This window comes from Pseudomonas coronafaciens pv. oryzae str. 1_6 (genome assembly GCF_000156995.2).
GTDB lineage: Bacteria > Pseudomonadota > Gammaproteobacteria > Pseudomonadales > Pseudomonadaceae > Aquipseudomonas > Aquipseudomonas tremae.
Genome location: NZ_CP046035.1, coordinates 5525180 through 5582850, shown reverse-complemented (window position 1 = coordinate 5582850; position 57671 = coordinate 5525180). Strand labels below are relative to the sequence as shown.

The 57671-nt window shown below is 53.8% G+C and carries 49 protein-coding genes; 36 read left to right on the top strand and 13 right to left on the bottom strand.

The window, feature by feature from the left end:
- Window positions 1–9 precede the first annotated feature (9 nt).
- The gene (gene surE / locus POR16_RS25435) at window positions 10–789 is read right to left on the bottom strand and encodes a 5'/3'-nucleotidase SurE (protein ID WP_042932857.1); all 780 of its coding nucleotides are present in this window, start codon (window positions 787–789) and stop codon (window positions 10–12) included.
- 374 nt (window positions 790–1163) lie between these two features.
- On the opposite strand from surE, the gene POR16_RS25430 reads away from it, so the two are divergent.
- Window positions 1164–1868 carry a hypothetical protein gene (locus POR16_RS25430; RefSeq protein ID WP_005894797.1) on the top strand — a complete coding sequence of 235 codons (705 nt, stop codon included), beginning with the start codon at window positions 1164–1166 and terminating at the stop codon, window positions 1866–1868.
- A gap of 578 nt (window positions 1869–2446) precedes the next feature.
- On the opposite strand, the gene gyrB is transcribed toward POR16_RS25430, so the two are convergent.
- Genes gyrB through dnaA form a run of 4 tightly spaced genes read right to left on the bottom strand, consistent with a single transcriptional unit; the run spans window position 2447 to window position 8672 of the window.
- Window positions 2447–4864: a DNA topoisomerase (ATP-hydrolyzing) subunit B gene (gene gyrB / locus POR16_RS25425; RefSeq protein WP_005894799.1), complete on the bottom strand. Its 2418-nt coding sequence runs from the start codon at window positions 4862–4864 to the stop codon at window positions 2447–2449.
- Window positions 4865–4868: 4 nt separating this feature from the next.
- Entirely contained in the window at window positions 4869–5972 is a 1104-nt protein-coding gene (gene recF, locus POR16_RS25420; RefSeq protein ID WP_005894801.1) for a DNA replication/repair protein RecF, read from the bottom strand.
- 22 nt (window positions 5973–5994) lie between these two features.
- A complete protein-coding gene (gene dnaN / locus POR16_RS25415; protein ID WP_005894803.1) occupies window positions 5995–7098 on the bottom strand; it encodes a DNA polymerase III subunit beta in 1104 nt (367 codons plus the stop codon).
- Between the two features lie 38 nt (window positions 7099–7136).
- Window positions 7137–8672, bottom strand: coding sequence for a chromosomal replication initiator protein DnaA (gene dnaA, locus POR16_RS25410; protein WP_005894806.1), 1536 nt, complete (start codon window positions 8670–8672; stop codon window positions 7137–7139).
- A 584-nt stretch (window positions 8673–9256) separates the two neighbouring features.
- Here dnaA and rpmH point away from each other — a divergent pair.
- The 22 genes from rpmH (at window position 9257) to POR16_RS25300 (ending at window position 30948) form a co-directional block, all read left to right on the top strand.
- Complete coding sequence (rpmH, locus tag POR16_RS25405; RefSeq protein WP_002551315.1) at window positions 9257–9391, top strand: 50S ribosomal protein L34; 135 nt, start codon at window positions 9257–9259, stop codon at window positions 9389–9391.
- Between the two features lie 16 nt (window positions 9392–9407).
- Window positions 9408–9809, top strand: a complete 402-nt coding sequence (rnpA, locus tag POR16_RS25400; RefSeq protein WP_005894811.1) for a ribonuclease P protein component — start codon at window positions 9408–9410, stop codon at window positions 9807–9809.
- Entirely contained in the window at window positions 9802–10047 is a 246-nt protein-coding gene (gene yidD / locus POR16_RS25395; RefSeq protein ID WP_002551313.1) for a membrane protein insertion efficiency factor YidD, read from the top strand. Before rnpA ends, yidD begins: the two co-directional genes overlap by 8 nt.
- A gap of 2 nt (window positions 10048–10049) precedes the next feature.
- The gene (gene yidC / locus POR16_RS25390) at window positions 10050–11738 is read left to right on the top strand and encodes a membrane protein insertase YidC (RefSeq protein WP_005894814.1); all 1689 of its coding nucleotides are present in this window, start codon (window positions 10050–10052) and stop codon (window positions 11736–11738) included.
- A gap of 76 nt (window positions 11739–11814) precedes the next feature.
- Window positions 11815–13185 carry a tRNA uridine-5-carboxymethylaminomethyl(34) synthesis GTPase MnmE gene (gene mnmE, locus POR16_RS25385; RefSeq protein WP_005894817.1) on the top strand — a complete coding sequence of 457 codons (1371 nt, stop codon included), beginning with the start codon at window positions 11815–11817 and terminating at the stop codon, window positions 13183–13185.
- 581 nt (window positions 13186–13766) lie between these two features.
- Window positions 13767–15659, top strand: a complete 1893-nt coding sequence (gene mnmG, locus POR16_RS25380; RefSeq protein ID WP_005894820.1) for a tRNA uridine-5-carboxymethylaminomethyl(34) synthesis enzyme MnmG — start codon at window positions 13767–13769, stop codon at window positions 15657–15659.
- A complete protein-coding gene (gene rsmG / locus POR16_RS25375; protein ID WP_005894823.1) occupies window positions 15656–16300 on the top strand; it encodes a 16S rRNA (guanine(527)-N(7))-methyltransferase RsmG in 645 nt (214 codons plus the stop codon). Before mnmG ends, rsmG begins: the two co-directional genes overlap by 4 nt.
- Window positions 16301–16318: 18 nt before the next feature.
- Complete coding sequence (locus POR16_RS25370) at window positions 16319–17110, top strand: ParA family protein (protein ID WP_005894826.1); 792 nt, start codon at window positions 16319–16321, stop codon at window positions 17108–17110.
- 9 nt (window positions 17111–17119) lie between these two features.
- The gene (locus POR16_RS25365; RefSeq protein ID WP_005894829.1) at window positions 17120–17992 is read left to right on the top strand and encodes a ParB/RepB/Spo0J family partition protein; all 873 of its coding nucleotides are present in this window, start codon (window positions 17120–17122) and stop codon (window positions 17990–17992) included.
- A gap of 146 nt (window positions 17993–18138) precedes the next feature.
- Complete coding sequence (locus POR16_RS25360) at window positions 18139–18546, top strand: F0F1 ATP synthase subunit I (RefSeq protein ID WP_003377886.1); 408 nt, start codon at window positions 18139–18141, stop codon at window positions 18544–18546.
- Window positions 18547–18562: 16 nt separating this feature from the next.
- Window positions 18563–19432 carry a F0F1 ATP synthase subunit A gene (atpB, locus tag POR16_RS25355; RefSeq protein WP_005894832.1) on the top strand — a complete coding sequence of 290 codons (870 nt, stop codon included), beginning with the start codon at window positions 18563–18565 and terminating at the stop codon, window positions 19430–19432.
- Window positions 19433–19570: 138 nt separating this feature from the next.
- The gene (atpE, locus tag POR16_RS25350) at window positions 19571–19828 is read left to right on the top strand and encodes a F0F1 ATP synthase subunit C (protein WP_002555987.1); all 258 of its coding nucleotides are present in this window, start codon (window positions 19571–19573) and stop codon (window positions 19826–19828) included.
- Between the two features lie 57 nt (window positions 19829–19885).
- Window positions 19886–20356 carry a F0F1 ATP synthase subunit B gene (locus tag POR16_RS25345; RefSeq protein ID WP_005894836.1) on the top strand — a complete coding sequence of 157 codons (471 nt, stop codon included), beginning with the start codon at window positions 19886–19888 and terminating at the stop codon, window positions 20354–20356.
- A 12-nt stretch (window positions 20357–20368) separates the two neighbouring features.
- Complete coding sequence (locus POR16_RS25340; protein WP_003315956.1) at window positions 20369–20905, top strand: F0F1 ATP synthase subunit delta; 537 nt, start codon at window positions 20369–20371, stop codon at window positions 20903–20905.
- 21 nt (window positions 20906–20926) lie between these two features.
- Window positions 20927–22471 (top strand): F0F1 ATP synthase subunit alpha, encoded by a 1545-nt coding sequence (gene atpA / locus POR16_RS25335; protein ID WP_003377895.1) that lies wholly within the window; start codon window positions 20927–20929, stop codon window positions 22469–22471.
- A 50-nt stretch (window positions 22472–22521) separates the two neighbouring features.
- Window positions 22522–23382, top strand: coding sequence for a F0F1 ATP synthase subunit gamma (gene atpG / locus POR16_RS25330; RefSeq protein ID WP_005894840.1), 861 nt, complete (start codon window positions 22522–22524; stop codon window positions 23380–23382).
- Window positions 23383–23409: 27 nt separating this feature from the next.
- The gene (atpD, locus tag POR16_RS25325; RefSeq protein WP_002555982.1) at window positions 23410–24789 is read left to right on the top strand and encodes a F0F1 ATP synthase subunit beta; all 1380 of its coding nucleotides are present in this window, start codon (window positions 23410–23412) and stop codon (window positions 24787–24789) included.
- 44 nt (window positions 24790–24833) lie between these two features.
- Window positions 24834–25259: a F0F1 ATP synthase subunit epsilon gene (locus POR16_RS25320; protein WP_003413751.1), complete on the top strand. Its 426-nt coding sequence runs from the start codon at window positions 24834–24836 to the stop codon at window positions 25257–25259.
- 125 nt (window positions 25260–25384) lie between these two features.
- Window positions 25385–26752: a bifunctional UDP-N-acetylglucosamine diphosphorylase/glucosamine-1-phosphate N-acetyltransferase GlmU gene (gene glmU, locus POR16_RS25315; protein WP_005894845.1), complete on the top strand. Its 1368-nt coding sequence runs from the start codon at window positions 25385–25387 to the stop codon at window positions 26750–26752.
- A gap of 320 nt (window positions 26753–27072) precedes the next feature.
- Complete coding sequence (locus tag POR16_RS25310) at window positions 27073–27840, top strand: DeoR/GlpR family DNA-binding transcription regulator (protein WP_005894853.1); 768 nt, start codon at window positions 27073–27075, stop codon at window positions 27838–27840.
- A gap of 9 nt (window positions 27841–27849) precedes the next feature.
- The gene (gene glmS / locus POR16_RS25305; RefSeq protein WP_005894856.1) at window positions 27850–29685 is read left to right on the top strand and encodes a glutamine--fructose-6-phosphate transaminase (isomerizing); all 1836 of its coding nucleotides are present in this window, start codon (window positions 27850–27852) and stop codon (window positions 29683–29685) included.
- A 156-nt stretch (window positions 29686–29841) separates the two neighbouring features.
- Window positions 29842–30948, top strand: a complete 1107-nt coding sequence (locus POR16_RS25300) for a TniQ family protein (protein ID WP_005894858.1) — start codon at window positions 29842–29844, stop codon at window positions 30946–30948.
- A 9-nt stretch (window positions 30949–30957) separates the two neighbouring features.
- On the opposite strand, the gene POR16_RS25295 is transcribed toward POR16_RS25300, so the two are convergent.
- Window positions 30958–32595, bottom strand: a complete 1638-nt coding sequence (locus POR16_RS25295) for a TnsD family transposase (protein WP_234887626.1) — start codon at window positions 32593–32595, stop codon at window positions 30958–30960.
- A 716-nt stretch (window positions 32596–33311) separates the two neighbouring features.
- On the opposite strand from POR16_RS25295, the gene POR16_RS25290 reads away from it, so the two are divergent.
- From POR16_RS25290 to POR16_RS25280, 3 genes are read left to right on the top strand one after another with little or no spacing between them, the layout of a single operon-like run.
- Window positions 33312–34274 (top strand): PDDEXK family nuclease, encoded by a 963-nt coding sequence (locus tag POR16_RS25290; protein WP_234887625.1) that lies wholly within the window; start codon window positions 33312–33314, stop codon window positions 34272–34274.
- Entirely contained in the window at window positions 34271–36304 is a 2034-nt protein-coding gene (locus POR16_RS25285; RefSeq protein WP_005894864.1) for a hypothetical protein, read from the top strand. The genes POR16_RS25290 and POR16_RS25285 overlap by 4 nt, the downstream gene beginning before the upstream one ends.
- The gene (locus POR16_RS25280) at window positions 36297–37643 is read left to right on the top strand and encodes a hypothetical protein (protein ID WP_005894869.1); all 1347 of its coding nucleotides are present in this window, start codon (window positions 36297–36299) and stop codon (window positions 37641–37643) included. The genes POR16_RS25285 and POR16_RS25280 overlap by 8 nt, the downstream gene beginning before the upstream one ends.
- A 44-nt stretch (window positions 37644–37687) precedes the next feature.
- On the opposite strand, the gene POR16_RS25275 is transcribed toward POR16_RS25280, so the two are convergent.
- Window positions 37688–38449 (bottom strand): SIR2 family NAD-dependent protein deacylase, encoded by a 762-nt coding sequence (locus POR16_RS25275; RefSeq protein ID WP_005894871.1) that lies wholly within the window; start codon window positions 38447–38449, stop codon window positions 37688–37690.
- Entirely contained in the window at window positions 38446–38715 is a 270-nt protein-coding gene (locus POR16_RS26740; RefSeq protein ID WP_099434470.1) for a BPSL0761 family protein, read from the bottom strand. The genes POR16_RS25275 and POR16_RS26740 overlap by 4 nt, the downstream gene beginning before the upstream one ends.
- Window positions 38716–39071: 356 nt before the next feature.
- Here POR16_RS26740 and POR16_RS25270 point away from each other — a divergent pair, with 356 nt between their 5' ends.
- From POR16_RS25270 to POR16_RS25260, 3 genes are all read left to right on the top strand, one after another.
- Window positions 39072–40697 carry an NERD domain-containing protein gene (locus tag POR16_RS25270; protein ID WP_122381190.1) on the top strand — a complete coding sequence of 542 codons (1626 nt, stop codon included), beginning with the start codon at window positions 39072–39074 and terminating at the stop codon, window positions 40695–40697.
- Between the two features lie 247 nt (window positions 40698–40944).
- Window positions 40945–42207 (top strand): YiiX/YebB-like N1pC/P60 family cysteine hydrolase, encoded by a 1263-nt coding sequence (locus POR16_RS25265; protein WP_234887624.1) that lies wholly within the window; start codon window positions 40945–40947, stop codon window positions 42205–42207.
- 25 nt (window positions 42208–42232) lie between these two features.
- On the top strand, window positions 42233–42805 hold the full coding sequence (locus tag POR16_RS25260; RefSeq protein WP_147460280.1) for a hypothetical protein: 573 nt from the start codon (window positions 42233–42235) through the stop codon (window positions 42803–42805).
- Window positions 42806–42917: 112 nt separating this feature from the next.
- On the opposite strand, the gene POR16_RS25255 is transcribed toward POR16_RS25260, so the two are convergent.
- The gene (locus POR16_RS25255; RefSeq protein WP_005894886.1) at window positions 42918–43601 is read right to left on the bottom strand and encodes a GNAT family N-acetyltransferase; all 684 of its coding nucleotides are present in this window, start codon (window positions 43599–43601) and stop codon (window positions 42918–42920) included.
- A gap of 9 nt (window positions 43602–43610) precedes the next feature.
- A complete protein-coding gene (locus tag POR16_RS25250; protein ID WP_005894889.1) occupies window positions 43611–43946 on the bottom strand; it encodes a hypothetical protein in 336 nt (111 codons plus the stop codon).
- 266 nt (window positions 43947–44212) lie between these two features.
- On the opposite strand from POR16_RS25250, the gene POR16_RS25245 reads away from it, so the two are divergent.
- Genes POR16_RS25245 through POR16_RS25235 form a run of 3 tightly spaced genes read left to right on the top strand, consistent with a single transcriptional unit; the run spans window position 44213 to window position 46610 of the window.
- On the top strand, window positions 44213–45262 hold the full coding sequence (locus tag POR16_RS25245) for an adenosine deaminase family protein (RefSeq protein ID WP_005894891.1): 1050 nt from the start codon (window positions 44213–44215) through the stop codon (window positions 45260–45262).
- 11 nt (window positions 45263–45273) lie between these two features.
- A complete protein-coding gene (locus POR16_RS25240) occupies window positions 45274–45819 on the top strand; it encodes a non-canonical purine NTP pyrophosphatase (RefSeq protein ID WP_180276685.1) in 546 nt (181 codons plus the stop codon).
- Window positions 45816–46610 carry an SIR2 family protein gene (locus tag POR16_RS25235; protein ID WP_005894896.1) on the top strand — a complete coding sequence of 265 codons (795 nt, stop codon included), beginning with the start codon at window positions 45816–45818 and terminating at the stop codon, window positions 46608–46610. The genes POR16_RS25240 and POR16_RS25235 overlap by 4 nt, the downstream gene beginning before the upstream one ends.
- 69 nt (window positions 46611–46679) lie before the next feature.
- On the opposite strand, the gene POR16_RS25230 is transcribed toward POR16_RS25235, so the two are convergent.
- The 3 genes from POR16_RS25230 to POR16_RS25220 all read right to left on the bottom strand — a co-directional run bounded on the left by POR16_RS25230 (window position 46680) and on the right by POR16_RS25220 (window position 48862).
- On the bottom strand, window positions 46680–46958 hold the full coding sequence (locus POR16_RS25230) for a hypothetical protein (RefSeq protein ID WP_005894898.1): 279 nt from the start codon (window positions 46956–46958) through the stop codon (window positions 46680–46682).
- Window positions 46959–47036: 78 nt separating this feature from the next.
- Window positions 47037–47444, bottom strand: a complete 408-nt coding sequence (locus tag POR16_RS25225) for a hypothetical protein (RefSeq protein WP_005894900.1) — start codon at window positions 47442–47444, stop codon at window positions 47037–47039.
- A 515-nt stretch (window positions 47445–47959) separates the two neighbouring features.
- On the bottom strand, window positions 47960–48862 hold the full coding sequence (locus tag POR16_RS25220; RefSeq protein WP_005894902.1) for a FitA-like ribbon-helix-helix domain-containing protein: 903 nt from the start codon (window positions 48860–48862) through the stop codon (window positions 47960–47962).
- Between the two features lie 419 nt (window positions 48863–49281).
- Here POR16_RS25220 and POR16_RS25215 point away from each other — a divergent pair, with 419 nt between their 5' ends.
- The 4 genes from POR16_RS25215 to POR16_RS25200 all read left to right on the top strand — a co-directional run bounded on the left by POR16_RS25215 (window position 49282) and on the right by POR16_RS25200 (window position 57539).
- Window positions 49282–49872, top strand: coding sequence for a DUF6088 family protein (locus POR16_RS25215; protein ID WP_005894904.1), 591 nt, complete (start codon window positions 49282–49284; stop codon window positions 49870–49872).
- A 249-nt stretch (window positions 49873–50121) separates the two neighbouring features.
- Complete coding sequence (locus POR16_RS25210) at window positions 50122–51105, top strand: AAA family ATPase (protein WP_005894906.1); 984 nt, start codon at window positions 50122–50124, stop codon at window positions 51103–51105.
- A gap of 25 nt (window positions 51106–51130) precedes the next feature.
- Window positions 51131–53557, top strand: coding sequence for a S8 family peptidase (locus tag POR16_RS25205; protein WP_005894908.1), 2427 nt, complete (start codon window positions 51131–51133; stop codon window positions 53555–53557).
- A 364-nt stretch (window positions 53558–53921) separates the two neighbouring features.
- Window positions 53922–57539 carry an SIR2 family protein gene (locus tag POR16_RS25200; RefSeq protein ID WP_005894910.1) on the top strand — a complete coding sequence of 1206 codons (3618 nt, stop codon included), beginning with the start codon at window positions 53922–53924 and terminating at the stop codon, window positions 57537–57539.
- Window positions 57540–57671 lie beyond the last annotated feature (132 nt).

Genomic DNA, 57671 nt, shown 5'->3' with positions numbered 1-57671 from the left:
AGCTGGTGATCAGGCAATACGTCTTTTCATTTCTGCAAGCGCGTCGTCATGTGTGCGTTCAAACTTCAAGGGGGTTGCAGTGATATGCCCAGCCGCCAGCCCGGCTGTTTCAGTACCTGGCTGGTCACACGTTCGGTGTCGTTCCAGACTCAGCCAATAGTATTCAATGCCCCTGGGGTCACGCGCTGAACTGACGGCCACGCCGTCCATGCGACCCGCACCCTGGCATGTCAGCTTCAAAGGGCGCACGGCGTTCAATGGATGATCCGGGAAATTGACGTTCAGGCAGACATCGCCTGGCCAACTCATGTCCATCAGCTGGGTAATGACGCCTGGACCATATCGGGCTGCGACTTCCCAGGCGATGGGCATATTCTTGGTGGTTGCCTGACTTAGCGCGATAGAGGGAATATCGAACAAAAGACCTGTCATGGCCGCTCCGACGGTCCCCGAAAAAACTGTTTCGACGCCAAGATTAGCGCCCTTGTTGACCCCTGATAAAATCACGTCAGGCCTGTCGTGGCTAAGCAAATGACCTAATGCCATAGCCACGCAGTCGCCGGGAGTGCCCGTCACCGCGAAACGCCGCTTGCCGTGGAAGCTGAGCCGCAGAGGCGTGTGCAGGCTCAACGAATGCGAAGTACCGCTCTGATCAAGCAACGGAGCTACTACCCACACCTCTTCAGCGAGCTGACAGGCAATGCGTTCCAGAATTTCGAGGCCCGGCGCGTTGATACCATCGTCATTTGTAAGAAGAATCCGTTTGAATCTAGGGGTGCAGGCAGGCATGAGTCTTCTCCCATCGATCGCTATTTGAAAAAGCACAACGCTCCTTTATTTGCCTATATTTACATAGCTAAAAACACATAGGTATCCTTACACGGAAATTTCATGTTCCGTCCAACGAGCAGGCTCGGACAAACGCGGGAGGGGTGAGGCAAAAAAGAGTATCGACCTCTATGGAAATCGAAGCAGCCGACGTCAGAAACGCTGCTGAAAACTGCAAATCTCTTTGAGCGCGTTTTTTAAAAGGCTCGAGACTTCTCGGATTCGAGAGCGACGCATGCCATGATCGCCACGTCAGGATCTATCCGGAATCAGGCTGTGAAGCTCAAACTGCTAACCATGCACGTATTTCGTTTCGGCCCAGGAAGATCCGCACTATGGCTAAAGACATTACGCAAAAAGTCAAAACACTGATTATCAGTGCAAAGGCAAAAGGTCATTTTGTAGTAGAGGCCACTGCGGCTCGCTTACTCGATGACCCCACTTCACTTGATTATCAGATCAATCTCATCGGTGCTTTACACGAAGTCCAAGCCTTGAGGAATGTCCTGAAACCATACTGGCAGATGCTGCGAGTGGATGAGGAGGGGTGGGCACTTCAATGCCTGTCACGTCTACTTGCTTATGACCACGATGGCTGGGCCTTAGCTGCGCTGCTGGGGCTATCACATGATGTGGCGGTCAGCAGCGCTAAAAAACTGGGTCTTCAAGTCATCACCATGAGAAGGTCAGATCAGTGGGACCAGTCGCCTTTGCATATCGCCAGCATGACCCTGCCGGTAAAACCAGGTTGCGAGAAAATGCTGACACCATTGCTGGAGCTGGGCTGGAACTCCAAAACCGATGAGCTTGTGGATTGTGTTCGGGCTCGCGCGGTATTGCTCGCAGAGCAGTCCACACATGAAGGTTCTCTAATAGGGAAAGGGAAAATTTCTTATTTCTGCCGCGCGTCGCTCACTTACGGCGTGTGGCGTTCACTGTCTAGTTCGTTTGAAATCAATAGAGAAGAAATTCTGCCTAATCATCAACATGTGGTTAGTTGTGACGATGTCGGAGTGATCCAGATGCCAATGCAGGACTGATCCATTCGATACTCAGGAACCCTCAGGGAAAACGGCAGGCTGATCGATTTGGTGCACAGCACCGGATCTTAGGGCCGGACGGAAGCGATCTCACGAAGCCGCTAGGTATGTACTATTCAGTGCACCCGCTACCTGGATACTTCACTCAATACTGAGGAAAGGCCTGGAATTTTGAGATCTTGATGTGTTCCACGTGGAACACGTGCCATAGATGAAAAAGTCCGCAGTGCGCTATCTCAAACATGTTACAACCCTGAGTACCCCACTATCTAAGAACAAGCACACTGGCGACGCGTTTGCATTTCATAAACTGGGCTTTGGACTTAAGCATCTCTCGGTTGTTCCGGTGTGCGAATCCAACTAAGGCGCTTTCAACCGACGAATAAAAAACATCGAAATAGAGCCCTTCATCACTGCTAGTTTTTCGCCTCAGCGCGCAGGTTGAGAAGAAGTGTATTGGCAGGGAAGCTACCGAACAAATGCAAAAAAGCCAATGCCCGAAGGCATTGGCTTTTTGTGTGTGCGGTGTGGCTCGGCAACGATCGAAAAATCTCATTTCTGAGAGTCAACAATCGCTATCAGAAGTCCAGGTTAGACACCGCCAACGCGTTACTCTCGATGAAGTCACGGCGTGGTTCGACCGCATCACCCATCAGGGTGTTGAAGATCTGGTCAGCGCCGATGGCGTCTTCGATAGTGACTTTAAGCATGCGCCGCACGCTTGGGTCCATGGTAGTTTCCCACAGTTGATCCGGGTTCATTTCACCCAGCCCTTTATAGCGCTGGATGGTATGGCGCTTGGTACTTTCAGCCATCAGCCAGGCGAGGGCTTCCTTGAACTCGTTGACAGGCTTCTTGCGCTCGCCACGTTGCACGTAGGCGCCTTCTTCCAGAAGCGTGCTGATCTGCAGCCCCAGAGCTGTAACGGTTTTGTAGTCGTTGCTGCCGAAGAAGTCGCGGTTGAAGGTGACGTAGTTCGACAGGCCGTGGGAGATCAGTTCGACCTCGGGCAGCCAGACATTACGTTCACGGTCTTCGCGCAGGCTGGCCTTGTAGACCAGACCCGACTTCTCACCGGTACGCAGACGCGCGTCAAACAGTGCCAGCCAGGCTTGCATGCCTTCATGGTCGGACAGCTGCTCGAGAGTGATCGGCGGCAGATAGACAAAGTGCTCGGTCAGTTCCTGAGGGTACAGACGTGACAAACGCTTGAGGGTCTTCATGACCATGCGGAAGTCATTGACCAGCTTCTCCAGCGCCGGTCCGGAAATGCCCGGTGCCGATTCGCTGAGGTGCAGGCTGGCGTCTTCGAGAGCCGACTGGGTCATGTACTCTTCCATGGCCTCGTCGTCCTTGATGTACTGCTCTTGCTTGCCCTTCTTGACCTTATAAAGCGGTGGTTGAGCGATGTAGATGTAGCCACGCTCGATCAGCTCAGGCAACTGACGGAAGAAGAAGGTCAGCAGCAGGGTACGGATGTGAGAGCCGTCGACGTCAGCATCGGTCATGATGATGATGTTGTGATAACGCAACTTGTCGATGTTGTACTCTTCACGGCCAATACCACAGCCCAGCGCGGTGATCAAAGTGCCTACTTCCTGAGAAGAGATCATCTTGTCGAAACGCGCTTTTTCAACGTTCAGGATCTTGCCCTTGAGCGGCAGGATGGCTTGGGTTCTACGGTTACGCCCCTGCTTGGCTGATCCACCAGCAGAGTCCCCTTCCACTAAATACAGTTCGGAGAGGGCAGGGTCTTTCTCTTGGCAGTCGGCCAGTTTGCCCGGCAGACCGGCAATGTCCAGCGCACCCTTGCGACGGGTCATCTCACGAGCCTTGCGTGCAGCTTCACGAGCGCGAGCCGCGTCGATCATTTTGCCGACAACCGCTTTGGCTTCGTTCGGGTTTTCCAGGAGGAAATCGGAGAAGTATTTGCCCATTTCCTGTTCAACAGCGGTTTTTACTTCAGACGAAACCAGCTTGTCTTTAGTCTGCGAGCTGAACTTGGGATCAGGCACTTTAACCGAGATAATTGCCGTTAGACCTTCACGCGCATCGTCACCGGTGGTCGCGACCTTGTGCTTCTTGGCCAGACCTTCCTGTTCGATGTAGTTGTTCAGGTTACGTGTCAGTGCAGAACGGAAACCCACCAGGTGAGTACCACCATCGCGCTGCGGAATGTTGTTGGTGAAGCACAACAGGTTCTCGTTGAAGCTGTCGTTCCACTGCAAGGCAATCTCAACACCGATACCGTCATCGCGCTGGATATTGAAGTGGAACACTTCGTTGACCGGCGTCTTGTTGGTGTTCAGGTATTCCACGAAAGCACGCAGCCCACCTTCATATTTGAACAGCTCTTCCTTGCCGCTGCGCTCATCCTTGAGAACGATCCCGACACCGGAGTTCAGAAACGAGAGTTCACGAATACGCTTGGCCAGGATGTCCCAGCTAAAGTGGATGTTCTTGAACGTGTCAGCAGACGGTTTGAAGTGGATCTGAGTACCGGTGCTGTCGCTCTCGCCGACGATTTTCATCGGTTCCTGAGGAACACCGTGAATATATGTCTGTTCCCATATCTTGCCGCTGCGACGAACTGTCAGCAGCAAAAGCTCCGACAATGCGTTAACAACCGACACACCTACACCGTGCAAACCGCCGGATACTTTGTAGGAGTTGTCATCGAACTTACCACCTGCGTGGAGCACGGTCATGATGACCTCGGCTGCCGACACGCCTTCTTCTTTATGCACGTCTACCGGAATACCGCGGCCGTTGTCGCGCACGGTAATAGATTCGTCTGGATGGATGATGATACTGATGTCGTCGCAATGGCCTGCCAAAGCTTCGTCAATCGAGTTATCAACCACCTCAAACACCATGTGGTGCAGACCGCTGCCATCGTCTGTATCACCGATGTACATTCCGGGACGCTTGCGTACGGCATCAAGTCCTTTCAGCACTTTAATGCTGGACGAGTCGTACGTTTGGTTTTCGCTCATGCAATCACTCCCGATGGTCTTGGGTCTGGGTGATACGGCCATGTTCCACGTGGAACAAAGCAACTGGCGTATCCGTCTGCCAGCCTTCCCTCAAAAATTCTTGATCTACACAGGTTATAAATACCTGGCAGCGTAATTCTTCCAGCAAGCGGCAAAGTGCCTGACGATGATGCTCATCCAGCTCGGAAGGCAAATCATCCACCAGATAGATGCACTGACCGCGGCGGACCTGGCTGACTAAATGGCCCTGTGCAATACGCAATGCACAGACCACTAGTTTTTGCTGACCACGAGACAGGATATCTGCCGCATTGTGCGCGCCTAATCTAAGGCGTAAATCCGCACGCTGTGGTCCAGCCTGGGTATGGCCCATTTGTTGATCCCGATGCAGGGAGGAGGCGAGCACAGTGCTCAGCTCTTTTTCCTTGTCCCAGCCTCGGTAGTAACTCAGGGTCAGACCTTCAAGCTCGACAAGCTCACTTAACGTCTGCTCGAATACCGGCTTCAAGGCCTTGATATACGCTCGACGAAACTCATCGATCTCATCGCTTGCCTGACACAGCTCTCGGTCCCACGCCGCCTGCGAAGCGACGTCAAGTGTACCATGCCGCAGCCACGAGTTTCGCTGCTTGAGGGCCTTCTGAAGGCGCTGCCAGGTCGCCATGAAACGAGGTTCCACGTGGAACACTCCCCAGTCCAGAAACTGCCTGCGGATCTTGGGAGCACCTTCGAGTAAACGAAAGCTGTCTGGATTGATCAGCTGTAACGGCAAGATCTCGGCAAGCTGCGCCGCGCTTCGTGCATTTTGACCATCGATACGGATCTGAAAATCGCCTTGTCTGTCACGAGCCACGCCAAGATTGCTGTGGCCGCCCTGTGCAAGGTCGACTTGTCCAAAAACCGTGCAAGAGGGCTGATCGTACTGGATAACAGGTAACAGCCGACTGCTGCGAAACGATCGGGCAATCCCCAGCAAGTGGATAGCTTCCAGCACGCTGGTTTTGCCGCTGCCGTTGGCACCGTAGAGGATATTGATACGCGGGGAGGGGGAGAGGGTCACCGGGTGCAGATTGCGCACACCGGTGACCGATACGCGACTAAGAGACATCTAGGTTGCGCTGGACATGATGTTACAGACGCATCGGCATGACGACGTAGGCGGAATCGTCGTTATCCGACTCCTGCACGAGAGCACTGCTGTTCGAATCGGACAGAATCAGGCGTACCTGCTCGGTGGTCATGACACCCAGTACGTCGAGCAGGTAGCTAACGTTGAAGCCGATTTCCAGCGAGTCGCCGCTGTACTCGACGCTGATTTCTTCTTCTGCTTCTTCCTGCTCAGGGTTATTGGCCTGAATCTTCAATTGGCCGCTGGCCAGCTGCAGACGGATGCCGCGGTACTTCTCGTTGGAAAGAATCGCGGTACGGCTGAACGCTTCACGCAAAGCCTGCCGATCACCCATTACCAGCTTGTCTCCGCCTTTTGGCAGAACACGCTCATAGTCCGGGAATTTGCCGTCTACCAGTTTAGAGGTAAAGGTGAATTCGCCAGTGGTCGCACGGATGTGGTGCTGACCCAGAACAATACTGACTGTACCGTCCTGCTCGGTCAGCAAGCGCGCCATCTCGAGGATACCCTTGCGCGGCACGATGACCTGATGACGGTCGGCGTGTTCGATATCAGCAGACATCGAGCACATTGCCAGGCGGTGACCATCGGTAGCGACAGCTCGCAGAATGCCTGCGCTGACTTCCAGCAGCATGCCGTTCAGGTAATAGCGAACGTCCTGCTGAGCCATCGCGAAGCTGGTGCGCTCGATCAAACGACGCAGTTTGCTTTGCACCAGATTGAAGGTCAGGGAACCAGGGCCTTCTTCGACGGTAGGAAAGTCGTTGGCAGGCAAGGTGGACAACGTGAAACGGCTACGGCCTGCCTTGACGATGAGCTTGGAATCATCAAGTTTGATATCGATCAGCGCATCGTTGGACAGGCTTTTACAAATGTCCATCAGCTTGCGGGCCGGAACTGTGATTTCCCCAGGCTCTGCTGGCTCTTCCAGTTGTACACGGCCAACCAGCTCTACTTCCAGGTCAGTACCGGTCAGGGAGAGTTGCTGACCTTGTACGACCAGAAGCACATTGGAAAGAACCGGCAAGGTCTGGCGGCGTTCTACCACGCCGGCGACCAATTGCAGGGGTTTCAACAGGGCTTCGCGTTGAATGGTGAAATGCATGGTCTAGTCCCTTGCCTTAATAAGCTGCACTGGCGTCATCACGTGGTCAGAGTGCGCAGCAGGTTCTTGTAGTCCTCACGGATATCCGCATCGGATTCCTTGAGTTCGTTGATCTTTCGGCACGCGTGCAAAACAGTTGTATGGTCCCGGCCACCGAACACGTCACCGATTTCCGGCAAGCTGTGGTTGGTGAGCTCCTTGGAAAGCGCCATGGCCACCTGGCGTGGCCGCGCTACCGAACGGGAGCGGCGCTTGGACAGCAGATCGGAAATCTTGATCTTGTAGTACTCGGCCACAGTGCGCTGAATGTTATCCACACTGACCAGCTTGTCCTGCAACGCCAGCAAGTCTTTCAGCGACTCGCGAATCAGCTCGATGGTGATGTCGCGGCCCATGAAGTGAGAGTGCGCAATGACTCGCTTGAGCGCGCCCTCGAGCTCACGAACGTTGGAGCGAATGCGCTGCGCGATGAAAAACGCCGCATCATGGGGCAGATCGACTTTAGCCTGATCTGCCTTCTTCATGAGAATGGCTACACGCGTTTCCAGCTCCGGCGGTTCGACAGCAACTGTAAGTCCCCAGCCGAAACGCGATTTTAGTCGCTCTTCCAGGCCTTCGATTTCTTTGGGATAACGATCGCTGGTCAGAATGACCTGCTGACCGCCTTCCAGCAATGCATTGAACGTGTGGAAGAACTCTTCCTGCGAACGCTCCTTGCGAGCAAAGAACTGAATGTCATCGATCAGCAGCGCATCGACCGAACGATAAAAGCGTTTGAACTCGTTGATTGCGTTGAGCTGCAGGGCCTTGACCATGTCCGCTACAAAGCGCTCCGAGTGCAGGTAGACAACCTTGGCGTTCGGGTTCTTCTTTAGCAGGTGGTTACCCACCGCGTGCATCAAGTGCGTTTTACCCAGACCTACACCGCCATACAGAAACAGCGGGTTATAGCCATGCTTGGGGTTATCGGCGACCTGCCAGGCCGCAGCGCGTGCCAGCTGGTTGGACTTGCCTTCGACAAAATTCTCGAAGGTAAACGTGCGGTTCAGGTAACTGGTGTGCTTGAGCGCGCCCTCGACCTGCACGGTGCGCTGCTCGGCACGTGCGGGAGCCTGTTGAGAGCTGGCACCGGCCATTGGGTCGAAACTGTCACGTGAAGGCTCGTCGTGACTGGCAACGTTATTGACAGGAGCAGGCGTCGACATAGCGGGAGCCGGCGCAGACGTAACCGGAGCTGAAGCCGAAACACTGCTGACCGAGTTGGCCGACAGCGCCTGGGATGCAGCAGCAGCTAATGGCGCATTGGGCGCCGCGCGCGGCGCCGAACTGCGCTTGCTTCCTATTAATAAGGAAAGAGAAGGAGCCATACCTTGACCATGCTCACCCAGAAGTTCGAGCAAGCGACCGAGGTATTTTTCATTGACCCAATCTAGAACAAAACGATTCGGTGCATAGACACGCAACTCGTCGCCTTCGGCTTCGACCTGTAGTGGACGGATCCAGGTGTTGAATTGCTGGGCAGGCAGCTCATCGCGCAAAAGCTCCACGCACTGCTGCCAAAGTTCCACTGACACGGATATCCCCTGAGTTGAAAGCCGGTGAGGCAAAAACAGCCGCCATTGTAACGACCCGAAGGCGACTTATCCACATGTAGGTTGCTGACAGAGGGCTATAAATCAATGATTTATGCAGAGGGCAGGCGACAGACGGTCAGGACCTGAGCTCTGTGGATAACCCTCATTCAGCCCATTGCATAAGTGAGGGCTAAAGTCTGTGCATAACTCACCTGTGGATAAGATGGCGTTTCATGCACAGCTTTTCCGAGGTCGCGGCACAGGTAGAGCACCGTTTCTCGACAACCTTTTGAAACGCTGTACAGACCGTATATCATGGCCTGCAGAATGTTATCCACAGATATCCGCGACGTAAGAGTTATAAGCTTTATAAAGAAGCTTTAAATACTCTCTTTCTTTTTATTTCTATAACTGACTTGCCTTGGCATGCTCAGGAGACGGCTGCAGAGGGTTTTGTCGGTAAAAAGGCATATATGAAGAAAAGCTGGTTGGAAATTGACCTGCGGGCCTGCTTTCTCTAGAATCCCCGGTCTCTTAAAACGGGGGCCATTCCGGCCCGTAGTGGACGAACCAGGTAACACGCCATGAAACGTACTTTCCAACCCAGCACTATCAAGCGCGCCCGCACCCACGGTTTCCGTGCACGCATGGCCACCAAAAACGGCCGCGCAGTCCTTTCGCGTCGTCGTGCCAAAGGCCGTAAGCGTCTGGCAGTTTGATAAATCGGCACAGGAGGTGAGTCGAGACTTCAGTCGGGAAAAGCGTTTGCTGACCCCCCGCCATTTCAAGGCAGTCTTTGACTCCCCTACCGGCAAGGTTCCGGGGAAAAATCTCCTGCTCCTTGCGCGCAACAACGACCTTGATCATCCCCGTCTGGGGCTGGTTATAGGTAAAAAGAGCGTGAAGCTCTCCGTCGAGCGCAATCGTTTGAAACGCCTGATGCGCGAATCGTTTCGCCAACACCAAGACAGTTTGGTCGGTTGGGATATCGTTATAGTCGCGCGCAAAGGTTTGGGTGACGTAGAAAACCCGGAACTGATTCAGCATTTCGGCAAGCTCTGGAAACGTCTGGCGCGTAGCCGACCTGCTCCAGAAACCAAACCCGAACCTGCAGGGGTAGACAGTCCAGATGCGTAAACTGGCACTCGTTCCGATCCAGTTCTATCGCTATGCCATTAGCCCGCTGATGGCCAGCCACTGTCGTTTCTACCCCAGTTGCTCCTGCTACGCGTATGAAGCCATTGAAAATCATGGCCTTTTACGCGGCGGCTGGCTGTCAATTCGTCGCCTGGGTCGCTGTCATCCTTGGAATCCCGGTGGTTATGACCCGGTTCCAGCTGTCCCCACCTCCCGTTCTTCTTCGATGGCCGAGTAATCATGGATATTAAACGTACGATCCTGATCGTCGCCCTGGCAATCGTGACCTATGTCGGGGTCCTGAAATGGAACCAGGACTACGGTCAGGCTGCCATGCCTACCCAGAATGTTGCAGCCAGCACCCCCGCACCGGGCATACCGGATACGGCTGCTGGAACCAATGGTTCTGCAAGTGCCGATGTTCCAAGCGCAACTGCCAATACCACGGCTGCAGCGCCTCTTGAAACTCCGGCCGTAGCCAGCAAAGACCTTATCCACGTCAAGACCGACGTGCTGGATCTGGCGATCGATCCGGTAGGTGGTGACGTCGTTCAGCTTCGTCTGCCTCTGTATCCACGTCGTCAGGATCGTCCTGACGTGCCTTTCCAGCTGTTCGATAATGGCGGCGAACGTACTTTTCTGGCACAAAGCGGCCTGACAGGTACGAACGGCCCTGATGCCAGAGCAGCCGGTCGTCCGGTTTACTCCTCCGCGCAAAAGACTTATCAACTGGCTGATGGCCAGGATTCGATGGTCGTGGAGCTGAAATTCTCGGAAAACGGCGTCAATTACATCAAGCGCTTTACGTTCAAGCGTGGTTTGTACGATCTGGTCATGACTTATGTTGTGGATAACCAGAGTGCGCAACCGTGGGCAGGTAACCTGTTCGCACAATTGAAGCGTGATGCCAGCTCCGATCCTTCGTCCACCACTGCTACAGGTACCGCAACCTACCTGGGTGCAGCACTCTGGACTGCAGCTGAACCGTACAAAAAAGTGTCGATGAAAGATATCGACAAGGGTCAGATCAAAGAAACCGTGCAGGGCGGATGGGTTGCCTGGCTGCAACACTACTTTGTGACCGCGTGGATTCCTGATCACAATGCCACCAACAGTGTTCAGACCCGTAAAGACAGCCAAGGCAATTACATCATTGGCTTTACCAGCCCGACTCTGACGGTTGCGCCTGGCGCGCAAGGTGAAACCAGCGCCACGCTGTACGCAGGTCCAAAAAGCCAGGCGGTACTCAAAGAGTTATCCCCAGGCTTGGAGCTGACAGTCGATTACGGATTCCTGTGGTTCATTGCCCAGCCGATCTTTTGGTTGCTGCAACATATCCACGCAATTCTCGGCAACTGGGGCTGGTCGATCATCGTCCTGACCATGCTGATCAAAGGCCTGTTCTTCCCACTGTCTGCTGCAAGCTACAAGTCGATGGCGCGTATGCGTGCCGTTGCTCCGAAGCTGGCAGTGCTCAAGGAACAACATGGCGATGATCGTCAGAAGATGTCCCAGGCGATGATGGAGTTGTACAAGAAGGAAAAGATCAACCCGCTGGGTGGTTGCTTGCCGATTCTTGTGCAGATGCCGGTTTTCCTTTCGCTTTACTGGGTACTTCTGGAAAGCGTCGAGATGCGCCAGGCACCGTGGATCCTGTGGATAACCGACCTGTCCATCAAGGACCCGTTCTTTATCCTGCCGATCATCATGGGCGCAACCATGTTTATCCAGCAGCGTCTTAACCCGACTCCGCCGGACCCGATGCAGGCCAAGGTCATGAAACTGATGCCAATCATTTTCACGTTCTTCTTCCTGTGGTTCCCTGCTGGCCTGGTCCTCTACTGGGTTGTGAACAACACCCTTTCGATCGCACAGCAGGCATACATCACTCGCAAGATAGAAGCGGCTACCAAGAAAGCTGCTGCCTGATCTAACCTGTGAACACGTTGTACAAGACGCCCCCTAGTGGGGCGTTTTGCTATCTGTCATTTGTCCCGGAGCCGGAATGAACGTTCCTCGTGAAACCATTGCTGCCATTGCCACCGCCCAAGGACGAGGAGGTGTGGGTATCGTGCGTGTGTCAGGACCTCTGGCCAGCAAGACCGCATACGCCATCGCCGGTCGTACACTCAAACCGAGGTATGCCCATTACGGGCCTTTTTCCGACGGTACCGGCCAAGTGCTGGACGAAGGGATCGCACTGTATTTCCCGGGGCCCAATTCGTTTACCGGCGAGGACGTACTGGAGCTTCAGGGCCACGGCGGCCCGATCGTTCTGGACATGCTTTTGCAACGTTGCCTGCAATTGGGCAGTCGACTGGCGCGTCCGGGTGAATTCAGCGAGCGGGCATTTTTGAATGACAAGCTCGATCTGGCTCAGGCCGAAGCCATAGCGGACCTGATCGAGGCAAGTTCTGCACAGGCAGCGCGCAACGCATTGCGCTCGTTGCAGGGGGCTTTCTCCCAACGTGTGGATAACTTGACCGAAAAATTGATCAGTTTGCGTATCTACGTCGAGGCGGCGATCGACTTTCCCGAGGAGGAAATAGACTTTCTCGCCGATGGCCATGTTCTTGGCATGCTGGATGACGTGCGCCTTGAGTTATCCACAGTATTGCGTGAAGCAGGGCAGGGAGCATTGTTGCGCGACGGTATGACCGTGGTGATAGCAGGGCGTCCAAATGCCGGCAAATCAAGCCTGCTCAATGCGCTAGCAGGTAGGGAAGCGGCGATTGTGACTGAGATTGCCGGCACGACTCGCGATGTACTGCGCGAACATATCCACATCGACGGCATGCCGTTGCACGTCGTCGATACCGCCGGGCTGCGTGATACGCAGGACCAGGTCGAGATGATTGGCGTACAGCGTGCCCTCAAAGCAATAGGCGAGGCCGACAGAATTCTGCTGGTAGTAGACGCCACCGCGCCTGAGGCCATGGATCCGTTTGCCCTGTGGCCGGAATTCCTTGAGCAGCGTCCGGACCCATCGAAGGTTACGCTGATTCGCAACAAGGCGGACTTGAGCGGTGACAGCGTAGGTCTGCAAACAAGTGAAGATGGCCATGTCACGATCAGCTTGAGTGCAAGGTCTGGTGGTGAAGGGCTTGAACTGTTACGTGAGCACCTCAAGTCCTGTATGGGCTATGAGCAGACTTCCGAAAGCAGCTTCAGCGCTCGCCGACGCCACCTTGAAGCGCTGCGCCATGCAAGTGACTCACTCGAGCACGGCAGGGCTCAGCTGACGCTGGCAGGTGCCGGTGAGCTGCTGGCAGAAGATCTGCGCCAGGCTCAGCAGGCACTCGGCGAAATCACCGGTGCATTCAGTTCCGATGACCTGCTAGGCAGGATCTTCTCCAGCTTCTGCATCGGCAAATAACCACCGTTTCCTCCCGCCAGACCTGTTAAGGCATGACTTATTCAGGTCATGCCAAGGCCTTTTTGTGAGCACCCGGGGTTCAACCGGGTCGTTCACGAGTACCTTTTTAATCTTATCCACCGATTCAGCCGGACAGAACTCGGCATCGGAAAGACTTTTTGCGTCTTTTTTTTAGCAATCACCAGGTTTTCTGTGGATTAAACCCTGTGAATAACCGCCCTTCAGCTCGGTGGGTAAGCGGGGTGTAAACCTGATGATAAATAGCCCTGTGGACAAGTGACTATCTTATCAACAGGCTCCGGATGGTTATCCCAACCCCTCAGTGGCACCTGAACACAGACTTTTGAATCTCTGTACACAAAGTAAATAAAGGCTTGTAGCGTTCTATCCACAGAAAAGGTGCTCAGTAAGAATAAACATAAAAACAAGGCTTTATAAACTTTCTTTCCTTTTTATTTTCTTTATTCGCGAGTTTTCCACAGCTGGTTAAATTTTGTCCAACGGGTTTCATTCAGGTGAGGTAAGTCCCTATACTTGTCAGCTATCCCAATTTCTCATCGACAACAGGCACGAGGTGCGTGGTGGATTTCCCTTCCCGTTTTGAAGTGATCGTCATCGGTGGCGGTCATGCCGGTACCGAGGCCGCACTGGCGTCGGCACGCATGGGTGTCAAAACCCTGCTGTTGACGCACAACGTGGAAACGCTCGGCCAGATGAGCTGCAACCCTGCCATTGGTGGCATCGGTAAAAGCCACTTGGTCAAGGAAATCGACGCGCTTGGCGGCGCCATGGCAATAGCTACCGACAAGGGTGGCATCCAGTTTCGCGTGCTCAACAGCCGTAAAGGCCCGGCAGTACGAGCCACTCGTGCTCAGGCAGACCGTGTGTTGTACAAGGCCGCTATTCGCGAAACCCTCGAGAACCAGCCCAACCTGTGGATATTTCAGCAGGCCTGTGATGACTTGATCGTCGAACAGGATCAGGTTCGTGGTGTGGTGACCCAGATGGGCATGCGCATCTTCGCCGACTCGGTGGTTTTGACGACCGGTACGTTCCTTGGTGGACTTATCCACATCGGTATGCAGAATTATTCAGGCGGTCGGGCAGGCGATCCGCCTTCGATCGCACTTGCTCATCGCTTGCGTGAATTACCTCTGCGTGTAGGCCGATTGAAAACCGGAACCCCGCCGCGCATTGACGGCCGTTCTGTGGATTTCTCGGTCATGACCGAGCAACCGGGTGATACGCCGATCCCGGTGATGTCGTTCCTGGGCTCCAAGGAGCAACACCCAAAGCAGGTCAGTTGCTGGATTACCCACACCAACGCACGCACTCACGAAATTATCGCGTCCAATCTGGATCGTTCACCGATGTATTCCGGTGTGATCGAAGGCATTGGCCCGCGCTATTGCCCGTCGATCGAAGACAAGATCCATCGCTTTGCCGACAAGGAAAGCCATCAGGTCTTCATCGAACCGGAAGGCCTGACCACCCACGAGCTGTACCCCAACGGTATATCCACGTCGTTGCCGTTCGACGTTCAGCTGCAGATCGTGCAATCGATTCGCGGGATGGAAAACGCACACATTGTTCGCCCCGGATACGCCATCGAATACGACTATTTCGACCCGCGTGATCTGAAATACAGCCTCGAAACCAAGGTTATTGGCGGTTTGTTCTTTGCAGGACAGATCAACGGCACCACCGGTTACGAAGAAGCCGGAGCACAAGGCCTGCTCGCCGGGGCCAACGCCGCATTGCGTGCGCAGGGCCGGGACAGCTGGTGCCCGCGTCGCGATGAAGCTTACATCGGCGTGCTGGTCGACGATCTGATTACCCTCGGAACGCAAGAGCCTTACCGGATGTTCACATCCCGTGCCGAATACCGGCTGATTCTGCGTGAGGACAACGCAGACCTTCGCCTGACCGAAAAAGGTCGTGAGCTGGGTCTCGTCGACGACGCTCGCTGGGCGGCGTTTTGCACCAAGCGCGAGAGTATCGAGCAGGAAGAGCAGCGCCTGAAAAGTACATGGGTTCGTCCCGGTACCGAACAGGGCGATGCGATTGCCGCGCACTTTGGTACGCCGCTGACTCACGAATACAACTTGCTCAATTTGCTCACTCGTCCGGAAATCGACTACGCCAGCCTGATCAACATCACAGGCCAGGGCTGTATCGATCCGCAAGTGGCCGAGCAGGTCGAAATCAAGACAAAATACGCCGGTTACATTGACCGCCAGCAGGATGAAATCGCCCGGCTTCGCGCCAGTGAGGACACCCGATTGCCAGAAGACATCGATTACGCCGGCATATCCGGCCTGTCAAAAGAAATTCAGAGCAAGCTGGGGATAACTCGTCCGGAAACACTGGGTCAGGCATCGCGCATCCCAGGTGTCACACCAGCCGCAATTTCCCTGTTGATGATCCATTTGAAAAAACGCGGCGCGGGCCGTCAGTTGGAGCAAAGCGCTTGAGTTCTATGGTCACCCCGCAGCATGCCGAAGAGTTATCCACCGGTGCCAAAAAGCTGGGGATCGAACTGACCCAGTCTCAACACGAGCAATTGCTGGCGTATCTGGCCCTGTTGATCAAATGGAACAAGGCCTACAACCTGACCGCAGTGCGCGATCCTGACGAAATGGTATCCAGACATCTGCTCGACAGCCTCAGCGTGGTGCCCTTCATCGAGGGGACGCGCTGGATGGATGTCGGCAGCGGCGGTGGGATGCCTGGCATTCCCATGGCCATCCTGTTTCCGGAGCGAAAAGTTTCGTTGCTGGACAGCAATGGCAAGAAAACCCGGTTTCAGACACAGGTCAAACTGGAGCTGAAACTGGATAATCTTGAAGTTATCCACAGCCGTGCAGAAAATTATCAGCCTGATGCGCCGTTCGACGGGATCATCTCCCGTGCATTCAGCAGCCTTGAAGACTTCGCTGGCTGGACGCGTCACATGGGCGACGTCAATACACGCTGGCTGGCGATGAAAGGTCTGCATCCTGTCGACGAACTGGTAGCATTGCCCTCGGATTTTCACCTCGATAGCGCACAAGCCTTGACCGTTCCGGGTTGCCAAGGCCAACGCCATCTGCTGATACTGCGCCGCACGGCATGACTGGGAACACAAGCAAGAATGGCTAAGGTATTCGCGATAGCGAACCAGAAAGGTGGGGTCGGCAAGACCACCACATGTATCAACCTCGCCGCGTCGCTGGTCGCGACCAAGCGCCGTGTGCTGTTGATCGATCTCGATCCCCAGGGCAATGCGACCATGGGCAGCGGTGTGGATAAACACAACCTTGAGAACTCGGTCTATGACCTGTTGATCGGCGAATGCGATCTGGGCGAGGCCATGCAGTTTTCAGAGCACGGTGGTTATCAACTGCTCCCGGCTAACCGCGATCTGACGGCGGGCGAAGTGGTCCTGCTCGAAATGCAGATGAAGGAAAGCCGCTTGCGCAATGCGCTGGCGCCTATTCGCGAGAATTACGATTACATCCTGATCGACTGTCCGCCGTCGCTGTCGATGCTGACGTTGAACGCGCTGGTTGCGGCAGATGGTGTAATTATCCCCATGCAGTGCGAGTACTTCGCGCTCGAAGGTCTCAGCGACCTTGTGGATAACATTAAGCGCATCGGCGAGTTGCTGAACCCGCAGTTGAAAATCGAAGGCCTGCTGCGCACGATGTATGATCCGCGCCTGAGCCTGATCAACGATGTATCGGCGCAGCTCAAGGAACACTTCGGCGAGCAGCTGTACGACACGGTGATCCCGAGAAACATCAGGCTGGCCGAGGCGCCGAGTTTCGGTATGCCGGTGCTGGCGTATGACAAATCGTCTCGAGGAGCGCTGGCCTACCTGGCCTTGGCAAGTGAACTGGTTCGTCGTCAACGTCGCGGCGCAAAAACCGCTCAGCCAACCTAAGGAATTCCCATGGCCGTCAAGAAACGAGGTCTCGGACGTGGGTTGGACGCACTTCTGAGCAGTCCAACCGTCAGTTCGCTGGAAGAACAGGCCGTCAAGGCCCCTCCAAGTGAGTTGCAGCATGTGCCGCTCGACCTGATCCAGCGTGGCAAATATCAGCCGCGCCGCGATATGGACCCGCAAGCGCTTGAAGAACTCGCGCAATCGATCAAATCGCAGGGCGTGATGCAGCCGATTGTGGTTCGTCCTATCGGCGATAACCGCTTCGAGATCATTGCCGGTGAACGTCGCTGGCGCGCGAGTCAGCAGGCGGGTGTCGGAACGATCCCGGCGATGGTTCGTGATGTACCGGACGAAACAGCGATTGCGATGGCGTTGATCGAGAATATTCAGCGCGAAGACCTGAATCCGATCGAAGAAGCCATGGCGCTGCAGCGCTTGCAGCAGGAGTTTCAGCTGACCCAGCAGCAGGTGGCAGATGCCGTGGGCAAGTCGCGTGTCAGCGTGGCCAACCTGTTACGCCTGATTGCCTTGCCTGAAGTCATCAAGACCATGCTGTCCCACGGCGACCTCGAGATGGGCCATGCCCGTGCGTTGCTCGGTCTGGGCGAAGACAGGCAGGTAGAAGGGGCGCGACACGTTGTCGCACGAGGGCTGACTGTACGCCAGACCGAAGCGTTGGTCAGGCAGTGGCTGAGTGGCAAGCCGGAGGCAGCAGAACCGGCCAAGACCGATCCGGATATCAGCCGACTCGAACAGCGTCTGGCCGAGCGTTTGGGCTCTGCGGTGCAAATTCGCCACGGACAGAAGGGCAAAGGGCAACTGGTGATCCGTTATAACTCGCTGGACGAGCTCCAAGGGGTGCTTGCCCACATCCGCTGAAACAATTGCTCTGTAGCGTATAGTCGGAAATCACTACCCGACTGTTGAATAGGGGCTGAACCGCCCCTATACTCTGCGCGCATTTTGTCGGCACAAATTATGCCAAGTTATTGATTATGGCGACCGACATCAAAGGAGCAGTTGCGATGGAATCCCGCATGCCAGACCGCTTGCCGTTCTATCGCCTGGCGGTTTTTCCGTTATTGCTGGCTCAATTGATCGTCCTGCTCATCGCCGCTTTGGTGCTGTGGCAGTGGCAGGGAGTCGTGGCGGGATATTCGGGACTCTGCGGAGGCCTGATCGCCTGGCTACCCAATTTATACTTTGCTCACAAGGCATTCCGGTTTTCCGGGGCCAGAGCAGCGCAAGCCATTGTCCGGTCGTTCTACGCCGGCGAGGCAGGCAAACTGATTTTCACGGCAGTGCTTTTTGCATTGACGTTCGCAGGTGTGAAGCCATTGGCGCCGCTGGCTGTATTCGGCGTGTTCATGTTGATCCAGGTGGTCAACTGGTTCGCTCCCCTGCTTACGAGAACAAGACTTTCGAGACCTTAGGGCGTTTGAGGCAACCATGGCAGAGCAAACAGCTTCGGGCTATATCCAGCACCACTTGCAGAACCTGACATTCGGGCACCTGCCCAATGGCGAATGGGGCTTTGCCCACACCGCAGCAGAAGCCAAAGAAATGGGTTTCTGGGCTTTCCACGTCGATACTCTCGGCTGGTCGGTTGCGTTGGGTCTGATCTTCGTTCTGATCTTCCGCATGGCGGCCAAGAAGGCAACTTCCGGTCAGCCAGGCGCTCTGCAGAACTTCGTAGAAGTCCTGGTCGAGTTCGTCGACGGCAGCGTGAAAGACAGTTTTCACGGTCGCAGCGCGGTTATCGCGCCGCTGGCGCTGACCATTTTCGTCTGGGTATTCCTGATGAACGCGGTCGACCTGGTGCCGGTTGACTGGATTCCACAACTGGCGATGCTGATCTCTGGCGACGAGCACATCCCGTTCCGCGCCGTACCGACCACTGACCCGAACGCTACCCTGGGCATGGCCCTTTCGGTATTTGCGTTGATCATTTTCTACAGCATCAAGGTCAAAGGTATCGGCGGCTTCATCGGCGAGCTGACCCTTCACCCGTTCGCGAGCAAGAACATCCTCGTGCAGGCGCTGTTGATCCCGGTCAACTTCCTGCTGGAATTCGTGACGCTGATCGCCAAGCCTATTTCTCTTGCCCTGCGTCTTTTCGGCAACATGTATGCTGGCGAGCTGGTCTTCATTCTGATCGCCGTGATGTTCGGCAGCGGTCTGTTGTGGCTCAGCGGTCTGGGTGTCGTGCTGCAGTGGGCGTGGGCTGTGTTCCACATCCTGATCATCACCCTGCAAGCGTTCATCTTCATGATGCTGACCATCGTCTACCTGTCGATGGCTCACGAAGATAACCATTGAGATTCGTCTCAGGACGTATCTGATGACCGTTCCGCCATTGGCGGGGCGGTGCCCGCAAGGGCTGATGTAAAAATGATTTTGTTTTACCGCTTCAATTAATAAAACCTAACCAATACGACGTAAAAGTCGGGAGGAAAGATGGAAACTGTAGTTGGTCTAACCGCTATCGCTGTTGCACTGTTGATCGGCCTGGGCGCACTGGGTACTGCAATCGGTTTCGGCCTGTTGGGCGGCAAATTCCTGGAAGGCGCTGCGCGTCAACCGGAAATGGTTCCAATGCTGCAAGTTAAAATGTTCATCGTTGCGGGCCTGCTCGACGCCGTGACCATGATCGGTGTCGGTATCGCTCTGTTCTTCACCTTTGCGAACCCCTTCGTTGGTCAACTCGCTGGCTGATCACTCGAATTTTCGAGTTGATTGGTGTGATGGACAACGAACGAGCGAGGTGTTGGCGTGAACATTAATGCAACCCTGATTGGCCAGTCCGTTGCGTTCTTCATTTTTGTGATTTTCTGCATGAAGTTCGTGTGGCCTCCGGTCATCGCGGCTTTGCACGAACGTCAGAAGAAGATCGCGGATGGACTGGACGCTGCTTCCCGAGCAGCTCGCGACCTGGAGCTGGCCCAAGAAAAAGCGGGTCAACAACTGCGCGAAGCTAAAGCTCAAGCAGCCGAGATCATTGAGCAAGCCAAGAAACGCGGTACTCAGATTGTCGACGAGGCCCGTGAAACGGCACGCGTTGAAGCTGACCGTGTGAAGGCTCAGGCTCTGGCCGAGATCGAGCAGGAACTGAACGGTGTCAAAGACGCCTTGCGCGCCCAATTGGGTAGCCTGGCAGTCAATGGCGCAGAGAAGATTCTGGGTGCCACAATCGATCAAAACGCGCACGCGGAGCTGGTTAACAAACTGGCTGCTGAAATTTAAGCGAGGGCGATCATGGCAGAACTGACCACGTTGGCCCGACCTTACGCGAAGGCGGCCTTCGAGCACGCACAGGCCCATCAGCAGCTGGCCAATTGGTCAGCCATGCTCGGCCTGGCTGCTGCGGTGTCGCAAGACGACACCATGCAGCGCATGCTCAAGGCCCCGCGACTGACGAGCGCACAAAAGGCCACCACTTTTATCGAAGTGTGTGGCGAAAAGTTCGATGCCAAGGCACAGAATTTCATTCACGTCGTTGCTGAAAACGACCGCCTCCCGCTTTTGCCGGAGATCGCCGAACTGTTCGACCTGTACAAGGCCGAGCAGGAAAAATCGGTCGATGTGGATGTCACCAGTGCTTTTGCATTGAACCAAGAACAGCAAGACAAACTCGCCAAGGTTCTCAGTGCACGGCTCGGCCGGGAAGTGCGCCTGCATGCTGCGGAGGATGCCTCTCTTATTGGGGGTGTCGTCATCCGCGCCGGCGACCTGGTTATCGATGGCTCAGTTCGTGGCAAGATCGCGAAACTAGCCGAAGCATTGAAATCTTGAGTTTGAAGGGGCAGCAGAGCAATGCAGCAACTCAATCCTTCCGAAATAAGTGAAATCATCAAGGGTCGCATCGACAAGCTCGATGTAACCTCCCAAGCCCGTAACGAAGGCACAGTCGTCAGCGTGTCTGACGGTATCGTGCGGATTCACGGTCTGGCCGACGTAATGTACGGCGAGATGATCGAGTTTCCGGGCGGCGTCTACGGTATGGCGCTGAACCTTGAGCAAGACTCCGTAGGTGCCGTTGTACTGGGCGCCTACACGACTCTGGCTGAAGGCATGAGCGCCAAGTGCACTGGCCGCATCCTTGAAGTTCCTGTTGGTAAGGAACTGCTGGGTCGCGTGGTCGATGCACTGGGTAACCCAGTTGACGGCAAAGGTCCGCTGAACAACACCGAGACCGATGCGGTCGAGAAAGTTGCTCCAGGTGTGATCTGGCGTAAGTCGGTAGACCAGCCTGTACAGACGGGCTACAAGGCTGTCGATGCCATGATTCCTGTCGGCCGTGGCCAGCGTGAGCTGATCATCGGTGACCGTCAGATCGGTAAAACCGCTCTGGCCATCGACGCAATCATCAACCAGAAGAACAGCGGCATCTTCTGCGTCTACGTAGCAATCGGTCAGAAGCAATCGACCATCGCCAACGTTGTTCGCAAGCTCGAAGAAAACGGCGCACTGGCTAACACCATCGTCGTGGCTGCAAGTGCTTCCGAATCCGCTGCGCTGCAATTCCTTGCACCGTACTCGGGTTGCACCATGGGTGAATTCTTCCGCGACCGCGGTGAAGACGCGCTGATCGTTTATGACGATCTGTCCAAGCAAGCAGTGGCTTACCGCCAGATTTCCCTGCTGCTGCGCCGTCCACCAGGCCGTGAAGCTTACCCAGGCGACGTGTTCTATCTCCACTCCCGTCTGCTGGAGCGCGCTTCGCGTGTTTCCGAAGAGTACGTAGAGAAGTTCACCAATGGCGCAGTGACCGGCAAAACCGGCTCCCTGACCGCACTGCCGATCATCGAAACCCAGGCTGGCGACGTTTCCGCGTTCGTTCCGACCAACGTGATTTCCATCACCGACGGTCAGATCTTCCTGGAATCGGCCATGTTCAACTCCGGCATCCGCCCGGCTGTGAACGCCGGTGTTTCGGTATCCCGTGTGGGTGGTGCCGCTCAGACCAAGATCATCAAGAAGCTTTCCGGTGGTATCCGTACCGCTCTGGCTCAGTACCGTGAACTGGCAGCATTCGCCCAGTTCGCTTCTGACCTGGACGAGGCGACCCGCAAGCAACTTGAGCATGGTCAGCGCGTTACCGAGCTGATGAAGCAGAAGCAATACGCACCAATGTCGATCGCTGACATGGCGCTGTCGCTGTATGCCGCTGAGCGTGGGTTCCTGACTGACGTCGAAATCGCCAAGATCGGCAGCTTTGAACAAGCGCTGATTGCTTACTTCAACCGCGATCACGCCGATTTGATGGCGAAGATCAACGTGAAGGGTGACTTCAATGACGAAATCGACGCTGGCATGAAAGCCGGTATCGAGAAGTTCAAGGCCACCCAAACCTGGTAAGCCGCAGCGGGGGCCGCAAGGCTCCCGCTTGCTAACCTGATAGGTGTTACATGGCAGGCGCAAAAGAGATTCGCAGCAAGATTGCGAGCATCAAAAGCACGCAAAAGATCACCAGCGCCATGGAAAAAGTGGCGGTCAGCAAAATGCGCAAGGCTCAAATGCGCATGGCTGCTAGCCGTCCTTACGCGGAGCGCATTCGTCAGGTGATTGGTCACCTGGCAAACGCCAACCCGGAGTACCGCCACCCGTTCATGATCGAGCGCCCTTTGAAGCGCGTCGGTTATGTCGTAGTGAGCAGTGACCGTGGTCTGTGTGGTGGCTTGAATACCAACCTGTTCAAGACTTTGGTCAAGGACATGGCGGTGAACCGTGAAAACGGTGTAGAGATCGATCTGTGCGTGGTCGGCAGCAAAGGTGCGGCATTTTTCCGCAACTTCGGCGGTAACGTCGTCGCTGCGATCAGCCACCTGGGCGAAGAGCCGTCGATCAATGACCTGATCGGCAGCGTCAAGGTGATGCTGGATGCCTATCTGGATGGCCGTATTGATCGCCTGTCCGTGGTATCCAACAAGTTCATCAACACCATGACCCAGAAACCAACAGTGGAACAATTGATTCCGCTGGTGGCAACCCCGGATCAAGGGCTCAAGCACCACTGGGACTATCTCTACGAACCCGACGCCAAAGAGCTGCTAGACGGCCTGATGGTTCGCTACGTGGAATCGCAGGTGTACCAGGCGGTGGTCGAGAACAACGCAGCTGAACAAGCAGCGCGGATGATCGCGATGAAGAACGCCACAGACAACGCCGGTGATTTGATCAGCGATTTGCAGCTGATCTACAACAAGGCGCGTCAGGCAGCGATCACCCAAGAGATCTCGGAAATCGTCGGCGGCGCTGCCGCGGTTTAACGGTTCAAATATTAGAGGAACCAGCTAATGAGTAGCGGACGTATCGTTCAAATCATCGGCGCCGTGATCGACGTGGAATTCCCACGCGATAGCGTACCGAGCATCTACAACGCGCTGGAAGTTCAAAGCGCGGCAGGAACCACCCTGGAAGTTCAGCAGCAGCTGGGCGACGGCGTGGTTCGTACCATTGCGATGGGCTCCACCGAGGGCTTGAAGCGTGGTCTGGAAGTAACAGACTCTGGCGCAGCCATCTCCGTACCGGTCGGTAAAGCGACTCTGGGCCGGATCATGGACGTGCTGGGCAACCCGATCGACGAAGCTGGCCCGATTGCCACCGAAGAGCGCTGGGGCATTCACCGTCCTGCACCGTCCTTCGCTGAACAAGCTGGCGGCAACGACCTTCTGGAAACCGGCATCAAGGTTATTGACCTGGTCTGCCCGTTCGCCAAAGGCGGTAAAGTCGGTCTGTTCGGTGGTGCCGGTGTCGGCAAGACCGTAAACATGATGGAACTGATCCGTAACATCGCCATCGAGCACAGCGGTTATTCCGTGTTCGCCGGTGTGGGTGAGCGTACTCGTGAGGGTAACGACTTCTACCACGAGATGAAGGACTCCAACGTTCTGGACAAAGTGGCACTGGTCTACGGTCAGATGAACGAGCCGCCGGGTAACCGTCTGCGCGTAGCACTGACCGGCCTGACCATGGCCGAGAAGTTCCGTGACGAAGGTAACGATGTTCTGCTGTTCGTCGACAACATCTATCGTTACACCCTGGCCGGTACTGAAGTATCCGCACTGCTGGGCCGTATGCCTTCCGCAGTAGGTTACCAGCCGACTCTGGCTGAAGAGATGGGCACGCTGCAAGAGCGCATCACTTCGACCAAGAACGGTTCGATCACTTCGATCCAGGCCGTATACGTACCAGCGGACGACTTGACTGACCCGTCGCCAGCGACCACGTTTGCCCACTTGGACGCCACTGTCGTTCTGTCCCGTGACATCGCTTCCCTGGGTATCTACCCGGCGGTAGACCCACTGGATTCGACTTCGCGCCAGCTGGACCCGAACGTCATCGGCCAGGAACACTACGACACCGCTCGCGGCGTTCAGTACGTGTTGCAGCGTTACAAAGAGCTGAAAGACATCATCGCGATCTTGGGTATGGACGAGCTGTCGGAGACCGACAAGCAGTTGGTCAACCGTGCTCGTAAGATCCAGCGCTTCCTGTCCCAGCCTTTCTTCGTGGCAGAAGTCTTCACCGGTGCTTCGGGTAAATACGTTTCCCTGAAAGACACCATTGCTGGCTTCAAAGGCATCCTCAACGGTGACTACGACCACCTGCCAGAACAAGCGTTCTACATGGTCGGCGGCATCGAAGAAGCGATCGAGAAAGCCAAGAAACTGTAATCCCGGCGCCTGGCAACGGGCGCTAATTAGGTTGAGGCAAGCAAATGGCTATGACAGTCCATTGCGACATCGTCAGCGCGGAAGGGGAAATCTTCTCCGGTCTGGTCGAGATGGTGATTGCGCACGGCAACCTGGGTGATATCGGTATCGCTCCAGGCCACGCGCCGCTGATCACCGATCTGAAGCCAGGCCCGATCCGCTTGATCAAGCAGGGTGGGGAAGCCGAGGTGTTTTACATCTCCGGTGGTTTCCTTGAGGTTCAGCCGAACATGGTCAAGGTGCTTGCCGACACTGTGCAACGTGCTGCCGACCTGGACGAAGCTTCTGCTCAGGCTGCTGTATTGGCTGCCGAGAAGGCCCTGAACGAAAAAGGCGCAGATTTCGATTACGGATCTGCAACTGCTCGTCTGGCCGAGGCTGCAGCTCAGCTGCGCACTGTTCAGCAAATTCGCAAGAAGTTCGGCGGCTAACCCCGCTGGCTCCTGTGCGCGATTGAGAAAAAGGGTAGCTTCGGCTACCCTTTTTCTTTTTTCAGATTTCCTCTTTCAAGACAGCCTGCCCTTGGCCCGGTTGCCGCTCAGTTGGTAGTCCTATCATGTCTCTCGATATCGTTATTCTTGCTGCTGGTCAGGGGACCCGGATGCGTTCCGCCCTGCCGAAGGTCCTGCATCCTGTCGCGGGCAATTCCATGCTCGGTCATGTTATCCACAGTGCTCGTCAGTTATCCCCAGTTGGAATACATGTAGTGATCGGTCACGGCGCTGATGTCGTACGTGATCGTCTGGCCGCCGATGACCTGAATTTCGTGATGCAGGACAAGCAATTGGGCACTGGCCACGCTGTGGCCCAGGCATTGCCTGCGCTGACGGCTGAAACCGTACTGATCCTTTATGGTGACGTGCCGTTGATCGAGGTAGAAACCCTGCAGCGTCTGCTCAAGCTTGTCACGCCGCGGCAGCTCGGCCTGCTGACCGTGACGCTGGACGATCCTGCTGGCTATGGCCGTATTGTTCGCGACGATCAGCAGCAGGTATGTGCCATCGTCGAGCACAAGGATGCTACTGACGCGCAGAAGGCTATCAACGAAGGTAATACCGGCATTCTTGCGGTCCCTGCCATCCATCTTGAAGACTGGCTTGGCCGTCTTTCCAACAACAACGCGCAGGGCGAGTATTACCTGACCGACGTCATTGCCATGGCAGTGAACGACGGCCTGGTGGTTGCCACCGAACAGCCGTACGACGCAATGGAAGTGCAGGGCGCCAACGACCGCAAACAGCTCTCGGAGCTGGAGCGTCATTATCAGTTGCGTGAGGCACGGCGTCTGATGGCGGCGGGTGTCACGCTGCGTGACCCTTCGCGGTTCGATGTGCGCGGCGAAGTCAGCGTCGGTCGGGACGTGTTGATCGACATCAACGTGATCCTTGAAGGCAAGGTGATCATTGAAGATAACGTGGTGATCGGGCCTAACTGCGTTATCAAGGACAGTACCCTGCGCAAGGGCGTTGTCGTCAAAGCCAATAGTCATATTGATGGCGCAGTACTGGGCGAGGGCAGTGATGCAGGCCCGTTTGCACGCTTGCGGCCTGGCAGTGTGTTGGGCGCCAAGGCCCATGTGGGTAACTTTGTCGAGCTCAAGAATGCGAACCTGGGCGAGGGCGCGAAGGTCGGGCACCTGACTTATCTGGGTGACGCTGAGGTCGGTGCGCGCACCAACGTAGGCGCAGGCACCATTACCTGCAACTACGATGGTGCGAACAAGCACAAGACGACATTGGGTGCTGACGTATTCATCGGCTCGAACAATTCGCTGGTTGCCCCTGTGGATATCTTTGACGGGGCCACCACTGCAGCGGGTTCGACCATTACTCAGAACGTGCCAGCCGAACAGCTTGGCGTGGCTCGCGCCCGCCAGCGCAATATCGAAGGCTGGAAACGTCCGGTGAAGATCAAGAAGGACTGAGTTATCCACAGCTGCTGATAACTCACGTGCCAATGCTCGGCATTGGCACGCGTCCATAATGCTCCGTCCTCGACACTCGAGACAGGACGCAGAACGTCCAGAACTGCATCCCTACGCAGAGCATGGGTACGAACAGCGTGCGCACAGACACCTCCCGTTCCTCACGCTCCCCGTCACATAGCTGCGCATCACCATGTTCAAAAGCCGGTATCACGAGTATCCGATAGAAATTACTCCGCTCCATTCCCATACCTTGACCAAACCCAAAAAATAGGTTTTGATTGCCTTCGTTATCTTTCGAATCGAAACTTAAGGCTGTCATGTCGAAGCGCAATACACCACAACGCCGTCACAACGTACTTTCCTTGCTCAATGAGCAGGGCGAGGTGAGTGTCGATGATCTGGCCAGACGTTTTGAAACTTCCGAAGTTACGATTCGAAAGGATCTCGCTGCACTCGAATCCAACGGTCTTTTGCTTCGCCGCTACGGCGGTGCAGTGCCTCTTCCTCAAGAATTGATCGGTGAAAGCAGCCAGCCGGTATCCCGGTATAAGCAGGCCATCGCTCGTGCTGCGGTCGCAAGAATTCGTGAACACGCCAGAATTATCGTCGACAGCGGCAGCACCACTGCCGCATTGATTCCTGAATTGGGTCGACAGCCTGGTCTGGTCGTCATGACTAATTCCCTGCATGTCGCGCGTGCCCTCACTGATCTGGAACACGAGCCTGTGCTGCTGATGACTGGCGGAACATGGGACCCGCATTCCGAATCCTTTCAAGGACAGGTCGCCGAACAGGTGCTGCGGTCCTACGACTTTGACCAACTGTTCATCGGTGCCGACGGCATCGATCTGGCGCGCGGCACCACGACCTTCAACGAGCTGTTGGGCTTGAGTCGGGTCATGGCCGAAGTCGCCCGGGAAGTTGTGGTCATGGTCGAAGCCGACAAGGTCGGTCGCAAGATCCCCAACCTGGAGCTGCCCTGGAGCAGCGTCCACACCCTTATCACAGATGATCGCCTGCCCCTCGAGGCGCGCGAACAGATACAAGCCCGCGGCATTACATTGATTTGTGCCGCTGTCAGCTAGGAGAAAACCATGTGTGGAATAGTCGGCGCCGTCGCTGAACGTAACATCACCGCTATCTTGCTCGAAGGCCTCAAACGTCTCGAGTACCGAGGTTATGACAGCGCAGGCGTGGCTGTTTTCACCAACGAAGGCACCCTGGAGCGCCGTCGTCGTTCCGGTAAGGTCAGTGAACTGGATCAGGCGCTGGCAGGCGAGCCGTTGACGGGGCGTCTGGGCATTGCTCACACCCGCTGGGCCACTCATGGTGCGCCGTGCGAGCGCAATGCTCATCCTCATTTCTCGGCTGACAAGCTGGCAGTTGTCCACAACGGCATTATCGAGAACCACGAAGCCCTGCGCGAACAGCTCAAGGCCTTGGGTTATGCATTCGTCTCCGATACCGACACTGAAGTCATCGTTCACCTGCTGCACCACAAGCTCAAGGACACGCCTGACCTGGCAATCGCACTGAAGGCTGCCGTTAAAGAGCTTCACGGTGCCTACGGTCTGGCCGTTATCAGTGCTGCTCAACCAGATCGTCTGCTGGCCGCCCGCAGTGGCAGCCCCTTGGTGATCGGTATGGGCCTGGGTGAAAACTTCCTTGCTTCCGACCAACTGGCGCTGCGTCAGGTAACCGACCGCTTCATGTACCTGGAAGAGGGCGATATCGCCGAGATCCGTCGTGACAGCGTGCAGATCTGGAACGTCGACGGCCTGCCGGTCGAACGTGAAGTGGTGCAATACCATGAAGGCGCCGAAGCTGCCGACAAGGGCGAATATCGCCACTTCATGCTCAAGGAAATCCACGAACAGCCCAAGGTTGTGCAACGCACCCTCGAAGGTCGTCTGGGTCAGCAACAGGTTCTGGTTCACGCCTTTGGTCCACAGGCAGCCGAGCTGTTTGCCAAGGTACGTAATGTTCAGATTGTCGCGTGCGGCACCAGCTACCACGCCGGCATGGTCGCGCGTTACTGGCTTGAAGGCCTGGCAGGCATCCCGTGCCAGGTAGAAGTGGCCAGCGAATTCCGTTACCGCAAGGTCGTGGTCCAGCCGGACACCCTGTTCGTTTCGATCTCGCAGTCGGGCGAAACAGCAGACACCCTGGCGGCGTTGCGCAATGCCAAAGAACTGGGCTTCCTGGCCAGCCTGGCGATCTGCAACGTCGGCATCAGCTCACTGGTTCGCGAATCCGACCTGACCCTGCTCACCCAGGCCGGACCGGAAATCGGTGTGGCATCGACCAAAGCGTTCACCACCCAACTGGTTGCCTTGCTGCTGCTGACCTTGTCACTGGGCCAGGTCAAAGGCTCGCTGGAGGAGGGCGTCGAAGCACAACTGGTCGAAGAACTGCGCCGCCTGCCGACCCGTTTGGGCGAAGCCCTGGCAATGGACGGCACCATCGAGAAAGTTGCCGAGCTGTTCGCCGAAAAACACCACACTCTGTTCTTGGGGCGTGGCGCGCAATTCCCGGTGGCGATGGAGGGCGCACTCAAGCTCAAGGAAATCTCCTACATCCACGCCGAAGCCTACCCGGCCGGCGAACTCAAGCACGGCCCGCTGGCGCTGGTCGATGCCGACATGCCGGTCGTCACCGTCGCGCCGAACAACGAACTGCTGGAAAAACTCAAATCCAACCTGCAGGAAGTCCGCGCACGCGGCGGCGAGCTGATCGTATTCGCCGATGAACAGGCCGGTTTGAAGAACGGCGAAGGCACCCACGTCATCGCGATGCCGCACATCATCGATGCACTGGCACCGATTCTCTACACAATCCCGTTGCAGTTGCTTTCGTATTACGTGGCAGTGCTGAAGGGGACAGACGTTGATCAGCCACGCAATCTGGCGAAGTCGGTGACGGTGGAGTGAGTTATCCACAGGGCTGAAATGTTGAAGCTACGAAATAAAGTCTGTCGGAAATAAATAAAGTCTGTCGCTGGCGCCTTCGAACCCCCCGATTGAGGAGCCGGTGACGATTTTCCGGGCCACCGTGCTCGGAAAGTACTTCAAGGTTTTGACGAGCAAATGATCTTAGCTATTCAGCCTGAGGAGACGGTGCGTTCCTTTGTGGCGAGAACTCTTCTAATTAAAGGAAAAAATTCCTCCGAAGATGTATTTCGGAAGTTTCCCAGAAACAGCCTCTTTGGCGCGGATATCTTGTTAATCGCCGGAATGCACGGATGGAATGGTTGCTACGGTTTCAACAAAATACTTCATAAACATACTGAGTACCCGTTAAGAGAAGTTTTTAAAAACATTCAAGATATCTCCTACTCTAGGGACGAATACATAAGTAGTTCAAGTGTCTATGGTTCCGATAGTACCTCGGCCGGGTTTTGTCCCGTTTGTGTTGCCGAAGATATTGAACGCTTAGGATTCTCCTTTTGGCGACGTGCTCACTGTTGTGAGCTGAAAGTCTGCGCTGAGCACAATGTAGAGTTAGTCAAACACTGCCCATACTGTGACAAGCCGTTCCGCCATGGTGGCCATGATCTGAATGTGATGTGGACTACCTGTGAGGGACAGCAGCTTAAAGATAGCTCAGTGATGTTGAACGCAGACCAATTTGAGCTGAAGAAAGCTCAATTCTTTGCAGAGATTCTGTCAGCCACCCATCACCTCTCTGAAGAGGCTGTTCTTGCGGTCTTGGATGAGAAAGTCCATCAAAATGAAAACCTAAAGCTTAGAATTTGGGACTCCAGATACAACCAGCCTCTAGGATATACAATCAAACGGCGGCTAGAGATCGTCCAAGAGGCGAGGTTTATGAACAGGCTACCACATGGAGAAACTACTGATTTTATTATTCAGGCTATATTGGGAGTCTATGAAAGATTTTCTGATTTTTTCATTGACGTGAAGGCATATGGGGACGAAGTTCGCCCAGTGGAAAAACTATGGTCTACTTATATCGCAGGACATCAAGAATCAACACATTACGTCGAAGAAGATTATGACCAAGGTGTTGGTGTCTGGTGTTGTCCGTTCCCTGCTAGGGACTTTTTACGGATGTGGGATTGGCGGCCTGTGTATTACCCCTGCTGTAGTTTTGAGCGACCAAAAAGAAAAGGTCCTCAACCTCGACCCGAGCTAGTCAAGAAAGCGCCGCCGGGTATTTACAGGCAGAAATAGGTTCCCGCGCTAACCCGCTGGCCAGACCGCATTGCCCCGTTGTCGTAGAGAACCGCACGTTTTGAGGTGCAGAACCGTGGATAAGTATGCTCTCGACATAGCGTATCGGTCCCGATTTTCCAAGCAAGACGAGAGCATGGGAATCCTGGCGTACAGCTCGGCCTTGGTGACCGGGCCCCGCTGCAGTTCAGTGATCGCCTCGCACGCCGTTCGTATCATGCTGAGCAGCCGAGAATCTCGAGCCTCCCAGTCAATGAGGTATTTTTCCACTTTGGCCGGTTTCACGAAGGTCTGCTCTTTGGCCATCAACCATACTTTGTCGTTTCTATAAAGCCACGCATAGATAGAAGGAATGGTGTTTCTCAAAGCCTGGACCCCTAGCTCAGGATGCAAATTGTGTAGGTCTTGCCACTGCGCTCTGTGCTCAGCTAGCTCCCGGCTGTTCGTGGCAGCAATAGCCAGTGCATTGGTATCTGGATGGGCGCGCAACAACCTGTTGATCGTCGAGACCGAGATCTGAAACTCTTCACAAAGCTCCTGTTTCGGAATGCCCTTGCCCAGTTTTGAGAGCAGAACCTCTTTAAGCTGGCCTTTTAATCGTTTGGGCCTTGGAGTGTTTTTGGCTGGAGTCGCAGCGTTTGAAAGCGAGACACGCCCATCAGGTTTCTGCGATGGAGTGCTTGCGACTTGCTGGGCTACTCTGGTCACTTCAGCGCCGTAGGCCTTGAGAAACGACTGCAAGTCATCGAATAGCCAATCAATAAGCACCAGATGCTTCAGAGGGTGAATGCTTCTGCGGGGGGAACGGGTAAGCTGGTCCATAAATGACTCAGTGCTTTTCTCGTCTTGCGGCAAGGATTCAAACAGATGAAAGCGGCGAAGAGGCTCTATGCGATCAAGAAGCGATGCAGATCTGTCTCCTTGGAGTAGAGCTGTTCGATAGGTCGCAGCGACGGTGCAAGGGTCAAAAGACGTAACTCGACCTATGGTCGCGAGATAGATGACATTGTTCGCCAAGGCCATAAAAGCTGCGCGGGACCAACGTTTCTGTGATGACGCCTGTTGTATTAGGCAGTTCTTGGTAGGTAGCGACCATTCGAACCGTCCCGACCACCGTCTACTTTTGGTGGATGCCATGAGCCAAGCTTGATGGTGTGGACATATCATCACACCCGGATATTGGTGTGTGAGGTGCCAGTACGCTACGCCATGATCATATACATCTTCACGCATGCAGCACGGGCATGCCTTCAACGGGTGTTCAGCGCCGAAGCCACTTGATACTAAGCCTAGTCGATATTTAAGCGAATCAATCCGATCGCTTTTTATAGTTAATATTGCATCTTCAATTTTATTTTGATTTTGAAAGGGAATAAATAGTGAAAATATTGTGTGATATAAGAGAATCGATTCCGCGCTTCCCCAGTAGTGAAATCCAGTTTGCTCTAAAGCCGCTATTCCGCAAGGAATATCATGTTTTATAAATTTCTCAGATAGGCCCAGCACGGCAGTCGATGTGGTCGCATGGTCTAGGTTTCCCATTACCAGGTGCTGTCGACTGCACAAGCTGAATAAGGTTTCGTCGGGTAGCCAGTCCAGTCGAGGGAATGGCTCGATCACACATTTCTGAGCTGATGCGGCGCTCATGGTACCTCCGAGTCGAATCAGAGGAGACGAGTGTAGCGGCTGGAAATCAGTCCTACGGATCGATTTCGCCTAAACAGGCGGCGGGTTATTCGCGAATCTTTGGTCTCATAACTGGTGGAATTTAGCATTCATTTTTTATCACCTGGCCATCTATGAACGCCGGTTTTTGGCCTTCAAAGCACCGAATACACTGAAAAGGCAGCACGAATGCGCCGGCGGAGGCGCAACTTAGCTGCTTTATTCTAGTTGTCAACTGCCATTTTTCGGCGGTACCATGCATCGTTAAACGGCGTTACTGAGGGCAATACTGAAAACTGAAAGTGTATTACCAACAGCCGATGCAAGTTTTGCCTTATGGGAGTAGTGGCTCCTATAAAAGTGCAGCTAGCTGAAACGATATAGTTTGCTGGCCTATTACTTAGGCCTGAGGAAAAAATCATGGAATCTGGTTAGAAAACCCAGGAGCCAGACAGACAAAGGCCCAAGTGTGACCTTGGGCCTTTGAGGATAAGTCAGCTTTCGACTCCTGACGAATCCATTGTCTATCCCCTCGCGTAGGGCGTCAAGCCCTGCACGGCTCCGCTCGTCTCCAGAAAAGTATACTGCGCGTGGTGTAGTCATGGCCATGCCCGCGCTATTGGATGGCTTATTCATCCGATGTAGGTGGGCTGGTATGCGTCGCCTGCTATGGATTGAATGGATGGTAGATAAGATAAGTGGATCTAAAAAAATCGTTACTCCGCATAACAGGTCGACAAGGCTGCTTCGAATGGGGAGATAACTACTTAGCCGGAATTTATGCAGTCCCTGGTGAAGCGCCCAAGGGCTCTCGTATATGCCGGCTTAATAGCAGGAAGCTTGGACGAGCACTGCATCTTCTTTCTACCCCTGAAAGAATCTTCGCACAACTGGCTCTTTATAATCCCGACGTGTTCGAGTTACATGAGCAGAAAATTCTCAGCCCAATTCCGGAAGTTCACCCTCTTCAAGGTAACCCATTAGCTGCTGGACTGAAACTTCTGCCAGTGAAGGGAACATCATTGGTGGCAGAGGAAATCGGTCTTAAGCACGCTACTGCAGTCATGACCTACGATGATGGTAGGCGCGAGAGGGTTCCCCACCCCTACTTGGGCGATCTGCTTCTGTACATCCACCCGCAGGGCTCGGCCCCCTATGCTGTGAACTGGACAGTAAAGTTGAGTGCAATGGATTTTGATGAGGTCGCTCGGGGAAGTTTAAAGAGCTTGGCGAAACAGAAAGAAAACCGCGAGAAGGCTCGCTTGCGCCATGCCTTGGAAGAGGTTTATTACCACAGTGCAGGCATCAGGACTGTGAGAGTATCCAGGGATATGCTGGATCCAGTGCTAGTGGCCAACTTAGATCTTCTGTATGGCTACCATGATCGCGAGATCAGCCTCGAATCGAATGTTCTCGAGGATTTCTCACACGATATAGAAGACTGTGTCGCTCATGGGAGACCAGTAGCTTCCGTTGCCTTGATGTACGGACAGCGGTGGGGACGGCGTGATCTGTTTCTGACGAAGATCTACAAAGACATATGGGAGCGCAAGCTTCCGGTCAGCTTGTTTGACCCGGTCCTTATTGATCATCCATTGGTGACGGATGCACCGGATGTCCTGCAGGTCTATAGCTCACTTTTTGCCGGTTTGCCCGAATGATCACCGGTTCCAGGCTGAAAGCGCCTGAAGGATTCAAAGGGCTTAAAAAGGATGTCGAATACTATTTCCTTGCAAGTGACGGCAGGGCAAACAGGGCACGCCTTGTATTCTTTGATGATGAAGGAACCACTGCAAGTTTGCTAACGCTTTCCCGGCCTGAATTTGATTTGGCTCTGACCAATGGTGATCTCGTGGAACATGGTAGTGACGCCACACCTCCTTGGTTGAAGGCGATCAGGGATATTTCAGTAGATCAATTGGAAAAAGATCGGGTAAGGGCAACGAAAAGCTATGATGAAATGGTTAACAAGCGTTACCTCGCCATAGCCGATTTGGTAGACGATGCCGAGGAGATACTGTCTAGCGAAAATCCCGAATCGATCATCAACGCCCATGCTGTCAATCAGTCACCCTCTCAGAATGCAGTCCGGTTGAGATTTTGGTTTTTTAGCTACCTGGTGTTCGGTCGCTCGAAGTGGGCGCTTATGCCCAAGTTTGACCGCTGCGGGAGAGGAAAGAGAGAGCAGACTGCAGACGGGAAAATTTTGGGAAGACCGCCTAAGTCAGGACGTAAATCCCGATTTCCGGCTACGCCCGAAATGCAGGCTTCGATACTGGATGGCTTCATCAAATACAATGATAAAACCAAATCTGACGCTGAGATCTTTGGTGCTGTGCTGGTGCGTGAATTCGGGTGTGTTCCTTTTACAGCATCGACAGGTAAAAAGAAGTTCTATCATCCCGAAGGTAAGCCTTTCCCCACCAAAGGACAGTACGATTATTACCTAGGTCAGTCGATAAGCACGAAGTCGTATAGGAAGGCACGTAGGGGGCCCAGCGGAGCTAGAGCTAAGTCCGGGTTTTTTGGAAGTTTTGCTCAACATTTGGTTAATGTAAACCAACTGGTTGAGTTTGACGGCTATAATCCAAAAAATAAGATATCTGGCTTGCTCGAAGGATCCGCTATGGATTCGGCCTGCATAGTTCGAGGTGTGTGTGGCCAGTCTGGTGCTGTAGTCGCCTTGGGTTTTTCCGAAAACAAAGAAAACATGGAAGCCTACCGCATGGCCCTGTTCTCGATGGCCGTTAGCAAGGTCAAATTTGCGTCGTTGTTCGGCCTGACGATCAGAAAAGAAGACTGGCCCACTTACGGTCTGCCGCAAAACATCGTGTTCGACCGTGGGCCAGGCTCTACCATGGGCGTACCGATTCGTTCAGAAGCAGTGGCCCGTGGCGAAATGATGAGCTGGTTATCCAGGCTTGAGTTAACTCCTACTCACTCGGGTCAGTCGAAAGCAACGGTTGAGTCGTCACATCCTAGGACCAAATCTGACAATGATCAGCCAACACACTTTCATAGCTCGCTCAACTTTGTAGAGATATGCAAGCGGCATATTCTGCAAGCTATTTACGATAATCATGTTTCAGATGCTGAAGGAAGGATGACACCTGAGATGCTGGAGGTGGGCTTCAGTCCCACCCCACATAATATTTACAAGTTCTATAGTGATCTTGGTTACGATTCCGGCACGGAGGTAAGCTTTGACTACGCCGTGAGAGAATTCCTGACACCTCATCCGGCGCACATCAAAAGGAGTGGGGTTTATTTTTATGGTCGTAAATACAATTCATCAAAGCTGATTGACACCGAGGTTTTTGACCGTATCGCGCTTAATGGCCAGATACCGGTCACAGCTTATGTGATGACCATGTGTGTCAGACATATCTGGATTGAATTAGAAGGCGTTTTGTACGAGTTGGACTTTGTAAAGCCGGCGAGCGTACATCCCAGCAGCGTCGACATTTCGCTGTCGGATCTTCAAGTGCTCAATGAGAATCGGCTGCGCGGCAATGCCCAGCGTCGTGAAGAGAAGCCCGTAATCCTTCAGGATCGCAATGCGCAATTTCTTCATGCCACAGGCAAAGCTTGGGACAGTGGTACTCGCAAGCCTGGGCGTCCTGCGAAGGACGGAGCGGCTGAGCGTGATGCCGCCGACCAGAAGCGGTTGATGGGGAAAGGCAATGACTAACATCTTTTCTGCGCGCTTTGATGGATTGGATACGCTGGCTGATATTCGGCGTTTGATTACAGCGCAACCTGATCCGGTGACCGGACTTGAGGATTTGAGTCCAGCGTTGGCTGCTGAGCGTTTGTCAGAGGTACTGAAGACGATTTTCCTTCCCAATCAGTTTTCTTTGGATTTCATCAAAGACTGCGTTGATCGTGCACGCAGCTTTTCAACTGAGAGTTTCTCCTCGGACCAGCAATATCAGAGGCGGCTGTACCATCCCCCGGAAAATGAGGCATTTCCTATATGCCTCACCGGGCTCGCTGGCGTTGGTAAGAGCCAAACTATCAGTGCGCTGATGAAGGTGATGCCTGGACCTGCACTCTACACATCTGCCCATTACCATGAGCCACATAATCTCGTTTCGTATTGGTACGCCAGCGCAAGGGGGAAGGCTGGCGGTAGACAGTTGTTGGAAGACTTCCTTGGCGGCGACGCAACAGGGGTGAGAGCGAACACGTCCAAGCTTCTGACCGAGTGCCGGCGTAGGGTCAATCGTGATGGTGTATCACTGATGGTGCTCGAAGAAATGCAGCATCAGACCACTGGGCAAGGCGTAGTCCGGGTGACGGACATATTGCTCACCATGGCCGGGCTTGGGGTTCCTATGATCTATGTGGCCAACTACAGCCTGGGTCACAAATTGCTGACAAGGAACAGTGAGGACAAGCAACGGCTTCTCTCTGAACCCCGTGTAATGCTACCGGACCATCCTGACTCGAAGGCCTGGAAGGATTACGTTCTAGAATGCATACGGGTAAGCGGGCGGCGCGTATCTGCAGATCCGAGTGCCTTGGTACATGAGCTGTATCGCTGGACGTTCGGTATAAAGCGCCTGGCGGTTCAACTGATCAAGGTGGCGTATCTTGAAGCCCGTGCAGCCCGTCGCCATACGATTACTTTGGAGGACGTCAACAAAGCATACCTTTCAGCCGCTTACTCCAGCAGTAGGGACGACGTTGAAGAGCTAATTCGCCTCAGCGTTCATAAGAACAAAACCAGGGTCAGGCCTGACCTTCGTTGCCCGTTCCCGGTGCCATCAAACGTCTTGAGCTTTGCCAAGGACGATCGTGCTTTACGTGTGAGCGAGAAGGTTTTTGTTTCATCCCTTACAGCCGAGGAGCGCAAGACTTTCGAGCAGCTCCATCCACCTGGTTCACCGTCCAATCTCCCTTCGAAGCCTAAGCGAGAGAAGAAACCAGCATTGCCCGCGCAAACTCGGGAAGGGTTAGAGGATGCTTACAGCCGACTGCTCTCAGAGTCCAAAGGTTTGCCTAAGCCAAGAGGGCCAGCAAAGTAAGCGCTACGAAAACGGTCGCGTGTCCACCCAAGACATTTTCAGTCCTATGAAGATTGTCTGGTCTGCAGCAGCGCGGGCAACACTTGCTCGGCTGAGCCTATGAGCATCAGCTCGTTTGGAGCCCCTAGGCAGACGTCCGCAGTGTTTACGTGGATGACCGTCGCACCAGATGTCGACGCGATTTCAGGAATATCCGCCGCAGGCCTGACGACTCCTGAAGTCCCGACGGAGATCAGAACGTCGCAATTTTTGACGTCAGCCAATGCTGCTTTCCAAGCTCCGGAAGGCAGATCCTCTCCGAACCACACAACTCCAGGTCGGAGTTTCCCATTGCACCGAGTACACCGCGGCGGCTCTACCCATTGTCCCTCTGCAGAAACCTGAAATTGATCAGTCGTGAGTACCGCCGTACGCTTGCAGGCAAAGCAGATCGGATTGATCAAACTGCCATGCAAATGCACGACGTTCTGAGATCCCGCGCGCTCGTGCAGGTCATCAATATTCTGAGTGATAACTGAAACCTGTATGCCGGTGCTCGCCAGGTGGCTAATCGAAAGATGAGCGGCGTTTGGTTGGGCTTGGCCAGCTTGGGAGCGCCGCCACAGGTACCAACCCCAAACCAGTTGGGGGTTCTCTCGAAAAGCCCGTGCCGTTTCCAGCTTTTCAGGGTCGAGTTTCTCCCAAAAGCCTGTGAGCTTGTCGCGAAATGTTGGAATCCCACTTGCAGCAGAGACGCCGGCGCCGGTGAAAAATACGACCTTTCGAGCGGCGGACAGAGCTGTGATGGCTCTATTCCAGTCATTCATCTGGAGATTTTCGGGTCTGCAGCGTAAACGATCGGAGAGTGATAGCTGCTTTCGGTAGAAGAGCTGAAAACCGGACCCATTGGGGACACGTCAGGACCTGACGCCTCTTCGATCCGACCCGCCAGCAGCATCTGAAACGGATTTGGATAGTGACGCAGGAGAGATTTGGCGTCACGGCGTATTCGTTCTGGTAACGAGGAATCTCGAGATAGCTCGAGCAGAAACTCTCCCGTTTGGATGACAGCCCGGGTACGTTCATTTGGCATGGTCATATTGAGGCCCTCTGAAACATGGCGCAGCGGCTCCTGCCCCGCAGATCTTCAGTTTAGCTCTCTAAGGAGGTCTAAGAGCAAAACAGGCCGATCGGCATTTTGCTCCCTCGATGGAAAGGCGACATTCATCGGGCCACCTGTCGGCCCGTCACCCGGCTCCAGGCTTCTAAAGCAACGCCTTTAAGGAGTCCCAGATTCGACTATTGTGACATTATCCTGATTTTCCGCTGACTCGGCCCCATTCACCCTTGTGAATTAGGCCTTCCATAGAATACAAACAGCATACAGAACGGCACTTGTTTACAAGTTATATAAATAGCGCTGTGTGACATTGGCATGACGGAGGCAAAATGGCGCAGGATGCGATAGCGAAAATTCTGGCCAAGAACGGCCCGATGCTGAGCAGTGAGCTCGCGAAGATTCTGGAATCTCAATACAACCTGGCTCCTACGGCCGCTCGCAAGCGGGTCGAGCGGGGCTGTGAAGATATGAGAAAGCTGAGCCACCTGATCTTTCCTCACCGTGCTCGCTTTGTGTATCTACGATCCGATTACGGCTCGCCGAAGTTTTTTTCCAATCTGATTGATGCTCTTCAGAAGACGAATAGCGCCTACTACTCAGCCCTCCAAGCCTTGAAAATGCGCTCCAACTTCATGCTGCGGTCTCATTTCCTTATCGCCTGTGGAGCGCCGGTTGCTCAGTTGAAACACGTCTCGGCCGAAAGCCTGCTTGAACGGTTGATCAGCGCGAGTCTGGTCAAGGAAGTAGCACTGCCGGGAGGGGATACATGCGTCGTGAGGTGCGATCAAGAAATGCCTCTCCAGGACGGGAACACGCTGGCCAAACTCAAGGCTCGAAACATTGCAGAGCGATTGGCGCTGATCGCGGTAAAGGACTGGGCACGAAAATTGGGGCTGGTGAGCTACGAGGCCGTCAAAACCCGTGAGGACGATGGGTTAGAGAAGATGCCTCAGGTAGGTACGTTTCAATGGGATATGGCGGGTCCATCATTTCTGTTTCCGATGCGTTCGTATTCTGAGGCTGCCGGCGTTAAGGGCGGATTTTTTGTCTGCGATATTGCTTTGGATGGACGGGTAACTGCGGAGGAACTCAGTGCATTCGTCAAAAAATGTGTGACGCTGCGAAGCCTTTCAAAGGTAAGCCGCTGTCTGCAGGTATTTGTAGCTGAGGAGTTTTCCACCGAAGCATTCTCGCTCCTAAAAGCAGAGGGCATTATTCCTGCCACTACTGAAAGCCTTTTCGGCCTGGAGGTAGCCAGAGCCCTGAAAAGCCTGTGCTCATTACTCGAAAACACGGCCAAGCTCTTGGACAGCCCTGAGTCACTGGATCAAGTTTTCAACGTGCTTTCGCGAATAGAGGGCGCCGGGTCCACTTTGCGAGGAAGTTTGTTTGAGTTCGCAGTTGCTCACATTGCCAAGTCCACGTTCCCGGGCGGCGATCCTGAAGTGAACCGGAAGGTTAAGGACAGCCTTGGCCGGCAGGCCGAAATTGACGTCTTAGTAGTCAGGAGGCATCGAGACGTGGTGTTCATTGAGTGCAAAGGAGTACATCCCCTGGGAAATGTTGATGACGCAGAAGTCGCCAAATGGCTCGACAAGCGCATTCCTGTACTCCGCGAAGTGGCTAAGCATCATTCTGAATGGGGATATCTGCCGCAACGGTTTGAAATCTGGAGCAGCGGTAATTTCACTCCAGAGGCGCTGCTACTGATTTCAAATAGAAACCTTGAAACCGATAAGTACGAAATCGTCGCCAGGAACGCGGATTACGTTTTCGAGCAGGTTATGGCAAGTCACGATGCTGGACTGATCCGTACCTACGAACAGCACTTCATCAACCATCCCATGAGAGAGGTTGAGTTGAGCAGGGGCCGAGCTGCAAGAAAAGCCGAACGAGAGAGAAAGCGAGCCCGCGTGGAACAGAGGTCATTCGGGGCGGCCGATCAGCCATCGTAAGCTGATTGGAACCACATTGCTGATCAAAGGCCTTGAGTATGATCACGCCGTCATTCTTGATGCCGACTCGCTTGATGCGAAGGATTTGCACGTCGCGATGACCCGAGGAGCGAAATTTCTAACCATCATCGGGACAGCTCGGCATCTACCTGCTTGAATACCTATTCAGTTTTGAACATTTTGAATCGGTCACCAATATCCATCGTTCAGTACCTGCACAGGAGCAATATTCTATATGGAAGGCGAGATGAATGAATTGGAACTGAGGCCGCGGGTGTTCGTCTCCGACCTCATCCAGCTCGGCGATATTGTCCTGACAACCACGCCCGACCCCATGAGCAAAACGATCCGTAAGGCCATTGGTGCGGACATCTCTCACGCTATGATTTGTGTGGGGAAGTCGAGTGTGATCGATTCTACTGGTGACGGTGTACATGCACGCAATCTCGAGCGTCTGATACTTGAGCCAGGCTGCGCTGGTCATGTTCTTCGTCCGGTTGCGCCCCTGACTGCTGACCAACTGCACTCTATTATCGCCTTCGCCAGAGCTGCGGTTGGTACTCGATACACCAAGATCGGCGCCGCCAAGAGTGTATTGGCTGGTTTTGTGGCCGGTCGGAGGCAGTTCTGCTCGCGATTGGTCGCGCAGGCTTATCACAGGGCCGGGGCAAACCTAGTACCGGATGCTGACTTTTGCCATCCAGGGGAGTTACTGAATAGCGCGGCGCTTTTTGAGGTTCCGAATGTACTGAGAGATCTCAATGCGGAAGAAGAGGCTGGCTGGCGTGAAAATGTTGACCACGTGCAGGTTATGCGGGATTCAACCAATGCCTTGCTTCGGGAAGCCCGAATGCTGTCCTCTGAGATTGAATCACTCAACGACATCGATTTATACCTAGTGGACCATCAGGAGGCAGATGATCACCTAGTAAAAGCTCTGAGAGCTTCAAGGTATCTGGAACTGTGGAAGGATGAGTTTGAAAGGAATGCTTGGCAGTATCACGTCGCCTTCATGGAGGGATACGAAAGCTCGGCGGAGCACAAGCAGAGATACTGTGAAGAGCTGCTGGCAAGCGAGAAGTTAGGGCAAAACCGTTTTGTCCTGAACCATGCGGGCTACGTGACCTTGAACGCATTGCATCCGCGCCAATATTTCGCTTTGAAGATAAAGCTTTACGAGCTGTTGACACAGCTACATGATCGTCGCATTAGGGCGGCAACTAATTGGCTTGAGCGTAAGGGGCTGCTTAAGCCGGAGCCTCGCACGCTGCTTCGTCCGCACACGCCGGAATGGTTCGCTTCGCTGCGCGAGTGGGACCCAAAGCAGGCTGCGATGACGGAAGCGGCCATCCGGGTAGCCGGAAGTTTGGATGTGTGCACAGTCTGTGCAGACGATCCAGTCTGCGATTATGTCCTCTTGAGTACTCCACCTGCTGGACCTGGGACGTGTCGACTTTGCGATGACTGCTTTCATATCCGCTCCATTGACGAACCAATGAGGACTTTCTAGTCGTGGGGCAGTTTCATGTCATCACGTGGGCCAGTTTTCAATCAACGCCAACAGAAGAAGATACTCAAACAAGCTCAAGAGCGGGAATATGGAAATTTTTAGCGTGATAGCCGGTACTTTGGGTCGAGTTTTCGGAAAAATAGCTACACCTTACATAAAAAGCATTTGGTATCGGATCAGAGGCGAAAAATTTTGTAAGCGAGGTAAGCCTAAATACGAAGGTGTTATATCCTCCATTGCTGACTACAAAAAGCTTTCGAATTTCATAGCCGGCAACGATGAAGGCATCGTGTTCCTTGACCTCACGATGGATGACAACAGTTTTCGAGGCGACACTGAAAGTACGGCCCCTTACTTTGTAGCTTTTGAAGATTGCTTTGAAGAACTTGAGGAAGGAGAAAAACCTTCAATTTTCAAATGCACCGGAACGCAGTTTAACGTCCACATATCCCACGTAGAAGGAAGCTGTTTTTTTTACTCGCAGCGAGGGTTTATAAAACTGAGGGGTTACTTCGTGATAACAGGCTATTCCGGACCTTATCAAGGCCTAATGGATTGCAACCTTAGAGGCGTAAGACATGAAGATATAAAAGTTTAGTTTTAGTAAGCAGTCAATACCAACTACCTTTGCCATTTAACCAGTGCTGAGAGCGTTGGCAGGTATCCGACTGGACTGGGCCGATAGTCCCTGCCAGCGCGCTTAGCCCTTTCTACCTTCCAAGCCGTTCTTTCACAAAATTATCGGCTTGAAGAACCCGCTCGGACACATGGCGCTCAAATTGCTGTATAGCGTAGCGCATCTCTTTTTTACCCCAACGCTGCTCCAGCTCCATTTGACGTTTCCGTGCCTCAGGTGATCCTAGGATCGATCTCGAATCTATGAGCAATATCTCTCCCTCAGTAGATTCTTGCGTTCTGGTACTCATCGCGACTTGAGAGCAGTGAGTGCCAACCACGCTAAACCCCATACGCTCGTAAAACTCTACATTCGAGACTGAGCAAGTCAATTCGGCATGAGGATAGCGATCAAGCATCGCGACTACCAGGTTTTTCCCAATCCCACGCCCTTGATGAGTACTCTTCACAGCCATGTAGCAAACACCGCAAGAGTCAGTCTGCCTAATCACCGGAATGTAGAGTAGAAACCCAACGACCTCATCTCGCGTCAATTCGTCAAAGGCCAAGAGCAGTTCGACTGGGGCATTAGTATTTCCGATTCGCTCGATGTACAAATCGACCTCACGTACGAGCGCCCACTGGTAAAGGGTATAGAAGGCGTTGCTGGCAGGAATCGCGTCAAGCCTCAGATCAGTACAAAAAGATGCAACCAGTTTCAAAACCTGATCAACGGCGGACTTGCCTGGGCCTATTTGGTAATACAAAATGATGGACATCTTATTCCTTTAAGATCTTTTGGATGCGGCTTCAGATGGGGTCAGTATCGTCGGACTGTCTTCGACACCTTGAGCCAGTCGCTCAAGCCCTGCTCGATTGAACGGAAGCTCCACCCCCTGAAAAGCTTCAACCAGACGGCGCTGCAGGTCGGCTATAGTCGGAAGCTCTTGGTACCTCGTGCCAATTCCCCAGCTACCGTCCAAGTTCGCGAAATATGTCGTCAACTCTTCGTCGTAACCTACGACGCCATGAGCCTGCCAATCGAAGAATCCGTACCCTTTCTGATCTTCGATCTCGTCGTCATCCAGTGTCGTGAAAATGCTGCCAAAAGCGAATCGAGACATGACTGCTCCATTTCAGTACCTAGACAGCTGGCCGATTAGTCATCGCTGTCTTGTTTTAAAAGAGACAGCCTACAACATGACCTTGCGATGGTGCTATGAATCGGTAGGCGCCCTTGCAGGCCGTGGCCGTAAAAAATGTTGAGTCAGAAACACTAGACGATCTACCTGACCAACTGATACACAGGATGGCTTTTTGAAATCATCGTAAACAGAAACGCAGTCGTGCGGTGTAGAACTAGGCTTATTACAACGACAAAGGATAGCGCTTGAATCAGTACCAGATGGATCTTGCAACGACGCCAAATGAGGTCAATGGCCATGAGATTGCACACGAGAGCTTGGTGTTGGGACCTAGCGACTGCGATCGTGCTGAACTGCATGTACACATGAACGGAGCCATCCCGATATCGACGATCCAAGACATCTTTAAGGATGAATTAACAGAGCTGCCGTCTGGTTTCCTTATTGAGCGGGACATGTTGCGACACACACCGTGTCAGTCGCTGGCGTCATACCTGACCCCTTGGCAGGTGTTGCGGCTCTTCCCCAAAAGACGCGAGAACCTGGATCGCCTTTCCTTGGCGGTCGTCGCGAACCTCGCGCAGAACAACGTGCGCTTTGTAGAACTCCGAAGCAGCGTTTTATACCTTGCCGCTCTGCAAAATTGCTCGCCCGCTCAAGCCTTGGAGCGCCTTTTAGAATCGTATAGAGCTGTATCCGTCCGCTTCGGTATGCGTCTCGGCTTGGTCCTCACGGTTACACGCGGCAATTACAGTTCGGTTGGCCTTGCTACCCTCCTACAGGCCTACCAAGACCTCGGTGAACCGGATGATGTGGTGGGGCTGGATCTGGCGGGCGATGAGGAGATTGCGTATCCAGCCGAATTACCGTCGCTATTTCGGAAGGCGAAGGATCGATTCGGACTCGGGATCACCATTCATGCGGGCGAAACTGGTCGCGTGGAAAACATTCGGTCAGCCGTGGAGTTGTTTGGCGCTGATCGTATTGGCCATGGAACAGCTGCTAGCAAGGACCCTCACTTGCTAGACCTCTTAGCACGACAAGATATCTGCATCGAAGTATGCCCCATCAGCAACAGGCTCACCGGAGCTGTTCCTGTCAACGAGGCCCATCCTCTGTTGGAGTTTCGGCGCCACCAGGTTCCTTTTGTAATTTGCTCGGACAACCCGGCGATTCATCAGCGAGGCCTAGCAGATGATCATGCGATGGCGATGACCGAGGGACTCTCCGCCAGTGATATTTCCGAACAGTTCGACGTCGCCAAGCGGTACTCATTCATAGAGGGTCTAGATTGAAAATCCGATTCATGTCCGGAAATCAGCACAAGGTCAACGAGGTGCAGCGAATTCTTGCCCCTGTCGGAGTGGAAGTCGTGTCGGTATCACGGAAAATTGAAGAATTGCAAACCGAGGATGTCCACCGCTTGGTGCGGGACAAGTTGACCAAGGCATTTGAGGCTATAGGTCGCCCGCTTTTCGTCGAGCACACAGGGCTCTACCTGAGCGGTCTCAATGGACTTCCTGCGGGTCTAACCCAGATATTCTGGGACAAGCTTGAGGCAGAGCGATTCGTTAAGCTTGTAGCGGGTCTCGAAGATGCAGCAGTGACCGCAAAAACAGTGCTCGGGTATTGTGATGGGCGCCAGATTCACCTGTTCGAAGGCTCCATCGAGGGAACTGTACCTCTTGTACCGGCCGGTCCAACTGACTTTCAATGGGACTGCGTTTTCGTCCCGAACGGGCACACCCAAACTTTCGCTGAGATGGGACCGGCCAAGGACGCTATTTCCATGCGCCGCAAAGCACTCGATCAGTTCGCCGAATATCTGAAAACTTGTGAGGGCGTAAAATGAACGCTGAGTTGCTACGCGCGCACCGCACCGGCAAGCTGATGCTTTTTGTAGGTGCTGGGGTGTCTGCCAATCTAAGCCTGCCTACTTGGGGCGAGCTTATCGCACGCATCGCTCAGGAATTGGGATACGATCCGAAAATCTTCTCCACTTATGGAACACCGCTTGCACTTGCGGAGTACTACAAGAGGAAGAAAGGTACTCTTGGGCCGCTTCGGAGCTGGATGGATCGCGAATGGCACAAGCACAGTACAGATATCTCCACGTCCGAAATCCATCGGCTGATTACCCTTGGACAATTTTCACGGATCTACACCACCAACTATGATCGATGGCTGGAAATGGCCCACGATAAATTTGAGGTACCGTACGACAAAATCGCAAGCGTCGCTGACCTCGTATCTGCTACTGAGGGCCGGCGTCAGATTGTGAAATTCCATGGGGACTTTGATGACGAAACATCAATCGTTCTCGACGAAAGCAGTTACTTTCAGCGATTGAATTATGAATCTCCACTAGATATCAAGCTCAGCAACGATGTCTTAGGGAGCTCTGTTCTCTTCATCGGATACAGTATTTCAGACATCAACATTAGGCTCCTTTTCTATCGACTGACGGAGATGTGGGGGCGCTCGGTATTGCCATCCGCCAGACCAAAGTCATATGTATTCACGAATCGACCGAACCCTGTTGCTCAGGAAGTGCTGGGGCAATGGGGAATAGAGATGATCGTTTCGGAAGAGGATGATCCAAAGAAAGCGCTCACGGATTTTCTTCAGGAATTGGTGAGCTAAGAGAGCGGTCCCACGTCTGATCGCTATCGAAGAACAATCGCTTTTGAACCTCATCCCATGGATAGGTGGTCAATGGACCACCAACTCATCACGATAAGCGCCTTGGCAGACTCTGGCTTTGATCAGCGCGTCTTTTCCTGTTTCATTCAGCGCGGTGCTACCGAGACCGTAGTCCGGAACGAAAGAGCTTATAGAGGCTGGCTCAGCTTCGAAGGGCGCCCGCCCTGTTTCTGACTTAAGCCATTCAGCTAAGAATGCCTGCAGTGCTGCCTCTCCCAGCATTCCTAGATCGATACCGTAGTGAATGTCCGAAATGCCGGTATGTCGGTGTCGGGGAAACTCGCTCATGTCATCGTTGTGAAAATACTGCTCGTCCCCCCGATCACGCCGTCAATCTTGCTTCAAATAGGTCAGGCAATCGTTCGTCTATGACCATCCAGCTAACACTTCCTGCGTAAAGACTGCGCTTCGCGGCAAGATCCCGCTCGCCACGACGTTTTCCAGGGTGGTCGCCGGATCGGCGACAAAGAACGTTAGCACCAGCCCCCGCTGGGCGCGAGTGCAGCAGACGTAAAGCAGTCGCAGCGTTCGACTCCAAGTATTTTCATCACCGCCCAGTGCTCGTGCACGATCTGCAGCACGGGCCTCAGCACTCGCGAAGACACGCTCGTAGTTGTACGTTCGGTAGTCGCTTTCTTCCTCGTCCATCACCACCATGACGCGTTCGAACTGCGCTCCCTTCACACCGTGCTGCGTGGCATAGGGGGAGCCTTCTGAGACATAGCGTTCATAGGACAAAAGCTCTTGTGCAGAGCACTTGAAGAACTTGGCCATTGCCGCGTCCGAGGATATGGGTGATGAGCAACATCATCGTAAGGATTGCGCGAGGTTTGGATGCAGTAGCCATCCGGCAGTCCATGCACCGCTGGATGGGAATACTGTGATTTCGTTTGAGCTTGAGCCGCCTTCAGTCGAATAGATGGTCAAGCGGATGGAGGCGACTCTGCCGAATTACCCGTAGTTGGTTACTGTGCGAGACGACCAGGTCGCTGGCTCTGCACACGTCAGAAGCGCATCGTAGCGAAGTCGGTCGAGCATGGTATGACGTGTTGCTGGCGATATTGAGGACGCAAGGTTTTCACACAGCTTATGCCGGATCGTGTTGCCGAACAAAGGCAGCGTGGGGCTGCACAAAGCACTTGTGCCTCTCTCACATAGGCACGCATCCAGAGGTGGGATTCAAGCATGGTGCGTGGCAGGACGTTGGTTATTGCCGCACTGCGCTGGATGTCACGCATCCGCCAAAATCGCCCGAGCCGTTCAGTGGGATCAATACGCAGATTTAGTCACTACAGATCATGAAAGTAGCTAATCTTCGGCTTTGGGCTCATGTAGCCGTGCTGCTGCGCCCAATCAATGCTGGAAGGTGACCTACCAGCAAGCAGAGGGTAGAGCCAGGACGCCTCACTGCAATGCTTGAAACCAAAGTAGTAGTTGGGGTGGTGGTCCCACATCATCGAATTATCAATCGGCGCCGTGCAGTTGTATTCGCTGAACTGCAAGTTTCTATTCTCGTTTAGAAAATTGACAAAATTTGCCAGGCTGCCATGGCCGCCACCACCCATACGATCATTTAAATAAAAGCGACCGCTATACCCCGAGGCAATGTTTAGTTTGTCGTCCTTGCATCTGAACATCAGCAAGGTACCGTCATGTGGGCCTGGATTGCCGTCGGAATCCTCAACGGTGCAGAGCCTGACCAGCTTGATACTGACACCGCTGCCTCTGACTGCGGGCTCGAAAAACTCGTGATAGTCCCCGCCAACTTCTGGATATGGAAACATAGAGCTTGAGCCGTTGATTAGCCACTCCAGACTGCAACTGTAGCGGTCAGCGATACGCTTGGCCAGATCAAAGGGCAGCGCTTCACGACCGTCGATGCAGTTCATCAGAGTTGCCGGCGACGTTTCCCCTAAAGCCAAGGCTAGGTGAGGCAAGTCGCTGCGCTCGCTCCAGGAAAAGACGTCGTCTTCGCGCAAGCGCGTAAATAGCTTTTGCAAACGCTGGCCGGTAGAGCGCTGCCAAGATTCACACAACGACGCTGTCTCAGGCTGAGGCGCTTCGAGAGATTCAAGATAACGCGCCAGTCCAAACCTGGTTTCCCCTTCTAGTGAACGTTCATGCCTGGCAGCTGCCTGTAGCAGCAGTTGGTGCAAGTTATCAGGAAAGTCGCGAACGCTTAATCTGGCCATGCAAGATACTCGCTGTCAATTTGAGGGCATTATGACTATTGGTAGGCATAATAGCGACAAAACGACGGCAAGTGCTATCTGTTGCGGGTTGATTTGGATAAGTCACCTTGCTCAGCCGAGCAGCAGATTCACTAAATGGGCAGGCTTGCATCTCCCGGCATGTTGTTGAGACCTATGCCAAATTGACCTGCTTGCCGGCAATGGGCTGCCTCGCGTGCAAGTTGGGGCAGGGCCTGAGACCGCAATCTGTACAAAAGTCACGTCAGCTTTTGGGTCAATCAGGGTAAGCGCCAATACACAGACGCAAGTGGGTCCCAATGGCATGGAGACTACTCGCGGCTGAACATGATCATTATTTGACCAATGTCAGATATAGACTCATACTTCTGACATTAAAGTGATTAGAGCAGCTTGAGCCTATGAAGACCCTTCCTGAATCGATACTGGAACACAGCCGGCGTTTGCCTGAGGGTGGCTTAGTAAGTCCCAAAGAATTTTTGCATTTAGGAAGCCGGGCCGCAGTAGATCAGGCCTTTTCACGACTGGCGAAGGGCGGGCAACTCATCCGTGCGGCTCGTGGGCTCTATCTAGCCTCTATTAAGGATCAGTACAAGCAAGCAACGCCATTGCTGGATAAGGTTGTCAGCTCCCTCGCTTCGAAGAATCAGGAAGAGATCGTCTTTGATGGACTGCGTTCTGCAGAGATACTAGGCCTGTCGCCGCAAGTTCCGGATGGGCAGGTGTTTCTCACCACTGGGCGCACTCGGACTCTTACAGTAGGAGGCGTAACGGCCAAGATTAGACACGCCCCCCGCTGGATGCTAGCGCTTGGTTCGACGACCGGCGGTGCTGTAATTCGAGCCTTGGCTTGGTTGGGAGAGCGGCGTATAGGTGAGGTGATGGAAACGCTGCGTAAACAGCTGACTCCCATCGACTGGCAGGCGTTGAGCTCGGTGCGGTCGCTACTGCCATCCTGGATGGCTCTTGCAATCGGTCGAGAGGTGGGGTGACAGATTGCAGCTCGGCGGAATTTCGGGAGGGGCCATTTAAGACCACTCCAACATGAACTAGGCTACGCCGCAATGCCAGCTGCCCGGCTCCAAAGGATTAGCACGTGTGTGCACAGATGTTGAGTTGGGAATGGAGTGCCTGATCATGAAAACTAAAATGCGAGAAAAGTTATTGGAAATTATGTAGTGCGACAAGGTTGTCGAAGACCTACATAGTTCTAGAAATCAATAACTTAGAAGGTGGTGATTATGGCTAATGGAAAAATTCTACGTCAGTTGTTCCGGGCAGGTACTGCTGGCGATGCCGATGCGTTTCGTCTTGCCTCTAAAGCGGTCATTGAGGAGGAGCGGCAGAAGCAGCATCATCTTCTGGCCAACGATCTCGAGCAGATCCTCTACGGCAGCGATTTGAATCTCAAGGTTTCCAATACGGCCCGAGTTCACTACGACGTTCCCGTAGACAAGGAGCGCGGTCTACCGCTGCTTGATATAAGAACTCCAAAACGGTCCCTTGATGAAGTGATACTTCCTCCTAGCAGTTCAGCTGCATTGGAGGAGATCCTTGAGGAGAACCGGCGGGCTGATGTGCTGCGCAGCTACGGGATGAAACCCGCTGGCAAGGTGATTTTCTTCGGCCCACCCGGCTGCGGAAAGACGCTGGCTGCAGAGGTCGTGGCCTTCGAGCTTGATCGACCTTTAGCTATCGTCCGCTTGGATGCATTAATGTCCTCGTTCTTGGGCGAAACGGCAGCCAACCTTCGCAAGGTCTTCGATTTTATTGCCCAGCATCCGTTTGTGGTTCTCTTTGATGAGTTCGATGCCATCGGTAAAGAACGTGGTGATGGTAGCGATCATGGCGAGCTTAGACGAGTTGTGAACGCCGTCCTGCAAATGATGGACTCATACGAAGGTCGCAGTTTGATCCTGGCGGCTACCAACCATGAGAGAATTTTAGATTCCGCCATTTGGCGACGATTCGATGAGTCGATTGAGTTCCCACTGCCGGATGAAAAGCAGCTGAAGGAAATTTTGTCGCTGAAGCTACGAGGAATACGTCGTCAATTCGAGATTGACGACAAAGAGATATTGAAGGAGTTTAAAGGTAAGAGCGGCGCAGATATTGAGCGCGTTATTCGCCGCGCCGCCAAGCGGATGATCCTGCGAGAGCAAGAGTTTCTGACCATCAAGGAGCTTAAAAGCGCTCTTTTGCGGGAGGACCTCAGAAAGTCCTAAAACATAAATTTTCAAGGAAGAATCCGTGGCAACCTACAAGCACCTGAGCATTACACGTGAAGTTCTGGATAACTCGCGTCGAACCAAAAGCCCCCCTCACTTCGTCACCCGTGAAGATCGGCTTGGTCACGGCCAAAAGCTCAACGGTTACTTCGCCACAGCGCAAGGCCTGGCCAAGAAGCAAATCGGCTCTTCAGAAAAATCTCCTTACGTTCTGAAGCTGGAGTATGAGGGCGCATTGACCTTCGCCAACCTCAATACGCATGGGTTGGAGTTTATCAGCCAAGAAGGCAAGCAACTTTGCGTAGTGTTCGCGAGCGAAGAGGGTTTGGCCAAATTTACTGCCCATCTGCAAAAGCTGGGTGTCATGGACGCTAATTTGACCCATCGCCAGATTCTCGAGGCTATTGCGGGTGTAGATGCCTGGTCCGCAGAAGATCGGAAGAGTTGGGCTCTTAAGAATATCGGGTTGCCAGACAGCCCCACTTTCAAGCTCGATGTCGAACTTTGGCCTGTTCAGGTTGCGCATCACCCAAGCCGTGTTCAGCTCTCGACCTCTTTTGAGACCTGGCTAGCCGCCGAGCACATCAAGAGGCTCGACAGAATCAATCTGGACAGCCTGCTCATGTACCGGGTCGAGGTCACTCCCGAGCAAGCACAGTTGCTGCTCAACCAGCGCGACGTTCGTCTGGTGGATCTCATCCCAGCCACTGGCATTAGCATTCAACAGCTGAACCGAGACATCAATGAGTTGCCTCTCAACATCCCGCCACCCCCTAATGACGCAGCCCGCGTTTGCATTCTAGACAGCGGCATTAACGGGAATCATCCCCTCCTGAAGCCTGCAATGGCTGAGAGCGCCTCGTTTGTCGATGAGGAGGGGGATGCAGATGAAGCGGGGCACGGCACCGCTGTGGCCGGGGTTGCCCTGTATGGCGACGTCGAGGGTTGTAACAATTCGAATTTCTGGAAGCCGGAGTTCTGGCTCTTCAATGGAAAAGTGATGAAGAAATGTCCGCATACAGGTAATGCGGTCTACGACGAACTCACACTCGAGGTATCGCTGACGAAGGCTGTAGAGCATTTCGTCGAACTCGGCTGCCGGATCTTCAACCTATCGCTGGGCAACAATAATGCTCCCTACGATGGTGCGCATGTCAGAGGGCTAGCCTATATCCTGGATGTACTTTCCCGGCGGTACAACATCTTGTTCGTAGTCTCCACGGGCAATTTCTGTGGCTCAGAAAGCCCGCTAGTCCCAATCAACAGTTGGCGCGACGAGTACCCGGAGTACCTAATCGCTGCCCAGAGCGCCATCATCGACCCTGCACCTGCAATGATGGTGTTGACGGTGGGGAGCATCTCCCGACACAACTCTACGATTGATAGCCAGAAGTATCCGGAGATTTACCACCTTTCACCTGCATCGGAAAACCAACCATCTCCCTTCACTCGGCACGGCCCGTCGGTAAAAGGGGCGATCAAGCCCGAGCTCGTTGCGGCTGGCGGCAATCTCGCCAGCCCTATGAGGCAAGCAAACGCGCAATGGGCGCCACACATGCGCGGATTGGGTGTGTTAACGCTTAATCATCAGTGGAGAGGGAATACCGTCTTCAAGGAAATCAGCGGGACGAGCTTGGCGGCACCGTACATCACTCACCTAGCCGGGCGTTTGCTGAATGCGTACCCGACGGCATCTGCGAACATGCTTCGTGCAATGCTGGTCAATCATGCTTATCTGCCGAATGCGGTCACCTCGACATTTTCCAAGGAGTTCAGGAAGAGTTACAAGACGTCGAAGGCCACTTGGAACCGAGACGTTGAAAGGGATGTTGCTGGCTACGGAGTCGTGAGTGAATCTGATCTTTTCAGGTCTTCCGATAACGTCGTGGTATTGATGTCGGAGGAAACCATCGAGAACGACGGATGCCAATTCTTTGAACTGCCATTGCCAGAGGACTATTTGCGCTCCGCTCGAGGGACGCGAGAGCTCTCAATAACACTGGCTTACTCGCCAGTAGTCCGGACTACCCGGATTGAATATCTGGCTACCCAGATCTATTACCGCTTGGTCACGGGCACCTCGCTGGAGGAGGTACAGAAACACTTTAGCCAGGAGATGAAAAAGACGACGGAGGTACTCAAAGAGGCTAGGGACAACAATCGCGACATTCCCGCCCAAATGAGAAACCACGGCACGGTTCAGTCTTCTCGCTGGACGTTCAAACAAGGGAAACCCGGAGAGAAGTGGTTTGTGGTCGTGGTCAGGCAGGATCGTGACTGGAATCCCTCTGCCGCAGAAAAGGAACAGTATTCTCTGGTGGTTACGGTGGCCGACCGCGACAACGAGCGGGCTCAGCTCTACACCCAAATCCAGACCCGGATAAATGAGCAGGCTGTGGTCAGGGAGCAGCAAAAGGCCAAGATGACTGCTGTTCGATTGCAGAATTGAGAGTGATCAACATTCGCTGTGATTCCTCTCCAGTAGGTATCCCTAGGCCTTCGGGGTAATGCGATCTTCGACGCATTCGTACGGCGAGTTCCCCGGCTCGCTGGATGTCATCTATGATGGGTAAGGCGAATGGCCACTCCTCCAGCTTTCCTTGACCCACGGCAGACAACGCGAATTGAGGCTGTCCATCGTGGCTTCCTTTACCAACACCTGTACGCTGTTGGCTGTCTTCTGCTTGCAGAAAAGCACGAGGTAACTTCTGTTTCAGTTGAGCGCGACGAAGACATCGAGCTCCTACATGGGGGGCGGACTTACGGCCAGGTAACAATGATCGAAGCGGCACTACAGCATGGAGGTCTAACTCGTGAGCATTCGTTTTTCTGCCGAAGGCCCTGCATTTCCTGAAACACTGGTAGATGCTCTGCTTGCTGGGGAGGTCGTCTTTTTGTGCGGGGCAGGTGTAAGCGCGCCACAATTGCCAGGCTTCGGCGATTTAGTCCAACAATGCTTTGACCGACTTAATTTGGTGCAGAGCGGGTCTGAGCTCGCATCATCCGAAGCTGGTCGCTTCGAAGAGGTTCTAGGTTCTCTTAGCCGTCGAATCGTCAACCCACGTGATATGACCCGCGCGCTGGTTGATCTCCTGCAGGCACCCACGCCCCCCGATTTCACCAATCACAACACGATCTTGCGATTATCACGAGACCTCGATAACCATCCGTTGATAGTCACCACCAACTTCGACACGATGCTTGAGAAAGCACTTCATAGCGCTGATAGCGTCGTAAACGTTCAGGGACTTAGCTTTGCTGGGCAGGATCTACCCGCTCCAGGTAGCGCTGATTTTCGTGGAATCATCCACCTCCACGGACGGATTGCCGACGATACGATCGGTCTGCACCAGACTCCTCTCGTCGTAACGAGTGCTGATTATGGCGATGCCTACATGCGATCAGGATGGGCGTCGCGCTTTCTGTTCGACCTTTGTCGCTGCAAGACGGTTGTCCTAGTAGGTTATAGCGCTGGGGATGCACCAGTGCGTTACTTTCTGAACGTCTTGGAAGCAGACCGCGAACGTTTTCCAGACTTACGTCCCGTTTATGCTGTAGACGCGATTGAAGCCCGAGACGCTCCGGACGCACGCTGGGAAGCGCTCGCCGTCGAACCTATAGGCTACGAAAAAACTGTGGATGCTGTGACAGGTCGCCGCGGTCATCGAGCGCTATGGGACGACCTCGCCCAGCTGGCGGAGCTTGTAGAACGCCCCCGTTCGACGAGACAGGCGTGGGCATCGGCAATTCTTTCCCAACCTTACGCATCCATGTCTCCTGCGGAGCTCGACAAGGTTTGCTGGCTGTTCAATGGTAAAAATGATCTGTCATCGATTGCGATCACCTCAATTCAAGACTCTGCATGGATCGACTTTTTCCTTGAACGCAAGCTTTGGAGCGACGATCAAGCACCTTGGATACTGGCCGCGTGGCTTGCTCTAGATCTCCAGTCTCGAGATCGATACTTGCTAGGTCTCAAATGGATGAAGAAGATTGGCAAGTCTCTCGCAACCGCGTTAGCAAATCGTGTAGATCACGTAAATGGATTACATGATCTTTGGACGCGTGCGTGGCGCCTCCTAGTGTCCAATTCGGCGTGTACTGATCGTATGGAGGCAGAGCTCCAAATCTACAGCCTGCAAAAGAGGCTCGGCGGCACAGTCATTCTCCATTCCGACCTCCTCGCAGCAGTTGATTTAATTACCCCTGTGCTAACCCTCAATGGAGCGCGTGCATTTCTGTCAAACCAGGAAAGCGCCGACGCGCCTGAACAAATCACAGATCTGATTCGCCCCAGTTTTGAACTGCGAGATTCTAGCGGCGCTGCCGAGTTGGTGGATGCTTTGCTGACGCACTCACAGCCAGCGCTAATAATGAAGCTAGCGACCTCAAAGCTTCAGGATCTTGTCGCGTCAACCGTCGATTGCGGAGCGCTTGAAGCAGACTATGACATCAATGATGCCTCAGTGCCCTCGGTGGAACCTCACGCACAGAATGAGCATCATGACGGGCCGATGCTCCTCGTTAAGTTGATCGCGAGTCTTTTGCCAAAGATTGCCGCAACGGATCCAGATACTGCTCGGCATTTTGTTGATGAGTGGCGGCGTGTGCCAGGAATGTTAGCCGTAAGACTATGGCTTCATGGGCATCGTAATGCAGCAATCTACACTGCAGACGAGGCCATTCGTGGCCTCAACGCTCTGTCACTTACCCAGTTTTGGCAGGTGAAACGTGAACTTCTCCTGGTGATGCGAGAACGCCTTGCTGAGGCCAGTCAGATGTTGGTCTTAGAACTTGAGCGGAGGGTGCTGACTGAGGGCGAAGAGTTCTTCGCACGCTACACCATCAATAGTGGCCAAACTGATTGGAGAGGCCATGCTCGTGACTCCGACGTATGGCTGCGCCTGAAGATGTTCGAAGCTGCTGGAGCCTTGTCCGTAGCAGGGGCCCAAGAGCTCGCCTCAATCTTATTACGGCGCGATTACCTAGATCGCGACGTAGAAGAGCGAGACTTTTTTAGATCTTATTCAAGCGGTGTCCGAACGATCATTGGTGATGCACGGCCAATTATGGCCGCCGCTAGTGACCAACGTCTCGAGATCGCGCAAGCGGTCATGCAGAGCTTCGACATCGAGAAAAGAATGGGATGGAGTGCCTACTGTGGTGATGATCCAGAGGGTGCGTTCGACACACTTAAAAACGCTCCCCTTGAGGAAGTGAATGCACCGTTGTGGAACGACTTGCTAGGAGCTTTGACATTTCCCCCAAGTACCAGCGTTGGGACGACCTCAGAACTCATTATCCAAGTTTTTCAACGCATGGAGCATGCCGAATCTGGATTTCTGGCGCTTGTCATCGAGCGCTTGGCAACTCTTTATGCATTCGTTCCTCGGCAGCCCAGTAATGATGTATCAACATGTTGGCAAAGGTTATTTGCGATAGCCGTTGAACAAGACGTAGAGCTTCTCGAGAACGGGGAGCGACTGTATGAGCGAGCGATCAACTCACCTGCGGGCAGATTAGCTGAAGCCTTGCTCTCCGATATCGAGGCCGCCCGACAATCGTTCGGTTCGATTAACGAGAATCATCTCAGGGCAATGGTTTTTGCTGCTCGCGCAGAAGGAAAGCAAGGCGCGTTTGCGCGGGCGATTTTTGTCAACTCGCTCGCATTTGTACTGAGCGTGGCGAACGATGAAATTTGTACCTGCCTTGATGCTGGCCTTGGCGAGACAACCGCTGCGGGGCATGGATTGCGAGCAGTCTTGGTAAACCAACGGCGTACCTATATCTCTGTCTCGAGGGCATTCTCCGGTCACATTTTGAGAGGGCTGTTGGAGGTTGACGCATCGAATCACGAAAATACAGCCGCAGCAGCAAAGATTGTAGCGCCTGCATTGGCAATTATTCGTGAAGACAGTGACGTCGAGGCTTGGGGCATCACCCTTACGGATATCGCTCATACACTTCGCAACTGTTCAGCCGCATTGCGAGAAGGCGTTGTGGAGCTCCTCGCTCAGTGGATTTCGGAAATTGAAGGTGGTCCGGCAGAAGCGTGGCGTACAAGCGTCGGCCCTCTTCTTGAAAGAGTATGGCCGCGAGAGCGCGTGGTGCGCGAAAGCGTGTTGACCCGCCCTTTCACCAATCTGGTAATAAAGTCAGGAGAGGCTTTCCCCGAAGCACTTGTTCAACTGCTTCCCTATATCACGCAGGTTCAAGGGCGAGAAAGAATACCGGCTCTAGAGCGTTCAGAATGTCCGGAGAGTTTTCCAGATGAAACCCTGACACTGCTATGGCGTCTCTACGGTCCGGGTAGCACTCACAATCTCTACGGAATTCCCAAAATCTTGGACCGCTTGATCGCAACCCAGCCGACGATTGAGTTCGATAGACGGCTTCAGTCTCTGCATTTTAGGGCCGAGAGATATGACTAGCTGTTGCCGCTGATGCGATTTTGACCCAGGCTGCCGGAATTCATTGACCTACCCAAACTCACAGTGAACGAAGTATCTGCGCGGGATTTCGGATGCAGCATATAAGGTCACTCAAAATCAGCAGTCTGGGTC

Bases quoted from the DNA above. Each gene is read 5' to 3' on its own strand.
- surE (WP_042932857.1), bottom strand. From the start codon at position 789: ATGCCTGCCTGCACCCCTAGATTCAAACGGATTCTTCTTACAAATGAC.
- POR16_RS25430 (WP_005894797.1), top strand. From the start codon at position 1,164: ATGGCTAAAGACATTACGCAAAAAGTCAAAACACTGATTATCAGTGCA.
- gyrB (WP_005894799.1), bottom strand. From the start codon at position 4,864: ATGAGCGAAAACCAAACGTACGACTCGTCCAGCATTAAAGTGCTGAAA.
- recF (WP_005894801.1), bottom strand. From the start codon at position 5,972: ATGTCTCTTAGTCGCGTATCGGTCACCGGTGTGCGCAATCTGCACCCG.
- dnaN (WP_005894803.1), bottom strand. From the start codon at position 7,098: ATGCATTTCACCATTCAACGCGAAGCCCTGTTGAAACCCCTGCAATTG.
- rpmH (WP_002551315.1), top strand. From the start codon at position 9,257: ATGAAACGTACTTTCCAACCCAGCACTATCAAGCGCGCCCGCACCCAC.
- yidD (WP_002551313.1), top strand. From the start codon at position 9,802: ATGCGTAAACTGGCACTCGTTCCGATCCAGTTCTATCGCTATGCCATT.
- yidC (WP_005894814.1), top strand. From the start codon at position 10,050: ATGGATATTAAACGTACGATCCTGATCGTCGCCCTGGCAATCGTGACC.
- mnmE (WP_005894817.1), top strand. From the start codon at position 11,815: ATGAACGTTCCTCGTGAAACCATTGCTGCCATTGCCACCGCCCAAGGA.
- POR16_RS25370 (WP_005894826.1), top strand. From the start codon at position 16,319: ATGGCTAAGGTATTCGCGATAGCGAACCAGAAAGGTGGGGTCGGCAAG.
- POR16_RS25365 (WP_005894829.1), top strand. From the start codon at position 17,120: ATGGCCGTCAAGAAACGAGGTCTCGGACGTGGGTTGGACGCACTTCTG.
- POR16_RS25360 (WP_003377886.1), top strand. From the start codon at position 18,139: ATGGAATCCCGCATGCCAGACCGCTTGCCGTTCTATCGCCTGGCGGTT.
- atpB (WP_005894832.1), top strand. From the start codon at position 18,563: ATGGCAGAGCAAACAGCTTCGGGCTATATCCAGCACCACTTGCAGAAC.
- atpE (WP_002555987.1), top strand. From the start codon at position 19,571: ATGGAAACTGTAGTTGGTCTAACCGCTATCGCTGTTGCACTGTTGATC.
- POR16_RS25340 (WP_003315956.1), top strand. From the start codon at position 20,369: ATGGCAGAACTGACCACGTTGGCCCGACCTTACGCGAAGGCGGCCTTC.
- atpA (WP_003377895.1), top strand. From the start codon at position 20,927: ATGCAGCAACTCAATCCTTCCGAAATAAGTGAAATCATCAAGGGTCGC.
- atpG (WP_005894840.1), top strand. From the start codon at position 22,522: ATGGCAGGCGCAAAAGAGATTCGCAGCAAGATTGCGAGCATCAAAAGC.
- atpD (WP_002555982.1), top strand. From the start codon at position 23,410: ATGAGTAGCGGACGTATCGTTCAAATCATCGGCGCCGTGATCGACGTG.
- POR16_RS25320 (WP_003413751.1), top strand. From the start codon at position 24,834: ATGGCTATGACAGTCCATTGCGACATCGTCAGCGCGGAAGGGGAAATC.
- glmU (WP_005894845.1), top strand. From the start codon at position 25,385: ATGTCTCTCGATATCGTTATTCTTGCTGCTGGTCAGGGGACCCGGATG.
- POR16_RS25310 (WP_005894853.1), top strand. From the start codon at position 27,073: ATGTCGAAGCGCAATACACCACAACGCCGTCACAACGTACTTTCCTTG.
- glmS (WP_005894856.1), top strand. From the start codon at position 27,850: ATGTGTGGAATAGTCGGCGCCGTCGCTGAACGTAACATCACCGCTATC.
- POR16_RS25300 (WP_005894858.1), top strand. From the start codon at position 29,842: ATGATCTTAGCTATTCAGCCTGAGGAGACGGTGCGTTCCTTTGTGGCG.
- POR16_RS25295 (WP_234887626.1), bottom strand. From the start codon at position 32,595: ATGAGCGCCGCATCAGCTCAGAAATGTGTGATCGAGCCATTCCCTCGA.
- POR16_RS25285 (WP_005894864.1), top strand. From the start codon at position 34,271: ATGATCACCGGTTCCAGGCTGAAAGCGCCTGAAGGATTCAAAGGGCTT.
- POR16_RS25280 (WP_005894869.1), top strand. From the start codon at position 36,297: ATGACTAACATCTTTTCTGCGCGCTTTGATGGATTGGATACGCTGGCT.
- POR16_RS25275 (WP_005894871.1), bottom strand. From the start codon at position 38,449: ATGAATGACTGGAATAGAGCCATCACAGCTCTGTCCGCCGCTCGAAAG.
- POR16_RS26740 (WP_099434470.1), bottom strand. From the start codon at position 38,715: ATGCCAAATGAACGTACCCGGGCTGTCATCCAAACGGGAGAGTTTCTG.
- POR16_RS25270 (WP_122381190.1), top strand. From the start codon at position 39,072: ATGGCGCAGGATGCGATAGCGAAAATTCTGGCCAAGAACGGCCCGATG.
- POR16_RS25265 (WP_234887624.1), top strand. From the start codon at position 40,945: ATGAATGAATTGGAACTGAGGCCGCGGGTGTTCGTCTCCGACCTCATC.
- POR16_RS25255 (WP_005894886.1), bottom strand. From the start codon at position 43,601: ATGTCCATCATTTTGTATTACCAAATAGGCCCAGGCAAGTCCGCCGTT.
- POR16_RS25250 (WP_005894889.1), bottom strand. From the start codon at position 43,946: ATGTCTCGATTCGCTTTTGGCAGCATTTTCACGACACTGGATGACGAC.
- POR16_RS25240 (WP_180276685.1), top strand. From the start codon at position 45,274: ATGTCCGGAAATCAGCACAAGGTCAACGAGGTGCAGCGAATTCTTGCC.
- POR16_RS25235 (WP_005894896.1), top strand. From the start codon at position 45,816: ATGAACGCTGAGTTGCTACGCGCGCACCGCACCGGCAAGCTGATGCTT.
- POR16_RS25230 (WP_005894898.1), bottom strand. From the start codon at position 46,958: ATGAGCGAGTTTCCCCGACACCGACATACCGGCATTTCGGACATTCAC.
- POR16_RS25225 (WP_005894900.1), bottom strand. From the start codon at position 47,444: ATGGCCAAGTTCTTCAAGTGCTCTGCACAAGAGCTTTTGTCCTATGAA.
- POR16_RS25220 (WP_005894902.1), bottom strand. From the start codon at position 48,862: ATGGCCAGATTAAGCGTTCGCGACTTTCCTGATAACTTGCACCAACTG.
- POR16_RS25215 (WP_005894904.1), top strand. From the start codon at position 49,282: ATGAAGACCCTTCCTGAATCGATACTGGAACACAGCCGGCGTTTGCCT.
- POR16_RS25210 (WP_005894906.1), top strand. From the start codon at position 50,122: ATGGCTAATGGAAAAATTCTACGTCAGTTGTTCCGGGCAGGTACTGCT.